The sequence below is a fragment of the Halobacterium hubeiense genome (assembly GCF_001488575.1).
Taxonomy (GTDB): Archaea; Halobacteriota; Halobacteria; order Halobacteriales; family Halobacteriaceae; genus Halobacterium; species Halobacterium hubeiense.
Map to the genome: position 1 here is coordinate 604,455 of NZ_LN831302.1, position 54,990 is coordinate 659,444.

Sequence of the window (54,990 nt, forward strand, 5' to 3'; positions counted from 1 at the left end):
ACGCGTCCTCGATTCACCGGACTCGGGGACCGACGCCACTGCGCTCCGGGTCGCGCAGGCGAAGTCGATTGCCTCCCGGACCGCCGTCGTGACGGGGGTGGCCGCGGTCGCGTTGGGCGGCGCGCAGTGGCTGCTGCCGGGCGTGCTCGCCGGCCTCGCGTTCACCGCGTTCGTCGGCGTTGCCGCGGTCGCCGCCGTCTTCTGTCTCGTCGCGGCCGGAGCTTCCGTCGCTGATTCCGTGGTCCTCGACTGAGCCTCACTCGGTCCACGGAATCGCGAGCGTGCCGACGGCGAACGCGACGACCGCCAGCGCGACGACGACCGCCGCGTTCGTCGTCACGTCGCCGCCCGGCGTGGTGGCCGCGCGGACGCCCCGCGCGAAGTACGCCAGCGGCGAGAGGTCCACGACCGGCCGGAACCACGCCGGGAACAGTTCGGGTTGGACGAACGTCTCCGAGAGGAAGAGGACGGGGAGCGCGATGCCGTTGCTCGCGGCGATAGCGCCGTCCTGGCCGTCCGCGTAGCTCCCGATGACCGCGCCGACGCCGCAGAACACCACCGAGGTCGCGGGCACGAGCACCGCGAGCCACGGGGAGAGCGCGAACGACGCGCCCGTCGCGAGGAGTGCGACCAGCAGCACCGCGCAGGCCGCCGCGATGAGCGCGACGTTGACGAGCGTGTGCGCGGCCAGCCACTCCGCGCGCGTCAGCGGCGTCGTCGAGAGCTTCTCGAAGCGGTTGCCCTCGCGGTGGCGCGCGACCGTGCTCCCGACCCGCGACAGCGGCGTGAACAGCACGACGGTCGCGAGGTACGCCGGCACGTAGTAGGCGGTCGGCTCCGTGAATAGCCCGCCGCTGCCCGACGTCGTGCGGACGAGGCCGGCGAAGATGACGATGAGCAACACCGGGAAGAAGAACGTGAAGAACACCGCCGTCCGACGGCGCAGGAACGTCCGGTAGGTCGCGGACGCTTCCGCGCGAATCCGGGCGAGCCGGCTCATCGCCGCACCTCCACGCCCTCGGCGTCGCCGGCGAGCGCGAGGTACGCGTCCTCCAGCGTCGGCTCGCGCCACGACAGCGCCTCGAAGCCGACGCCCGCGTCGTCCAGCGCCGCCACGACCCCGCCGATGCTCTCGGGCGCGACGTTCGAGAACACCAGTCCCTCCCGCGTCACCTCGGGGTCGAAGCCCGGAACTGCGGGCGCACGCTCGGTTTCTTCCGGGAGTTCGACGACGAGCCGGGGGTCGCCGCCGTGTGCGGCGACGAGTTCTCCCGGCGTCCCGGTCGCCGCCACCTCGCCGTCCGCGAGCAGCGCGACGCGGTCGGCGAGGCGCTCGGCTTCCGCCATGTCGTGCGTGGTGAGGAAGATGGTCGTCCCCGACTCCGCGAGGTCCTCGAACACGCGCCAGAGCGCGCGCCGGCCCGCCGGGTCGACGGCGGTCGTCGGCTCGTCGAGGAACAGCACGTCCGGGGCGTTCACGAGCGCCGCGGCGACGCACGCGCGGCGCCGCTCGCCGCCCGAGAGGTCGCCGTACCACGTGTCGTTGTCGGCGTCGAGACCGACCTCCGACAGCACCGCGTCGGGGTCGCGAGCGTCGTCGTAGAGGCCCGCGTAGTAGCCGACGAGTTCGCCCGCGGTGAGGCGGTCCGGCGGTGCGAAGTCCTGCGGGAGCAGGCCGACGCGCTGGTCGTTGGTCTCGTCGGGCGCCTCGCCGAGCAACTCGACGCGGCCGCTGTCGGGTGTCGTCGTGCCGGTGAGACAGCGCACGAGCGTCGTCTTGCCCGCGCCGTTCGGCCCGACGAGCGCGAACACCTCGCCCTCGCCGACCGACAGCGAGACGCCGTCCACGGCAGCGGTGTCGCCGTAGGCCTTCCGAACGTCTTCGGCGACGACTGCGGGAGTCATACCGGACGGTCGGCGTGCGCGAAGGTAAAGCACTGCGGAACGGCGCCGGCTACTGGGTCGGCCGCCACGCGAGCAACAGCACCGAGGAGACGAACACGACCGTCGAGAGCGCGTACGGCTCGTTCTGCGCGGCGGCCGCCAGCGCGGACGCGCTCCCGAACGCGCCCGTGAACACGGTTGCGGCGACCGGCCACGCGCAGCTCACGCACGCGAGCAGCCCGAGCAGGCCCGCGACGCCGGTCTTCGCGGCGTCGAGGACGGTCGCGGCGACGAGGTACGCCAGCGTCGCGTACCCGATGACCTTGAACGGGAGCAGGCTGACGGTGAGGTCCGCCCCGCTGTAGACGAACGCCGGCCCCCAGCCCGGGGAGAGCCAGGAGACGCGCGCGCCGAGGTCGGCGCCGTGGAACATGAACAGGCCGCCGACCCCGCCCAGCACGAGGAAGTACGCCACTCCGAGCGCGAGCGCGAACGCGCGCTGTCGCCGGGAGGCTTCGGGGAGGTCCACCCGGGAAACCGCCCAGATGGAGGCGTTGATCCAGACGAACGGGTACGCCAGCACCACGGGGTCGGTGGGGACCGACGACGACACCGCGAAGTAGAACAGCACGAGCGCCAGTTCGCCGTTCAGCACGAACGCGGCGTACAAAAGTGCCTTCCGCGTGGGCACGAACCGGCTCGGGGACAGCGATACTGACGCGCCCACTCAGACCACCATCGCGTCCACGACCACGGCCACGAGCAGGCAGCCGAGGTAGGCGTTCGACGCGTGGAACGCGCGCATCGCGGCGGCGCGGTCGCGCTCTCGGTGGAGCCGCATCGCGGCGTACAGGAACACGCCACCCAGGACGACCGTGGTCGCGGCGTACAGCACGCCGAGGCCCGCCAGCTCCGAGAGCGCCACCGCGGAGACGAGCGTCGCGCCGAGGTAGTAGACGATGTGCTTGCGGGTGGTGGCTTCGCCGCTGACGACCGGCATCAGCGGGAAGCCGCCGCGCTCGTAGTCGTCCTTGTACGCCAGCGCGAGGTTGTAGAAGTGCGCGGGCGTCCACAGGAAGATGACCGCCGCGAGCGCCAGCCCAGCGACGCCCACGTCGCCGGTCACCGCGGCCCAGCCGATGAGCGCGGGGAGCGCGCCCGCCGCGCCGCCGATGACGGTGCTCTGTCGGGTGTTGGGCTTCAACACGAGCGTGTAGACGACCGAGTAGAACACGATGGCGGTGAACCCAAGCGCCGCCGTCAGCGGATTCACGCTGTAGAACGCGGCCAGCGACGCCGCCGCCAGCGTCAGGCCGAAGGCGACCGCGTTGCGCTTCGGGATGCGGTCGGTCGCGATTGGCCGGTCGTCGGTGCGGGACATCTTCTTGTCCTTCTCGCGTTCGAGCACGTGGTTGAACGTGCCCGACGCGCCGATGGCGAGCACGCCGCCGCCGAGCGTCAACGCGACGGTCTCCGAGCTCAGGCTCGGGCCGGCGGCCAGCGCCATGCCCGCGGCGGCGACCAGACAGAGCAGCCACATCAGCCGCGGCTTCGTCAACCGGAAGTACGCGTACGCGGTCGCCAGCGGGCCCGAGGCGGGCGCGGACGCGTCCTCGTCCTCGCCCTTCGGTTCGCCCTCCCACTCGCTGGACGGCAGGTGGCCCGTCTGGGCTTCCAGCGTCCACGCGAGCGCGGCGACCAGCCCGGCGAAGATGAGCACGCCGAGCGCGAGGTGCGCGCCGCCGAGCGCGGCCGCCCCCGGCGACGTCGCGGTGAGCGCGCCGACCGCGACCTGTACCGGGTAGGCGGCCAGCGCCACCGTGACCGCGGCGCGGACGCGCCTGGCGGTGTCGCGACGCCACGCCATCACCGCGGCGACGAGCACGAGCACGCCGGTGACGACGGCTGCGGTCCGGTGGCCCCAGACGACCGCCAGCGACACCGAGTCGAGCGCGTACCAGCGTCCGTCACAGGCCGGCCACGAGCGACACGCCGCCGCGGCGTCCGTCAGCGCCGACGTCGCGCCGACGACGAGCAGCGCGTAGACGCCCATCGCGGCCGACGCGAGCACCGCCGTGAACCGGTCGGGGATGTTTCGAATCACGAACGTCTCTCGTCGGGGGATTACACCGCGGTCCACTTAGCCTATCCGACTCGCCGACGCCCCGATTCAGCACCTATTTATGGAACCGCTCCGAACGACCACGATAGTATGAGAGGCAAGCGGCTCGTACCCGTTCTCGTCGCCGCCGTCGGCTTCCTCGCCGCCTTCGTGGACCCGGTCGCTGCCCAGCAGTACCAGTCGGTGACCGAGGGGCTCATCCGCAACCTGAACTCGATGCTGCTCGCGGCCGCGCTCCCGGTCACGCTGCTCGTCGAGGGCATCCTCGTCTACACGGTGTGGAAGTTCCGGAACAGCGACGAGGCGAAACCGACCAAGGAGAACCGCCGGCTCGAAATCACGTGGACCGTCGCCACCGCCGTCGTCCTCCTGTTCGTCGGCGTCGCCGCCTACGGCGTGATGGCCCAGCCGTCGGTCACCGCCACGCAGGCCGACGCGCAGGAAGCGATGGCCGAGGACGACACCGTCGTCGTTGACGCCGTCGGCGTCCAGTGGTACTGGAACTACGACTACCCCGAGGAGAACCTCACCGTGAGCTCCGGCACCGCGACCAGCGGCGTCGACGTCGGCAACCAACCGATGGTGGTCCCGGAGGACACGAAGCTCGTGATACGCACTGAGTCCGACGACGTGATTCACGCGTTCCACGCGCCCGAAATCGGCCTGAAGGCCGACGCCGTCCCCGGACAGACGAACTACCTTATCACCGAGGTCAACGAGAAGGGCTCCTACCAGCTCTACTGCGCCGAGTTCTGCGGGCAGGGCCACTCCGAGATGCTCGGCACCATCGCGGTCGTCGAGGAGGACAAGTATCAGGAGTGGGTCGAGGACCCCGAGAACACGACCATCGACGCGTAACGACCGACCGCTTCTCTCCGTCTTCTCCGTTCTCTTTCGCTCCGTAGCTACGCGCGGCGGAGCCGACTGCACTCGCCCTCCGTGACCGTCACGTCGCCGTCCGCCGTCTCGACGACGAGCGCGCCGCGGGACGTGACGCCGCTTGCGGTTCCGACGACCGTCTCGCCGCCGCGGGTCTCCACGCGCACGCGCTCGCCGAGCGTCGCGCTCCGGTCGCGCCACGCGTCCAGCGCCGCCGCGAACCCGTCGTCGGTCCCGACGCGCTCGACCCACGCCAGCAGCCGCTCGTGGAGCGTCGCCGCGACCTCCGTCGCGTCCACGTCCCCGACCTCTTCCCGGAGCGTCGTCACCTCCCTGTCCACGTCGAGGTCGCTCGGGTCGAGGGCCGCGTTCACGCCGATGCCCAGCACCGCGAACGACAGTTCGGCGTCGGCGGGGTCAGTCCCCGGCAGCACTTCGTCCACGGGCTTGCCGGCCACCGGCACCTCGTCGACGACGGCCTCGGTGAGCACGCCGCAGAGCTTCCGCGCGTCGTCGCCGACGACCACGTCGTTGGGCCACTTCAGCCCCGCGTCCACGCCGAAGGCCTCGACGGTCTCGGCGGCCGCCAGCCCGCCCGCGAACGTCAGGCGGCCGACGTGGCTCGCGTCGAAGTCGGGGGAGACGAGCGTGCTCGACCAGACGCCGCCCGGCGGGGACGCCCACGCGTTCCCCGTGCGGCCGCGGCCCGCGCTCTGCTCGTCCGCGACGACGAACGTGCCGTGGGCGGCGCCGTCGCGGCCCTCGGCGCGCGCGAGGTCGTTCGTACTCGGCACCGACTCGCGGTGGACGACCGGCGCGTCGACGAGCGAGCGCAGCCGGTCGGCGTCGACTGTCATGCCTGCGCGTTCGCGGCAGGCGCGAAAAAAGACGGCGGTCGCTTAGAAGCTGACCTCGGCGCCGGCGTACAGCACGACGACGAGGAAGATCCAGACGGCGTCCACGAAGTGCCAGTACATCGAGACGGTTGCCACGGAGACGTCGCGCTCGTGGGAGTACTGGCCCTTGAACGCGCGGACGGTGACGATGGCCAGCAGGACCGCGCCCAGCGTCACGTGGAGGCCGTGGAGGCCGGTCAGCCCGAAGAACGCGCTCTCGAAGACGCCGCCGGTCGGCGACAGGCCCTCGTGGACGATGAACTCGTAGTACTCGTACACCTGGCCGGCGATGAACACCACGCCGAGCACGAGCGTCGCGACGAGCAGGCCGAGGAACCGCGACCGGTTGCCCTTCCGGAGCGCGACGTGCGCGAAGTGCAGCGTGAAACTAGAGACCACGAGGATGGCGGTGTTCGCGAGGACGAGCGCGCCCAGGAACCCGTCGGGAACGTGGGTGAGCGCTTGCGACCACTGCGAGCCCGCGCGGATGAAGAAGTAGTACGTGAACCCGGCGCCGAACGTCGCGACTTCGGTGCCGAGGAACAGTATCATCCCCCAGCGGAGCGCCTTGCCGCCGGTGGTATCCCGGCTCCAGAAGTGCTTCACGAAGGCGTGGTAGACCCAGCCGTACAGGCCCGCGAGGAAGACGAACAGGCTCCCCACGAAGACGGCCGGCCCGACCATCGGCGTGACGAACCCGAACGTCTCGTTCTGCCCGAGCACGTACAGTGCGGCCCCGATGTAGAACCCGGCGGCCCCGACGGCGGTGATGAACGGCCACCAGCTGGCCTCACCGAAGCCCTTCGGCCAGTCCTCCACGGCCGGCAGGTGGTGGCCGTGGTCCTCTGAGTCGTCCGTGACGGTCATACCAGCGAGTTGCGGGGCGAATACTAAAAACCCATCCAACTCCGTCCGCGGCGGCGCCGTACCGCAATCCTCACGGGGGCCCGCCGAGAACTCCCGGCAATGTCTCGTCGCGGCGCACGCGTCCTCGGTGCCGTCGTCGGCCTCCTCGCGGTCTGTGGCGTCGCCGTCGCGCACGGCGGCAGCCTCCGCGACGCCAGCGGGCAGGAGCTTGCGGTGCCGACGTGGCTGTTCCTCTCGACGGGCGGGGCGGTCGTCGGCGCGTCGTTCCTGCTGGCGAGCTTCGTCACGGACCGCGAGTTCGTCGCTGCCGTCCACGAGTGGCACCGTCGCGTCCCCGCGCCGCGCCGCGTGCTCGCGGGCGTCGGCCACGTCGTCGGCCTCGCGGGGCTCGCGCTCGTCCTCCTCGCGGGGTTCGCGCGGCCGGATATCGACCCGCTCCGGAACGCCGCCATCGTCCTCGTCTGGGTGGGCTGGTGGGCGGCGTTCGCGATGTCCACGTACCTCGTCGGGAACTCGTGGCCCGCGATAAACCCGTTCCGAACGCTGACGCGCCCGATCTCGTGGGTCCTCGGCGGCCGCGACGTCGAACTCCCGGCGGGACGGGCGGCGTGGGCGTCCACGCTGTTCCTCCTCGTGCTCGTCTGGTTCGAGGTGGTGAGCCCGCTCGCCGACGAGCCGCGACTGCTCGCGGCGGCCGCCGTCGGCTACCTCGCGCTCTCGGCAGTCGGCGTCGTCGCGGTCGGCCACGACCAGTGGTTCTCCGCCGTCGACCCGCTCTCCCGGCTGTTCGCGATGTACGGGTCGGTCGCGCCGATTCAGCGCACCGACGGCGGGCTCGAACTCCGGCTGCCCGCGATGCGGCTGACCGACGACGTCGTCACCACGGACGGCGGCGTCGCGTTCGTCGTCGCGCTCGTCTGGGGGACCACCTACGACGGGTTCGTCGGCACGCCCGCGTGGGCGTCGTTCGCGCGCACGGTCGTCGATGCTGGCGTCCCTGCGCCCGTCCTCTACCCGGCCGCGCTCCTCGTCGGCTTCCTCGTGTTCCACCGGCTCTACTGGTGGGCCGCCCGGAAGGCCCGCGACGTCGCGCCGACGTACACCGACGCCGCCGTGCTCGCGCGCCGGTTCGCGCCGTCGCTGCTCGCCATCGCCGCCGGCTACCACCTCGCGCACTACCTCGTGTACGCGCTGTCGCTGTCCCCGTCGCTGTTCGGCGCGCTGCTCGCGCCGCTCGACCCGCCGGTCGCCCGCACGCTCGTGCTACCGAGCTGGGTCTCCGGCGTCGGCGTCGCCGCCGTCCTGCTGGGCCACCTGCTCGCCATCTGGGTCGCCCACGCCACCGCCTACGACGAGCTCCCGGGCCGACTGCAGGCGATTCGCAGCCAGTACACGCTCACGCTCGTGATGGTGTTCTACACGATGACCAGCCTCTGGATAATCGGCCAGCCGGCCGCCGAACCACCGTTCCTATGACCGACACCACCGCTCCCGACGACGCTCCGCGGTGCTCGCACTGCGGCGAGGCGTTCCCGACCGAGCGCCTGCGCGCGCTCCACCGCGGCCTCGAACACTACGACAGCCTCGACGACGACGAACGCGACGCGTTCGAGGACGCGTACCGCGACGAGGGCGACGACCTCCGGTCGTTCCGACTGCGCGCGCTCGCGGTGCTGGTCGCGCTCTACTTCGGGTTCCTGATGACGTACGCCGTGGTCGCCGTCTGAACGGAAGCGATGGCTTTCTAACCCACCGCGCCGAACCCCGTGGTATGGTCGAGCAAACGGAGCAGGGACTGAGCGACCAGTATCCGCGCGCCAGCCCGTGGCCGATACCGTTCGTGTTGGGGTTCGTCATCTCCGAAATCGGCATCCTCTTCGACGGGCTGCTCCCCGTCGCCGTCGGCGGCCTCGTGTTGCTCGCGGGCAGCGTCGTCGGCATCCTCCGCGAGTCCGGGTTCGCGGCCACGCTGTACCGGCCCGCGCTGGCGGTCGGCGCGCTGTTCGGCGCGGGCGGCGCCGCCCTCTACGTCGCCACGTCCGCGACTGCGCGCGGCCTCGCGCTCGCCGGCACCGGCGTCGTCGTCGTCGCCGCGTCGGTGGCGCTGTTCCTCTACGAGACCGGGCGCCTGTAAGCCCGCGCGGCGCTGAATCCTCAAGCTATATTTGTCCGCCGCCCCGAACTCCCTCCAATGAGTTCCAGCCTCTTCGACACGGACACGATTCTCGACCTCACGGTCAACATCGTCCCGCTCGCCATCCTCGCGTTCTTCTTCGTGGGGTTCTTCGTCGTGAACCCGTGGGGCGCGGGATTCACGCTCGAACGCGTCATCCAGTTCATCCTCGTCGGCTGGGTGTTCGTCGCGCTCGCCATCCTCACGTACGCCGCCGCCAAGCGCATCGAGACCGGCGACGAGGAAGTCGGCCCGCACTGACGCGGCCGTCGAGGCTGCCGTCCGTTCACGAGAAATCCGTTCGCCGTCGGCCGATTCTCGGTTCGCGCGCTGGCGCGCCCAATCCTAAGCTTTCTTTACGGTCCGGTACTGACTGTGCTGCATGGCCTCGTCACCACTGGTGCTAACCGTGCTGATGGGCGTGCTTCTCGTCGCGGTGGCCGCCTCCCTCGCACGTCTCGAGGACTGGCGGTCGTACACGCCTCTCAGCGACGTCGGCGGTGCGCTCGGGGAGCGCACCGAACACGGACACGAAGAGAAGCCGGGCGGCATCGTCCGGTGGCTCACGACGGTCGACCACAAGGACATCGGGATTCTCTACGGCGCGTACGGCGCCATCGCGTTCGTCTGGGGTGGACTCGCCGTGCTCCTGATGCGCGTCGAACTCGCCGCGCCCGCGACGGACGTCATCGGGCCGTCGCTGTACAACGGACTCCTGACCAGTCACGGCATCACGATGCTGTTCCTGTTCGGGACGCCGATGATTGCGGCGTTCGGGAACTACTTCATCCCGCTGCTCATCGGCGCCGACGACATGGCGTTCCCGCGCATCAACGCCATCGCGTTCTGGCTGCTGCCGCCGGGCGCGCTCCTCGTCTGGAGCGGCTTCCTGATTCCCGGCGTCGCGACCGCCCAGACCAGCTGGACGATGTACACGCCGCTGTCGATTCAGATGTCCAGCCCCGCCATCGACATGATGCTGCTGGGCCTCCACCTCACGGGGGTTTCGGCGACGATGGGCGCCATCAACTTCGTCGCGACCATCTTCACCGAGCGCGGGGACGACGTCGGCTGGCCGAGCCTCGACATCTTCTCGTGGACGATGCTCACCCAGTCGGGGCTCATCCTGTTCGCGTTCCCGCTGCTGGGCAGCGCGCTCATCATGCTGCTGCTCGACCGCAACTTCGGCACGACGTTCTTCACGGTCGCCGGCGGTGACCCGATTCTCTGGCAGCACCTGTTCTGGTTCTTCGGCCACCCCGAGGTGTACATTCTCGTGCTCCCGCCGATGGGACTGGTCAGTCTCATCCTGCCGAAGTTCTCGGGGCGGAAGCTGTTCGGGTTCAAGTTCGTCGTCTACTCGACGCTGGCCATCGGCGTGCTGAGTTTCGGCGTGTGGGCCCACCACATGTTCACCACGGGCATCGACCCGCGGCTCCGCGCGAGCTTCATGGCGGTATCACTCGCGATTGCGATACCGTCCGCGGTGAAGGTGTTCAACTGGATCACCACGATGTGGAACGGGAAGCTCCGCCTGACCGCGCCGATGCTGTTCTGCATCGGCTTCGTCCAGAACTTCATCATCGGCGGCGTCACCGGCATCTTCCTCGCCGCCATCCCCGTGGACCTCATCCTCCACGACACCTACTACGTCGTCGGTCACTTCCACTTCATCGTCTACGGCGCCATCGGGTTCGCGCTGTTCGCGGGCACCTACTACTGGTTCCCGATGGTCACCGGCCGCATGTACCAGAAGAAGCTCGCGCACGCGCACTTCTGGCTCGGCCTCGTCGGGTCGAACCTGACCTTCCTCGCGATGCTGTGGCTCGGCTACGGCGGCATGCCGCGGCGGTACGCGACCTACCTCCCGCAGTTCGTCACCGCCCACCAGATCGCGACCGCGGGCGCGTTCCTCATCGCCATCAGCACCCTGCTGTGGGTGTGGAACATGGTCGTCTCCTGGAAAGAGGGGCCGAAGGTCGACAGCGGCGACCCGTGGAACCTCGAGAACACCGACCAGCTCACCAACGACTGGGAGTGGTACGAGCAACAGCGTGACTCGCCGGTCCCGGCGACGGACGGCGGCGAGCCCGACGACGCCCAGTCCGCGGACTGAGACGCGCGAGCTTTTCTACGCGAGAACGAGCACGAAGCCGGTCAGGAACATCAGGAGTGCGATACCCGCCAGCACCGCGAACAGTATCTCCTTGTCTTCCATACGCGGTCCGTTGGCGGCGACACCGCAAAAGGCTACCCACTCCGCCGCCAACGAGGACGCGTGAGCGAACCCGACACGCGCGGTCGACGAGTGGTGGTGTGGATGTACGTCTCCGCGGTCGCCGTCGCCGGCCTGTTCGGCTACGTGCTCGGCATCATCGTCTACGGCGACGGCGGCGGCCCCGCGGGGCCGCTCGTGGAGGGGTCGGGCGCGTCCTACGGCGCCATCGGCCCGATTACGTTCCAGCTGAACCCCCTGAACCTCGCGGCGTTCGGCGTCGTCTCCGTGGGCTTCATGCTGGGCGTCGGCCTGCTGGCCATCGTCTACGTCTCCGGGCGCGCCGACGCCTGACCGCTCCGGGCGCGAGTAGGTATTAGTGGGTGGAACGACATGTAGTGGGCATGAAAGTCCGGGAAGCCACTCACGACGACGCAGACGGCATCCGGCGCGTGGCGGACGCGTCACTCGAAGCGACCTACGCCGGCCAGCTCGGCGAGGACATCGTCGCGGCCGCGGCCGACGAGTGGTACGGCGCGGACCGCCTCGCCGACCGCCTCGACGCCGACGACGTCGTCTACCTCGTCGTCGTGGACAGCGACGAGGTGGTCGCATTCTCCGAGAGCGAACTCGACGTCCGGCAGCCGACCGGCGAGCAGTCCCCGGACTCCGCGGACGGCGTCGCCGCCATCCAGTGGCTGCACGTCCACCCCGACCACCGGGACCGCGGGCTCGGCGGCCGGCTGCTCGAACGCACGGAGACCGAACTGTTGGAGCGCGGCGCGAACCGCGTGGAGGGCCGCGTGCTCGCGGCGAACCGCGCGGGCAACGAGTTCTACCAGGCGAGCGGCTACGCGCGCACCGGCCAGCGCACGCTCGACATCGCCGGGGAGACGTACACCGAACACCTCTACGTGAACCTCCCCGCGGACGAGGCCGCCGAACTCACGGAGGAACACGAGGTCGACGGCGACACCGTCTTCGTCGCGTACGACGAGCGCGAGCGCGGCTCGGAGGCGCCGTTCTACGCGGCGTACAACACGACCGACCGCGAGGAGCGCTACGGGTTCTACTGCGCGAACTGCGGGTCGCTGGACACCTCGATGGACTCGATGGGGCGCGTGGAGTGCAGCGACTGCGGGAACAAGCGGAAGGCGACGCGGTGGGACTCGGCGTACCTCTAATCAGGCGACCGCCGCGGTCTCCTGGTAGCCGCCGAACTCGTCCTCGAACACCTGCATGATTTCGCCCATCGTCGCGTACGCCTTCACCGCCTCGACGATGTAGGGGACGGTGTTCTCGTCGCCGTCGATGGCCTCGCGGAGCGCGTCCAGCGCGTCCGCGACCGCGTCGTCGTCGCGCTCGGCCTTCACGTCCTCCAGCCGGCCGAGTTGGCGCTCGCGGGTGGCGTCCTCGTCAACGTGGAGGGTGTCGGGGCTGGTGTCCTCCTCGACCTCGTAGGCGTTGACGCCGACGACCGTCTCCTCGCCGTCGTCGACGCGGGACTGGTACTCGTAGGCGGCCTCCTGAATCTCGCGGTGGAAGTACCCTTCTTCGATGCCTGCGAGCACGCCGTCCCGAATCGAGCCGTCGCCTTTCGCCTCGATTTCGTCGATGTACGCCATCGCCTCCTCCTCGACCTCGTCGGTGAGTGCCTCGACGGCGAAGCTCCCGCCGAGCGGGTCCACGATGTCCGCGGCGCCGGACTCCTCGGCGATAATCTGTTGGGTGCGCAGCGCGACCCGGACGGCGTCCTCGCTGGGGAGCGCGAGCGCCTCGTCGTAGGAGTTCGTGTGGACGCTCTGGGAGCCGCCCAGCACCGCCGCCAGCGCCTGCAGCGTGACGCGGGCGACGTTGTTCAGCGGCTGCTGGGCGGTCAGGCTCTGTCCGGCGGTCTGCGTGTGGAACTTCAGCTGCTTGGAGGCCTCCGCCTCGGCGCCGTAGCGTTCCTCCATCACGCGGGCGTAGATGCGGCGGGCGGCGCGGAACTTCGCTATCTCCTCGAAGATGGAGTTGTGGGAGTTGAAGAAGAACGAGAGCTGTGGCGCGAACTCGTCGACGTCCAAGCCGCGCTCTATGGCGTCCTCGACGTACGCGAACCCGTCCGCGAGCGTGAACGCCAGCTCCTGGACGGCGGTCGAGCCGGCTTCGCGGATGTGGTAGCCCGACACCGAGATGGGGTGGAACTTCGGCGTGTTCTCCGCGCAGTACTCCACGACGTCCGTCACGAGGTCGAGGCTCGGCTCCGGGGGGACGACCCACTCCTTCTGCGCGATGAACTCCTTGAGCATGTCGTTCTGGAGGGTGCCCCGGAGCTCCTCGCGGTCGAGGCCCTGCTGGTCGGCGACCGCGAGGTACATCGCGTAAATCACCGGCGCGCTCGGATTGATGGTGAACGAGGTCGATACCTCCGAGAGGTCGATGCCGTCGAACAGAATCTCCATGTCGCGGAGCGTGTCGACGGCGACGCCCTCCTTGCCGACTTCGCCGAGGCTCATCGGGTCGTCGCTGTCCAGCCCCATCAGGGAGGGCATGTCGAAGGCCGTCGAGAGGCCGGTCTGGCCCTCGTCGATGAGGTAGTGGAAGCGCTCGTTGGTCTCCTCGGCGGTGCCGAAGCCCGCGAACTGCCGCATCGTCCAGGTGCGGCCGCGGTAGCCCGTGGGGTAGACGCCCCGAGTGTACGGGAACTCCCCGGGGAACCCGAGGTCCTCCGTGTAGTCGAGGTCCGTGACGTCCTCCGGGGTGTACAGTCGCTCGACTTCCACGTTGGAGACGGTGGCGAACCGCTCCTTGCGCTCGCCGTACGCGTCCAGCACGGGGTCGAGAGTGTCGTCCTCCCAGTCCTCCCGGGCGTCGCGGATGGCGGCGAGCTCCTCGTCGTCGAACATGCCACCAAATCTTGCCGGGAGATTCATTAAGGAATCGGTGGTATCGGTGGCGTGGCCGAGCGCAGCGAGGCCACGTCATCGAGAGTAGCGAGGGACGAGGTCCCTCGGACCGTTCGAGCGGGCGAAGCCTGCGAGAAGACGGCGGTCGCGGGGAGCCGCGAGCGGCGTCGACGTTCGAAGCGAGCCGTGAGTGGGGCGCGTACGCGGCTACCGATTCACTGCAGGCGCTCGATGGTCTCCACCAGCGGATGGTGGGCGTAGTCCACGACGTCGATGTCCGAAATCGACTCCAGCCCCTCCTTGTCGGCGGTGCGGGCCATCCCGAGGTCGACGCGGCGCTCCAGGGCGATGACGTAGGCGTCCATCTCCTCGATGCCCGCGCGCTCGGCGGCCATCACGCGGTGGTGGCCGTCCGCCAGCAGGAGTTCGACGCCGCCGTTGTCGATGACGACCAGCGGCTCCGCGAGCCCGTGTTCGAGCTCGTACTGGCGCCCCTCCAGCTCGTCGGCGTACACCTTCCCCTGCGTTGGCACCAGCTCGTCCAACTGGACGGTGCGGCGCTCCTCCGTGGCCTCGATGCCGTGAATCGTCTCCAGCGTGCGCTGGAGCTTCCCGACCTTCTCCGGGGTGGCGCGCTCTATCTGCGAGCGGATGACGTCGGAGTTCGAGATGATGCCGACGAGGTTGCCCGCGTCGTCGACCACCGGGAGCTTCTGGATGCCCGACCGGAGGATGACCCGCGCGGCGTCCGTCACCTTCATCTCCGGGTGGGCGACGATGAGCTCGTCGCTCATCACCTTGAACACGAGCTCGTCCGGCTCGGAGAGCAGGAGGTCGCGCGCGGAGACGAACCCCTCGACGCGTCGCCCCTCGGTCACCGGGAAGCCGTTGTGCTCGCTCTCGGAGATGCGCGTCGCGACGTCGCGCACCGTGTCGTCCGGGGAGACGGTCGCGACGTCCCGAGTCATGTAGTCGTCGACCGTGGGTTTCGCGCCGTTGTGGTCGAGGGCCGAATCCATCACGTGTCCGTTACGCGTCGACCGGCAAAAACTCACCCCCCGCGAATCTCCTCGAAGAACCGCGTCGCCACCACGTCCTCGACCATCTCCGTGAGCGTGTGCTCGGCGTCCTCGCCGACCTCGTCGAACAGCCCCAGCGGGAGCTGCGCGCCGGCCATGTCCGCGTGGCCGCCCGCGCTCCCCAGCTCGCCGAACGCCGACCGCAACACCGCGCCGAGGTCGACGTCGTTGCCGCGGGCGCGCGCCGACACGTAGATGGTGCCGTCGGTGTAGCCGTAGACGAACGTCACCGTCACGCCCCGCATCGCGAGCAAGCGGTCGGCGGCCTGCGCGAGCGTGTCCCGGTCGGAGATGGCGCCGACGCAGGACGCCAGCACGGAGCCGTCGAGTTCGCGGTTCCGGATGCCGCGCGCGATGGTGTCGAGGGTGTCCGCGCTCACCGACGGGCTCTCGATGCGCTCTAAGACGTCGGTGTCCGCGCGGTCCAGCAGCCACGCGCCCGCCTCGAAGTCGTCGGTCGTAATCTCCCGGGCGAAGTCGTCGGTGTCCACGCGGATACCGTACAACAGCGCCGTCGCGACCGCGGTCTCGACGTCGAGGCCGAACCCGCGGACGTACTCCACGAGAATCGTGCTGGCCGCGCCCAGCTCCGGGCGGATGTCCACGAAGTCGGCGTCCACGTCGTCGTTCGGCGGGTGGTGGTCGACGACGATGTCCACGTCCGTCTCGGGGTCGAGCTGGTCGTTGACGCCGGGCGCGGAGTGGTCCACGAGCGCGATGGCGCCGAAGTCGAACTCCTCGCCCGCGGTCACGTTCCGCACTTCGAGGTCGAGGAGGTTGACGAACGCGCGGTTCTCCTGGTGGGAGATCTCCCCGAAGTAACACGCCTCCGTTTCGACGCCGAACTCCTCGGCGATGCGGGAGAGCCCGACCGCGGTCGCGATGGCGTCCGGGTCGGGGTTGTCGTGCATGAACACGCCCAGCGTCCCGTCGATGCCTTCGAGCGTCGCCCGCAGCGCCTGCAGTTTCTCGCCGTCGTCGGCGGTCGCGACCGCCTCGACGTGGTCGAGCACCGCCGCGCCCGGGTCGACGACGCGGTCGGCGACCGCGGCCAGCGCGTCGCGGTCCTCGGCGGTCGCCTCGAACCCGAGGTACGCCACGAGTTCGGCGTCCGGGTAGACCTCGCGGGCGGCCTCCGCGGCCAGCCGGTTCGCGGCCGCGCCGTCGGTCGCCACCACGACCACGTCGACGTCGCGCTCCAGCCCGCTAATCTCGGCCGGGTCGGTGACGTCCCGGACCTCGGCGGCGACCTTCTCGTTGCGCAGCGACTCCACGCGGCTCGCGTCGCCGTCCAGCACGAACAGCTCGCCGCGGCGCTGTGAGAGGTGCTCGACGACGGCGTGGCCGGTCGTGCCGCAACCGAGCACGAGCCGAGAAACCATTCGTTGGCCCGTGATAACTTCCGAATCCGCTAAAAGGTACCGTTGTGCCCCGTTCGCTTACAGCGCGAACAGGACGTCGGCGGCGTGGACGGCGGTCTGCGCGACCGGGTCGAACGCCACCAGCAACACGACCGTCGCGACGGCGGCGGCGACGACGGCGGCGTACAGCCCCGTCGGCGTCCCGTCAAGCGAGAGGTCGTCGCTGGGGTCCTCGATCCAGATGGCTTTCACGACTCGCGAGTAGTAGAACAGCGACAGCGCGCTGTTGATGGCCGCGACGGCCGCGAGCCACGCGAAGCCAGCCTGCACCGTCCCCGCGAACAGCAGGTACTTCGAGAGGAAGCCGCCGCCGACCGGGAGGCCGGCGAGGCTGAACATGAACACGGTCATCGCGACGCACGCCACCGGAGCGCGGGTCGCGAGGCCGTTGTAGTCCTCGAACGTGCGGCCCACGTCCCAGTACTCGACGAGCGCGACGAACAGGAACGCGCCCGTGTTCATGAAGCCGTAGACGAGCAGGTGGGTCATCGACGCGCCGAGCACCCACGAGTTCGCGTCCGCGGCGCCGCTCTGGAGCGCGGCCAGCCCCATCAGCACGTAGCCCGCGTGGCCGATCGAGGAGTACGCGAGCATCCGCTTGACTTCGTCTTGGGTGGCCGCCGCGAAGTTCCCGAGGGTCATCGTGACCACTGCGAGCGCGGCGAACAGGATCGACCAGTCGATGGCCACGGCGGACACGACGTCCAGCGGGAACGCGGTCGTGAACACGCGGAACGCGACCGCGAACCCGGCGGCCTTCGACGCCGACGAGAGGAACGCGCTAATCGGCGCGGGCGCGCCCTCGTAGGCCTCCGGCGCCCAGAAGTGGAACGGCACGGAGGCGGTCTTGTACGCGAAGCCGCCGGCGAGCATCAGGATGCCGAGCCCGAGCACGCCGCCGAACTGGTTGCCGGCGACCTCGGCGGCGATGTCGTCCAGCAGGAGCGTGCCCGTGGTGGCGTACACGAGACTGATGCCGTACGCCATCACCGCGGAGGACAGCGCGCCGATGAGGAAGTACTTCAGGCCGGCTTCGACGCTGCCGCGGTCGGTCTTCAGGAACGAGACGAGCGCGTACGACGGCAGGCTCGCCAGCTCCAGCGCGACGAACACGGTCACGAGGCTGTTGGCCGACGCCATCAGCGACATGCCGGTCGCCGCCAGCAACACCAGCGAGTAGTACTCGGAGACGTGGTCCTCGCCCTCGATGTAGTCGTAGCTGGCGACGACGACGAGCGTGGCGACGCTCGCGACGACGAACGCGAAGAACAGGCTCAACGCGTCCACGACGAGCGCGCCGTCGAACTGCACGAACCGGTAGTCGCCCGAGCCGGCCGAAAGGAACCACACCGCGGTCGCGGCGGCGGCGACGGTGCCGATGGCGCTCACCGACGCCAGCAGCCCGTTCTTCCGCGTGTCGGGCGCGACGATGTCGATGCCGAACAGCACGATGGCGGTCAGCCCGAGCAGAATCTGGGGCGTCAGCGGCGGCAGTTCCACCATCAGAGCTCACCCCCGGTGAGGAAGGCGGTTGCCTCCGGCAGCGAGTCCACCATCGGGTTGACCGCGTCCTGAATCATGCCATAGAACACCTCGGGCACCGTCCCGAGCACGACGACCAGCACCACCAGCACGACGATGGCGACCGCGTCGTGGGGCGCCGCGGGCACGATGTCGTAGTCCGTGTCCGCGCTGAACGGCCCGAAGAGGACGCGCTGCATCGCGAACAGCAGGTAGCCCGCGACGACGACGATGCCGAACATCGCCAGCGCCGTGAACAGCTGGGCGTACGGGAAGGTGGCGCTGAAGCCGCCGAGGAAGATGAACAGCTCGCCGGCGAAGCCCGCCATCAGCGGCAGGCCCATGTAGCCGAACGCCGCGGCGACGAACACCGCGGCGGTCACCGGCATCTTGTCCGCGATGCCGGAGAGGTCGCCGACCATGCGCGTGTGGGCGGCGTTGTAGATGACGCCGACGCACATGAACATCAGCCCCGAGATGAGGCCGTGGGCGACCATCTGGAAGGTCGCGCCGCCGAGCCCCCAGACGTTGTACGCCACGAGCCCGAGAAGCACGTACCCCATCGACGAGACGGAGGAGTACGCGACGATGCGCTTGAGGTCCTGCTGGGCGAGCGCGAGCATCGCGCCGTAAATCACCGACAGGACCGCCAACGCCGCGATGAGCACCGCGTAGTCGCGCGCGACGCCCGGCAGCAGCGTGAAGTTGAACCGCAGCAGCGCGTACGTCCCCATCTTCAGGAGCACCCCCGCCAGCATCACGGAGGCCGGCGTCGGGGCCTGCACGTGGGCGTCCGGCAGCCACGTGTGCAGCGGGACCATCGGGACCTTCACCGCGAACCCGATGAACATCGCGAAGAACGCGACGACCTTCAGCGTCTCCGCGCCGAGGCCGTACGTCGTCTGGAAGTTCCCGGCGTCGAGCGCGGCCGCGATGGCCGGCAGGTCCATCGTCTGGACCGGGAGCGCGAACACGAGCGCCACGAACCCGATGAACATCAGGAGGCTGGCGACGTTCGTGTACACGAAGAACTTGATGGCGGCGTACTTCCGCCGGGGGCCGCCCCAGATGCCGATGAGGAAGTACATCGGCACGAGCACGAACTCCCAGAACACGAACCACACGAAGAAGTCGAGCGCCGTGAACACGCCCAGGAGGCTCGCCAGCATGAACAGCATCAGCGAGTAGAACTGGCTCTGACGCTCCTGAATCGGCGTCCACGCGCTCAGGATGGCCAGCGACGTCAGCAGCGTCGACAGCACGACCAGCGGCATGCTGATGCCGTCGAGGCCGACGTGCCAGTTGAGCGCGTACGGACCGACGCTGATCCACTTCGCGGTCGTCTCGAACGCCAGCGACCCGCTCTCGAAGAGCGCGTTGCCGCTGGCGTTGAACTGTGCGAACATCCAGAGACTCCCCGCGACGGGGAGCAGACTCAGGGCGAACGCCAGCTTGCCCGCCACCTTGTCGGGCGCGAGCATGACGGCGACCGCCGAAACCAACGTGACGGCGATGAGTGCTTCAATCAACATTCAGAACCACCCCCCGAGGAGGCCGAAGGCCACCAGGAGGACGACCAGACTCAGCGTCAACAGGGCGGCGTAGTGCGTCACGAGGCCGTCCTGAATCCGCTTGATGCGGCTGCCGGCGAACAGGCTCACGCTGCTGACGCCGTTGACGACGCCGTCGACGATGCCCTGGTCGAAGGTGTCGGCGGCGCGGGCGAGCGGCAGCGTGACGCCCTCGGCGAGCCACACCTGGTACTCGTCCTGGTAGTAGTTGTTGTACAGTACGGTCTTGACGCCGCCGAGCTTCTCGGTGTGCTCGGTCGGCGAGTCGACGTTGTACAGCACCCACGCGAGGCCGGCGCCGCCGAGCGCGAGCGCCAGCGAGACGGCGCCCGGAACGAGCGGGCCGATGTCCGCGGCGTGGTAGCCGGCGAAGTCCTCGAGCAGGTGGTGGTAGTGCTCGTAGCCGAGCGCGGCGAAGTCGCTGGCCTCCGGAATCACCAGCCACTGGTGGAGGAACTCGATGTGGCGGCCCGTGAGCTCCGCGACCGGCGTCATGTTCACGAGGCCGGTCGTCGCCGCCAGAATCCCGAGGACGACCAGCGGGAGCTTGACGTTCCAGCGGACGCCGTGGGGGTCGCGGGCGGTGTCGCTGCGGGCGTCGCCGTGGAAGGTGAGGAACACCATCCGGAACGTGTAGAAGCCCGTGAAGAAGACCGCGAGCAGGCCCATCGCGTACGCGGCGAGCAGAATCGGGCTGTCGCCGGCGCCGTAGATGAGCGCCTCGTAGAGAATCTCGTCCTTCGACCAGAAGCCGGAGAACGGCACGATGCCGGCCAGCGCGAGGCTGCCGGCGAGGAACGTGTAGTAGGTCACGGGCATCTTCTCCTTGAGGCCGCCCATGTCCCACATGTCCTCGTTGTGGTGCATCGCGATGATGACCGACCCGGCGCCGAGGAACAGCAGCGCCTTGAAGAACGCGTGGGTCATCAGGTGGAAGGTCGCGGCGATGTAGCCGCCGGTGCCGAGCCCGAGCATCATGTAGCCGTACTGGCTGATGGTGGAGTACGCCAGCACCTGCTTGAGCTCGTCCTTGACGACGCCCATCGACGCGGCGAACAGCGCGGTGAACCCGCCGACGAACGCGATAATCGCGAGGACGGTCGGGAGCAGCGCGTAGAAGCCGTACATGCGCGCGACGAGGTAGACGCCGGCCGCCACCATCGTCGCGGCGTGGATGAGCGCGGAGACGGGCGTCGGGCCCTCCATCGCGTCGGGGAGCCACGTGTGCAGCGGGAACTGCGCGGACTTGCCGACGACGCCGCCGAGCACGAGCAGGCCGAGAATCGCGAACCACGTCTGGGCCTTCATGCCGACGACGTCGAGGAACTGCGCGACGTGCTCGGGCATCGTGCCCTCGCCGCCCGCGGCCGCCAGCGCCTGCTCGGCGAGGTGCGGGAAGCTGTGGACGCCCTCGCCGACCGCGACGAACCGCGCGGTGCCGAACGTCGCGAGGATGCCGACGACGCCGATGAGGAAGAAGTAGTCCCCGAAGCGCGTCACGAGGAACGCCTTCTTCGCGGCGCTCGGCGGGCCGGGCTCCCGGAAGTGGAACCCGATGAGCAGGAACGAACAGAGGCCCACGAGCTCGAAGAACATGAACGCCATCAGGAGGTTGTCCGCGACGACGAACGACAGCATCGAGAACGTGAACAGGCCGAGGCCGGCGTAGTACCGCGGGAGGCCAGTCTCGCCCTCGTCGTTCATGTACCCGAGGCTGAACACGTGCACGAGGACCGCGACCAGCGACACGATGACCAGCATCATCGCCGACAGCGGGTCGACGAGGACGCCGAAGTGGAGGCTGAACGTGTTCTGGCCGACGACCCACGTGTAGATGTCCTGTGCGTGGTAGCCGCCGCCGCTGACGGCGACGAACGCCCAGACGGACAACAGCAGCGACCCGGCGGTCGCGAGGATGCCGGGAATCGCGCCGCCCTTCGGCAGCAGCCGCGGCGCGAAGTGGCCGACGAGCAGTGCCACGAGGAAGGCGGCGAACGGTAGCAGCGGAATTGCCGGAGTGAGTTCAGTTGCGCCTACCATCTTACCACCTCATCGTCGTCGCGTCGCGCACGTCGATGTCACCGAAGTTGCGGTACAACACGAGTACGATGCCGAGGCCGACGGCGACCTCCGCCGCGGCCAGCGCCATCACGAACAGGGCGAACACCTGCCCCGTGAGGTTCCCGTAGAAGTGCGAGAACGCCACGAGGTTGATGTTCGCGGAGTTCAGCATCAGCTCCACGCTGATGAGGAACATGAGCGCGTTCTCGCGCGTGAGCACGCCGAACACGCCCGTGCAGAACACGGCCGCGGACAACAGGAGGTAGTACTCGACGGCGACGGCCATTACTCGCCGTCACCCCCTTCGTTGTCGCGGCTCGCGAGCAGCACCGACCCCTCCAGCGCGGCGTCCAACAGTAGCGCGACGATGATGAACGCCGCGAGGAAGCTCTCGCTGGCGACCGTGTTCTCGGTCGCGACGTCCATCAGGCCCATCAGCGCGTAGCCGATGGTCGCCGTGACGTTCGCGTCGCCGGCGAAGCCGACCGCGCCCTCGAAGCCGGCGCCGAGGAACACGGCAGCGAGCACGGCGAACAGCGCCACCGCGACGATGCCCGTCACGAACGTCGACGGGTCGCGCAGCCGTGGTCGCGTCGTCATGCGTTAGTCACCTCTTCTGTACCTCCAGTTTGACGTGTGAGCATCACCGCGAACGTGATGAGGATGAGGACGCCGCCGACGTAGACGAGAATCTGCATCGCGGCGACGAACTCCGCCTGTAGCATCACGTAGTGCACGGCGAAGCTCATCAGCGAGCCGCCGAGCAGCAGCGCGGAGTGCCACACGTCCCGCACCAGGACAGCGCCGAGACTGCACGCTACGGTGAGCAGCGCGAACAGCCCGAACGCGATTGTTTCGGTCGTCATTTCAGTCACCTTGTGGTTCGCAAATACGCCCTTTGTAGGTTTCGAGACGGGCGCGGGCCTACTGGTAGTCGACCTCGCCTTCGCCTTCGCCGACCCACGCTCCCCGGTCGGGTTCGCGGGACGCCAGCGGGTCGAGGTCGTTGTACCACGGCACGTTCTTCAGCTGTTCCTTGTTGAACACGAGGTCGTGTTTCGTGTCCCCGGTGAACTCGAAGTTCTCCGTGAGGAGAATCGCGTCCACCGGACAGACCTCCTCGCAGAGCCGACAGTAGATGCACTGGCCGACGTGGAGGTTGTACTGCTCGCCGTTGCGCTGCTTGTCCGTCACGATCTGGATGGTGTCGTTCGGGCAGACGTTCTCGCACTGGCGACACCAGATGCAGCGTTCTTGGCTGAACTTGTGCACGCCGCGGAAGCGCGGACTGACTTCCGGCGCTTCCTCCGGGTACTCGACGGTGAACGTGTCACCGTCGAGGGCGTGTTTCATCGTCGTTGCCATCCCTTTGAGTAGTCCAATCATATTCCGAGCACCCCGAGGATAACTGCGGTGAGCACGAGATTAGCAAAGGAGAGGACCAGCAGGCCCTTCCAGCCAATCTCGATAATCTGGTCGATGCGCACGCGGGGGACCGCCGACCGGCACCACTGCGTGAACAGGAACACCGCCCAGATCTTGATGGTGAACCAGACGAACCCGGGGAGGAACGGTCCCGCCGGGCCGCCGAGGAACAGCGTCGCGATGATGGCGCCGCCGAGGAAGATGTGGACGAACTCGCCGAGGTAGAACAGCACGAAGTACACCGAGGAGTACTCGGTCTGGTAGCCACCGACGATTTCGGTCGGCGCTTCGGGCGTGTCGAAGGGGTTGCGGCCCACCTCCGCGAGGTTCGCCACCATGAACAGCACGAACGCGAACGGGTTGACGAACGCGAACCACGCCGGAATCCGGAGCCCGGCGATGGTCGTCAGTTCCGCGCTCTGGGCGGCGACGATTTCGCTCATCTGCAGCGACCCCGTGAACAGCACGACGGAGGCCGCGGTGACGACGAGCGGAATCTCGTAGGCGATGTTCTGTGCGACGGCCCGCAGGCCGCCGAGCAGGCTGTACTTGTTGTTCGACGCGTACCCGCCCATCAGGAGCCCGAGGCTCGCGATGGAGGCGACGGCGAACACGAACACCAGCCCCGTCTCGGGGTCGGCGAGGTGGATGCCGTTGCCCATCGGAATCACGGCGAAGCCGAGAATCGCCGAGCCCGCGAGCACGACCGGCGCGATGTCGTAGGCGGGCCGGTCGGAGCCCTCGGGGATGATGAGCTCCTTCGACAGCAGGCGGACCGCGTCGACGATGATGGTCCCCAGCCCCATCGGGCCGATGCGGTTGACGGAGACGCGGTCCGTGAACGCCGCGGTAATCTTCCGTTTCGCCCACGGGCCGGCGAACGCCGTCATCGTCAGCATGATGGTGCCGACGAGCGCCGCGCCGAGCAGCATCGACAACAGCTCCCCGGCGAAGCCGCCGATGCCGAGGATGTCGCTGATGGTGTCGGGGAGTGGCGTCGCCGTCGCCATCTACCTGTCCACCTCCCCGAGAATCACGTCGAGGCTGCCGAGCGTGGCGATGAGGTCCGGGATGTACTCGCCGGTGGACATCTCCTGGAGCGCGGAGAGGTTCGAGAACGCCGGGCTGCGAATCTTGAAGCGGCCGGGCTTCTCGGTGCCGTCCGCGCGGATGTAGATGCCGAGTTCGCCCTTCGCGCCCTCGACGGTGCGGTAGGTCTCCTTGCCGGCTTCCGGCTTGAGGGTGCGCGGGACGTTGGCCTGAATCTCGCGCTCGTCCTCCGGCCAGTCCTCCAGCAGGTCGACGCACTGCTCGATGATGCGGGCGGACTGCTCGATTTCGCGCATCCGCACGAGGAGGCGCGCGAAGTTGTCGCCGCCGTCCTCGGTGACGACGTCCCACTCCAGCTCGTCGTAGTAGCCGTAGGGGTCGTCGCGGCGGACGTCGTAGTCGATGCCGGAGCCGCGGGCGACCGGGCCCGTGACGCCGTAGTCTTTTGCGACCTCGGGGTCGAGGTAGCCGGTGTCGACGCACCGCGACTGGAAGATCTCGTTCTCCGTGATGAGGTCGTGGTACTCGTCGAGCTTCGCCGGGAGGTCGTCGAGGAAGTCCCGGACGTTCTCGAAGTACTCCTCGCGGGGCTCGGGGATGTCCCAGACGACCCCGCCCAGTCGGAGGTAGTTGAACATCATGCGCTGGCCGGTGAGGTCCTCCAGGAGGTTCTGGACGATCTCCCGGTCCCGCATGCCGTACATGAAGATGGCGGTGAAGTCGCCGTAGAGGTCCAGTGCGAACGTCGCAGTGGCGAGCAGGTGGCAGGCGATGCGGCACATCTCCGCGCCCATCGTCCGGATGACCTGCGCGTACTCGGGGACCTCGATGTCCGCGAGGTCCTCGGCGGCGCGGGCGTACGCCCACTCGTTGATGATGCCGCCCGGGCCGTAGTCCCAGCGGTCGGGGTACGGCATAATCTGGTAGCGGTACGTCCCCTTCTGGGCCATCTGCTCCTCACAGCGGTGGAGGTAGCCGATGTCGGGGTTGACGTCCGCGACCTGCTCGCCGTCCAGCACCGTCTCGACGTGGAGGACGCCGTGCGTGGCGGGGTGGTGGGGACCGATGTTGAGGTACATCGTGTCCGAGTCCTCGCCGCCGCGGGCGTGGTCCTCCAGCGGGTTGGCGTTCTCCTCGAACGTGACAATCTGGGGCTTGTCCTGGTTGTAGTCCAGACCCAGGGGGTGGCCCTGCCACGTGTCGGGGAGGAGGATGCGTTCGAGGTTCGGATGGTCGTCGTACTCGATGCCGACGAGGTCGTAGGCCTCCCGCTCGTGCCAGTCGGCGGTGCGGAACACGGGCGCCGCGCTCTCGCTGACCGGCTCCTCGCGGGAGGTCGGCACGACGACGCTGACCTCGTTGGTCGGGTCGTCGTACTGCTTGAGGTGGTAGATGCTCTCGAAGCGGTCCTCGTGTTCCTCCGCGGTGACACACGAGAGGTGGTCGAAGCCGGCCTCCTCTCGAAGCGTCTGGAGGACGTCCTGGACGGCGTCCGCGCGGACGACGTACGCGTCGGCGTTGAGGTGCTGTTCGCGGTCGAGGACGTGGTCGCCGAGCAGCTCCTCGATGGCGTCACCGTCGACGTCGCCGGACTCGGTCGTCGGCGGTTCGGCGTTCCGTTCGTCGTACGTGCTCATGGCGAATCAGCCCAGTTGTAGCGCATGACGAGCGTCTCCTCGTCGATGTCGTCTGCGAGCTTCTGGACCATCTCGTCGCGGTCGAGGTCCCCGAACTGTTCGAGCTCGTAGGGCTTGACCGTGACCGGCGAGGACTCGCCGTTGGCGATGCGTTCCTGGAGCTTCGCGACGCCGTAGACGAGCGCTTCGGGGCGGGGCGGGCAGCCGGGGATGTGGATGTCCACGGGGATGACCTCCTCGGCGCCCTTCACGACGTTGTACCCCTCCTGGAAGGGGCCGCCGGAGGCCGTGCAGTTGCCCATGCCGACGACGAACTTCGGCTCGGGCATCTGGTCGTAGACGCGCTTCATGCGCGGGGCGAACTTCGAGACGATAGTCCCCGGCACGATCATCACGTCGGCCTGCCGCGGGGACGCCCGCGGGACGCCGGCGTGGAAGCGGTCGAGGTCGTGTTTGACCGAGTACGTGTGCATCATTTCGATGCTGCAGCAAGCGATACCGAACTGCAGCATGAACATGCTCGACCCCCGGACCCAGTTCATGAACTTGTCGAACTTCGTGAGGATGAACGGCGTCGAGCCGAACGCCTCCCGGAGTTTCGAGTTGAACCGGTTGTCGACGCCCTCCCCCATTCGGGCCTCGCGGGTGTCGGTCAGCGGTTCGCTGGCTCCCGTAATACTGTCGCGTGGTTGGTCACTGCTCATGTGGTTTTCCTCCGTGCCGCGGTGTTCGCACCCACCGAACGACGCCCTTGCGCCACGCCCACGCGAGGCCGACGACGAGCACGCCGATGAAGACGAGCATCGGCAGCAGCGCGCGCGTCAGGCCGGCGGACTGGACGGCGTCCTGGTAGATGACGGTCCACGGGAAGATGAGAACGGTCTCGATGTCGAACACGAGGAACAGCAGCGCGACCATGTAGTACTGGATGTTGAACTGGACGCGCGCGTCCCCCGTCGGAACCTCGCCACTCTCGTAGGTGGCTCGCTTCCCTTGTTCAGGTACGGTCGGGCGCAACAACGAGGACACCGTCATCATCGTTACCGGGATGAGGATGCCCACGAGCGCCAACATACCGATGGCGATCCATGGATTCATAGGAGTGTCTCCGTGACGAGCGGGAGTTTGGACCCCACGCCCATAAACGTTGATTTATGCCCGCACGGCCGCACGCGGCAGAATTTTGGCGTTTCAGGGCGACTGCGGCGTTCGGGCGTCGGGGAGGTGACTGGTCAGTCCCGGCTCGCCCGGAAGCCCGGCGTCCCGCGTTCGTGCAGTTCGCGGGACACGTCCGCGACCCCCTCGCTCTGGTCGGCGTGGAGGTCGCGGAGTCGCTGCGCGAGCTCGTCGTCGCCGGTCGCGAGGAACTGCGCGGCCGACAGCCCCGCATTGTAGGACTTGCCGGCGTCCACGGCCGTGATGGGGGCGCCCGTCGGCATCCCGATGACCGAGTCCACGGACTTCTCCTGCACTGGGACGCCGACGACCGGAATCGGGTACGCCAGCGACGCGGTCATGTTCGGGAGGTCCGCGGACTTCCCGCCGGCGCCCGCGATGATGACGTCGAGCCCGCGGTCGGCGGCGGTCTCCGCGTACGCGTACATCAGGTCCGGCGTCCGGTGCGCGGAGACGACCCACGACTCGAAGGAGTACCCCTCCGGTGGGTCGTCGTAGTCCGTGACTTCTGCGAACCCGAGGTCGACGAGCGCGTCGTGGGCGCCCGCCATCACGTCGAGGTCGCTGTCGCTGCCCATGATAATCCCGACGTCGGGCGTCTGCTCGCTGGGGCGGTCCCGTGCGGCTTCCGATTCGAACAGCTCGACGAGGTCTGTGACTGTGGTCATTGGTTGAACGAGAGAGCGTCGCGGGCGGCGCGAGCGCGCATCAGGAGTTCGCCGCGGTCGTCGCCGACGACCGTCAGGTGGCCCATCTTCCGGAGCGGGCGGACGTCGCGCTTGCCGTACCAGTGGAGGGCGATGCGGTCGTCCCGCAGCGCGCTCGTCACGCCCGCCAGTTCGGCGGGGCGCTCCTCGGCGTCGGGGTCGCCGAGCACGTTCGCCATCACGGTCGGCTGGCGGAGCGTCGTGTCCCCGAGCGGGAGCCCGCAGAGCGCGCGGGCGAACTGCTCGAACTGCGAGGTGTGACAGCCCTCGATGGTGTAGTGCCCGGAGTTGTGCGGGCGGGGCGCCACCTCGTTGACGAGAATTCGGCCGTCGGCCTCGAACAGTTCGACGCCGAAGACGCCGCGGCCGTCCAGCGCGTCCAGCACGTTCTCGGCGACCGCAGTCGCGTCCTCGCGGACGCGCTCGCTGGTGCGCGCCGGCACGACCGACTCCCGGAGAATCTCTGCCTCGTGGATGTTCTCCGCGACCGGGAACGCCGCCGTCTCGCCGTCGCCGCTGGCCGCGATGACCGACAGCTCGCGGTCGAAGTCCACGAGCTCCTCGGCGACCAGCCCGTCGAGGCCGTCGAAGGTCTCGCGGGCCTCCGCGACCGTCTCCACGGGCGCGTTCCCGCGGCCGTCGTAGCCGCCGGTGCGCTGTTTCAGCATCAGCGGTCGGCCGAACTCCTCGAAGGCGGCTTCGAGATCGTCGGCGTCGTTGACCGCGCGGAACGACGGGACGGGGACGCCGGCGTCCGCGAACGCTCGGTTCTGCACGAGCTTGTCCTGAATCGTCTCCAGCGTCCCCGGCGAGGGGTGGACGGGCACGTCGTGTTCGTCGCCGACGTCCGCGAGCGCTTCGGGGTCCGCGAGCTCGATTTCGTACGTGAGCACGTCCGCGCGCTCGGCGAGCTCGCGGATGGCGTCGCGGTCGTCGAACTCGCCGACGATTTGGTCGGCGGCGGGCGGGCACGCCGGGCAGTCCGGCGTCGGGTCGAGGACGACCACCTCGACGCCCAGCGGGCTCGCGGCCTCCGCGAGCATCCGGCCGAGCTGGCCGCCGCCGACGACCCCGACTGTCGCTCCGGGAACGGGTACCGTCATCACCCGTGACTTCCGCCTACTCCTGCATAAGAATTGCCGAACCGGCCGACGAAGTATCCACGCCCGTGGTTATTCAGGCTCGGCGAAGCCCGGTGCCTCCGTGTCCACGAAGACCACGATTACCGTGTCCGTCGCCGTGAGTTCGTACGTCCACCCCTCGTACTCGGCGCCGAGGTGCTCGCGGACGCCCCGGTAGTTCTTCGCCTCGGTCACGACGACCGGCGCGTCGGTGGTCGCCACGCTGCCGGTGACGTTCCCCGCTGTCGGTTCGGTCAGCCGCGTCGTGGAGTCGGTCACCGCGTCCGCGCGCTCGGTGTACCACGGCAGCGGCAGCCGATTGAACCAGTTCGTCCCCGCGACGCTGTCCGGGTCGGAGGCGTCGTACTCGCCGGTGACGTGGAAGTGACTGCCGTAGTAGAGCACGTCCGTCCCGTCGTTCTCGGGGGCGATGCGCTCGATTCGATCCAGCGTCGCACGCATGTCGCTGCCGGGTTGGCCGTACTGGACGAGCGCGTTCTCGTCGTCCTGCGGCATCAGGTACGACGTCTCCGCGGTGACGGCGCCCATCTGTCCGACCGCTGCGAGCAACACGAGCGCGGCGAGGGCGACGCCGACGCGGTCGTCGCTCCGGTAGGCCGACCGGCCGCGGTCTACGACCACGCGCACGCCGACGGCCGCGGGAATCGCCAGCGGAACCACCGCGTGGACGACCGACCAGTGCCCGGAGATGTCCGTAATCGCGGGGTAGACGACGACCGACGCGACCGCCCAGTAGCCCGCGAACAGCACGAGGTCACGGGGCTCGTCGGCGACGTAGCGCTCCGCGAGGAAGCCGACGACCGCGGCGGCGACGAGCATCAGCGACGCCGCGCCGAGCGTCCGCAGCGCGTCCGCGAGGAACGCGACGTAGCTGTGCTGGCGGGAGGCGCTGCCGCTGACGCCCCACGTGCTCCAAAACTCCGTCCACGCGCCGGCCGTGCCGGCGGCGACGACGCCCGGCAGTTGTGTCGGGTTCGCGAGCGCGGTGTAGAACTCCGGGCGGGGCGCGTAGAAGACGACGACCACGACGAAGAACGCGAGTACGCCGCCCGCGATGGCGCGGCGCCACGCGAACAGTCCGCTGCCGACGCGCCGGAGGTTCTCGTGGAGCACGCGCTCGAAGGATTCGTCGCGCTTGCGCGCCGTGAACAGCTGTTCGTCCAACAGGAGCGCGCTCGCGCCGACGAACATCGCGACGTAGACGAGCGCGTTCTCCTTGGTCGTGAACGCCAGCCCGAGCACCGCGCCGGCGGCGACGAGGTAGCCGCCGCGGCGGGTGTCGAGCGCGCGCACCGCGAGGCCGAGCGCGGCGAAGCTGAACGCGGCGACGAGCACGTCACTGCGCATGAACCGCGAGTAGTAGACGAGCACGGGGTTGAGCGCGAGCAGGCCGGCCAGCGCTGCGACCTCCACGTCGTCGAGGCGCGCGCGGAACAGCCACGCCGTCGCCGGGAGGAGCGCGCCGACGACCGCGACCGGTGCGCGAGCCACGGCGTCACTGCTGCCGAAGACGCCGAACAACGACTCGTTGACGTGGAAGAGGAACGGCCCGTGGACGATGGCGCGGTACGCCCACTCGCCGCTCGCGGCGTACTGGAGCACCCAGTAGCCGACGCGGGCCTCGTCCCAGTGGAAGATGCGGTCGCCGAGCGCGACGAACCGTAGCGCGAGCGCGGCCAGCACGGCGAGGCCGACTGCCAGCGCCGTGGTGCGGCGGCGTCCGAAGGAGGGCATTTCGTTCGCCAAACGGAACGGGGTGCATACAAACTTGTGGGTTCGCGGGAACTGTCCGTAACGGTAGGCCTTTATCCGCGCCGGGAGACCCCACGAGTATGGTAGAGCTCGGGCTCGTCGTTGCGGAGTTCAACCGCAGCGTCACCGAACAGATGGAGACGGCGGCCGTCGAGACCGCCGACGACGCGGGCGCCGACGTCGTGGAGTTGGTCCGCGTGCCGGGCGCGTACGACGCGCCGCTGGCCGCCGACCGGCTCGCGCGCCGCGACGACGTCGACGCCGTCGCGGTCGTCGGCGCCATCGTCACGGGCGACACCGACCACGACGACGTCATCGCTCACGCGACCGCACAGAAGCTCACCGACGTCAGCCTCGACCGCGACACGCCGGTGGCGTTCGGCGTCGCGGGGCCGGGGATGTCGGGGGCGGAAGCCCGCGAACGCGTGCAGAAGGGCGCAGAGGCAGTAGACAGCGCGATTCACCTCGCGGAGGAACTCTAAGATGGACTTCACCGACAGGGTACGACGAGTCGAACCGAGCGCGACGCTCGCGGTCAGCAACCTCGCGAACGAACTGGAGGCCGAGGGCAAGGACGTCATCGACCTCTCGGTCGGCGAACCGGACTTCGACACGCCGCAGAACGTCAAGGACGCCGCCGAGGACGCCCTCGAAGCCGGCGAGACCGGCTACACGTCCTCGAACGGCATCCCGGAGCTGCGGGAGGCCATCGCGGCGAAGCTCCGCGGCGACGGCATCGACTACGAGGCGGGCAACGTCATCGTGACGCCGGGCGCCAAGCAGGCGCTGTTCGAGACGTTCCAGGCGCTGGTCGACGACGGCGACGAGGTCGTCCTGCTGGACCCCGCGTGGGTGTCCTACGAGGCGATGGCGAAGATCGCGGGCGCCGACCTCTCCCGCGTGGACCTCTCGCCGCACGACTTCCAGCTGGAGCCGGCGCTGGACGAACTCGCCGCCACGATTTCCGACGACACCGAGCTGCTGGTCGTGAACTCGCCGAGCAACCCCACGGGCTCGGTGTACTCGCGGGAGGCCATGGAGGGCGTCCGCGACCTCGCCGTCGAGCACGACGTCACGGTCATCTCCGACGAAATCTACCAGCACATCAACTACGGCCGCGAGCACGTCAGCCTCGCCGCCCTCGACGGGATGTTCGAGCGCACCGTCACCATCAACGGCTTCTCGAAGGCGTACGCGATGACCGGCTGGCGTCTGGGCTACCTCGCGGGACCCGAGGAGCTCATCGACCAGGCGGGGAAGGTGCACTCGCACTCCGTCTCGTCGGCGACGAACTTCGTCCAGCACGGCGGCGTCGAAGCCATCGAGAACACCGACGGGGCCGTCGAGGAGATGGTCGAGGCGTTCGAGTCCCGGAAAGACCGCCTGCTGGAGCTGTTCGCCGAGCACGGCACGGACGTCCCCGAGCCGGACGGCGCGTTCTACGTGATGGTGCCCGTGGACGAGGACGACCAGCAGTGGTGTCAGGACGCCCTGAAGGACGCCCACGTCGCGACCGTCCCCGGGAGCGCGTTCGGTACGCCGGGCTACGCGCGCATCTCCTACGCGGCGAGTACGGAGCGCCTCGAAGAAGCCGTCGATCGCCTCGCCGAAGAAGGCTACCTGTAACGCGACTGCCGTTCTTCTACCGTCCGCCGGCGGCGACGCCGGCGAACGCGACGACTGCTAACTTGACGCCGGTGGCGACGCTGGTGGCGACGACGGCCGCGACGTCGAAGACGATACTCTGCGTGCTACCGCCGGTGAACGCGACCACGCCGACGGACACGGCCAGCGCGGTCGTCGCCGCGGCCGCGAACGTCGCTGCCGCGAGCGTGGCGTCGTCGCGCTCGCTCGCGTGCGTCCCCGCCCAGTAGGCGACCCCGAACAGGAGTCCGTAGACGAGCACGAACGCGGCGAACCGGCCGCCCAGCGTGGCCCGCGTCAACAGTTGCGGCGTCACGTCGATAGGGAGTTCGACGACGAGGAGCGTGACGTACCGCCGCAGGGTGACCGCGACGGCGACGACGGCGGCGACGGCGACGGTGACGAACGTTCTCGTGGAGGGCATGACGTCTGCGAGCGCGCCCGCCGCCCACTTCAGGATTTCGCGGGTTCTCGCGCGCCGCTACGGCCAGCTCCCGCTGCCCTCGTAGGCGTCGACGACGCGCTGGACGGCGACGACGTACGCGGCCGTGCGGAGGTTCGGGAGGTCGTTGGCCTCGTAGGCGTCGATTATCGCGTCGAAGGCGTTCGTGATGACCGCCTCCAGCTCCTCGTTGACGCGCTGTTCGGTCCACTGGAAGCGCTGGCGGTTCTGCACCCACTCGAAGTACGAGACGGTGACGCCGCCCGCGTTCGCGAGGATGTCCGGCACGACGTGGACGTTCTTCTCCGTGAGCACGTCGTCGGCGTCGGGCGTGAGCGGGCCGTTCGCGGCCTCCACGACCACGTCGGCCTGCACGTCGCGCGCGAGGTTGCCGTCGATGGCGTTCTCCAGCGCGGCTGGCACCAGCAGGTCCACGTCCAGCGTGAGCAGGTCGTCGTTGCCGAACTCCTCGGTGGCGCCGTCGTAGCCGGCGACGCTGCCGGTCTCGCGCTTGAACTCCTTGACGTGGCGCGTGTCGAACCCCTCGGGGTTGTAGATGGCGCCCGAGGAGTCCGAGACGGCGACGACGTGCGCGCCGAGGTCTTCGAGCAGTCGCGCGGCGATGGAGCCGGCGTTTCCGTACCCCTGTACGGCGACGGTGGCCTCCGCCATCTCCTCGTCGAGGTAGTCGAAGACCTCGCGGGCGGCGAACATCGTCGAGCGCCCGGTCGCCTCGACGCGGCCCCTGCTCCCGCCGTTCTCGAGGGCTTTCCCCGTGATGACGCCGGGCACGGTCGTGTTCTCCAGTTTCTCGTAGGTGTCTTTGATCCAGTTCATCTCCCGCTGGCCGGTGTTGACGTCCGGCGCGGGCACGTCCTTGTCCACGCCGATGAACGGCCGAATCTCCTTGGCGAACGACCGCGTGATGCGTTCGAGTTCGCTCTCCGAGTACTCGCTGGGGTCCAGGGCGATGCCGCCCTTCCCGCCGCCGTAGGGAATGTCCACGACCGCCGTCTTGTACGCCATCCACCCGGAGAGCGCCTTCACCTCGTCGCGGGTGACGCCGGGGTGGTAGCGGATGCCGCCCTTGTAGGGGCCGCGGTCGCCGTTGAACTGCGAGCGGTACGCGTCGAACGTCTCGATGGTGCCGTCGTCCATCTCCACGGAGAGCGTGAGTTCGAGCACGCGCTCGGGCTGCTTGAGTCGGTCGAGGACGTCCGCTCGGACGTCGAGGTACTCGCCCGCGTCGTCGAGTTGCTCTTGGAGGCTCTCGAAGGGATTAGCGTCCGCCATACTCCGACCGACTCCAGCGCTCAGCAAAAGCGTGGCGGAACCCCCGCCGACCCGCTCGCTACGCGTCGCCGCTGCCGGCGGCCCGCGCCCGTTCGAGGATGCGTTCGGCCTGCGAGACCAGCGGCGCGTCTACCATCTCGCCGTCCACGCGGTACACGCCGTGGCCTGCCTCGTCGGCCTCTTGCTTGGCGTCGAGGACGCGCTCGGCCCACTCGACGTCCGCCTCGGCGGGCGTGAACGCGTCGTTGATGGGGGCGACCTGTCCGGGGTGAATCGCGAGCTTCCCGTCGAACCCCAGCTGGGCGGCGAACTCCGTCTCCTCGGCGAGCCCTTCCGTGTCCTCGATGTCCGTGTAGACGGTGTCGATGGCGTCCACGCCTGCGGCACTCGCCGCGAGCACGACCTGCTCGCGCGCGTGCAGGACTTCCACGCCGTCGTCGGTCCGGGTCGCGCCGAGGTCCGCCGCGAGGTCCTCGGCGCCGAACACGAGCGCGTCCGTCGGCCCGGCGTCCGCGATTTCCTCGGCGTGCAGGACGCCGCGCGCGGACTCCACGAGCGCCAGCACGGGCACGTCGAACGCGCGCTCGTCGAGTAGCCGGCCGAGCGTCGTCACCTCGTCGGCGGACCGCGCTTTCGGGAGGACGACGGCGTCGAGGCGCGGGTTCTCACCGGCGAGCACCGTCTCCACGTCGTCGCCCGCGCCCGCCCCGATGGGGTTCACGCGCACGCACACCTCGCAGTCCGGGTCGAAGTCGGGGTCCGCGAGCACCGACTGGACGGCGGTCCGCGCCTCGGTCTTCCGCGCGGGGACGACCGCGTCTTCGAGGTCGAAGACGACGGTATCGGCGCCAGTCTCGGGCGCCTTCCGCAGTAACTCCGGCTGGTCGCCCGGCGAAAACAGAACGCTGCGTCGAGCCATGCCGGGGGGTCGCCCCGGCTGCTTGTATGTCTATCGGCGCACGAGCAACGCGGCCGCGGCGGCGAGCGCGACGACCGCCGCGACGGTCCCGAATCCGGGCGACGCCGACGGCGTCGATTCCTCGGTGGTTGCCGGCGGTTCCGCGGTCGCGGTCTCCGTCGGCTCCGCGGTCGCCGTGCTCGTCGACTCGGCCGTCTCGGTCGCAGTGGCCGTCGCCGTGTTCGCCGCGTCGATGTGGAGGTCCGCACTCACCTCCTCACCGCCACTCTGCGGGTTGACGTCGATGCCCACCGAGTAGTCGCCCGCGTCGGGGTTCTGGACGTCCTCGTAGACGACGATTATCTGGTCGCCCTCCTGTAGCTCGTAGTCGCCGTCCAGCCCGAGCGTCAGCGTCTCGCCGTCGTTGCTCCCGCTGACCTCGCCCAGCGAGGCCGCCAGCGAGCGGTCGATGGTGGCGTTCGAGTCGTTGTTCCCGCGGTCGACGCCGATCTTCACGACGTCGCCCTGCCCGACGTTGCTCACGTCGGTCCCGGTCCCGCTGTAATTGATTTCCAGCCCGTTCCACGACGAGTCACCGATCTCGTTCCCGACGAGCGTGCCCACGGTGTGGGCCGCCGTCGCGCCCGCCTCGTTCGGCACCGAGCTAACCGACGGCTCGGTCTCGCTCACCGCGCCCGCCGGGTTCGGGTCGGGGGAGCTGATGTCGCCGTCACCACCGCTCGTCGTCGTGGGTGATTCGGTGGTGGATGATTCGGTGGTGGGTGATTCAGTAGTGGGTGATTCGGTGGTAGGTGATTCGGTGGTGGGTGATTCGGTGGTGGGTGATTCGGTGGTGGGTGATTCAGTAGTGGATGACTCGGTGGTGGTGGACGATTCAGTGGTGCTTGTCGTCGTTTCTTCCGAGATTGAGAGCGTTCCGGTTGCCGCTGGGGTACTACTCTGTTCGTTTATGTAGACATCAATTTCGTAGTCGCCCACGTCCGGATTCTGTACATCGTTGTACGACACGACAACTTGGTCTCCTTGAGCGAGATTGTAGTTGCCGAAGAGGTTAATCCCGAGCGTTTCATTGTTGTTTGAGACGGAGACGTCGTCTATGTCGTCGAAGGCGCTAATGTTATCGCCGCCGTCGGCGGGGTTGATGTAGATTTCCGTGATGTCCCCCGAGCCGACTTCGCCCACATCAGCTCCGGTTCCACTGTAGTCGACTTGCAGTCCATTCCAAGAACTACCGCCGTCATCGCTGTCTGCGGTGGCTTTCACGGTGTGCTCCGTCGTTTCGCCTGGGCTATCTGAACTGGCCGAAATCGATCCTCCCGTCGCAGCAGTCGTTGCTCCGGCGAACATGGCTGCCGAGACGACCACGGCCACCAACACCCCCGCACGCACATAGTCACGTGGCATACCTCGATGGACTGCCGCCTACTGAAAAAGGGTGGTGGCCGAAACGGCTCGTAAAAGCCTGACGGCCGCGTTTTCGGCGGTTTTAAGGATTGGGGCCGAGCGGGTTCGACCATGGCGGGACGCTACTACGAGGGCTTCGAGGTCGGCGAGACCATCGAACACGAGAAGCGCCGCACTGTCTCCGAGGCGGACAACCAGCAGTTCTGCGACCTCACGATGAACCAGCAGCCGCTGCACCTCGACGAGGAGTTCGCCGCCGACACGCAGTTCGGCGAGCGCGTCGTCAACGGCCTCTACACGCTCAGCCTCGCAGTCGGGCTCACAATCCCGGACACCACCGACGGTACCATCGTCGCGAACCTCTCCTACGACGACGTCGAACATCCCGCGCCGGTGTTCCACGGCGACACGATTCGCGCGCAGTCCACGGTGACGGACAAGCGCGAGACCAGCGACGGCGAGCGCGGCGTCGTCACCTTCCACGTCGAGGCGTTCGCCGTGAACCGCGACGACGAACTGGTCTGCGAGTTCGACCGCACCGCACTCTCGCTGAAGCGCGAGCACGCCGCGGACTGACCGTGACTGTCCGCGACCGCGCGCGACGACTCGGGGCTCGCGCGCCCGACCCGGGGACGCTCGCGCGCTGGGGACTCGGCGCGATGCTGCTCGCGGCGGGCGTCCACAAGCTCCTCGACCCCGCCGCGTGGGCCGTCTACGTCACCGGCTGGCTCGCGCCGTGGCTCGTCGTCTCGCCGGTGGCGTTCATGCTCGCGAACGGCGTGCTCGAGATCGGGTTCGCCGCGCTGCTGTTCGCGGACCGCTACATCGCGTTCGCGGCGCTGGTCGCGTCCGTCTCGCTGGCGGCGACTATCGCCTACCTCGCCGTCGTCTGGGCGACGACCGGGCAGTTCGGGGACGTGATTGCGCGCGACGTCGGTCTCGTCGCCCTCGCGCTCGCGGTGCTCGTGGACGCGCTGCACCGGGAGTGAGCGGCGACCGTGCCGCCCGACCGGGGAAACTGCCTTAGTAAGAGGGTGCGTCGGGTGTCGTATGTCTTCTTCCGAGAAGCCCACAGTCGAGGACGTGATGTCCACGCCGCTGGAGACGATTAGCCCGGATGCGACCGTCAGGGAGGCCGCCGAGCGGATGCGCGCGAAAGACATCAGCGCGCTCGTCGTGACGACGACGCCGCGCGCCATCGTCAGCAGCACGGACGTCCTCGACGCCGTCGCCGAAGGCGAGGACGTCGCCGAGTTGACGGTCCGGGACGTGATGACGACCGACGTCGAGACCGCCGCGCCCGACCTCTACATGGAGGAGGTCGCCGCGATGATGACGACGTACGGCATCAAGCACCTCCCGGTTGTGGACGACGACTACGTCGGGATGATTTCCTCGACGGACGTCACCGCGCACCTCTCGTAGGCCGCCGGGGCCTCAGAGAATCGTGCCGTGCTTCTTCGAGGGCCGGTCTTTCTCGACGTCCTCGTAGAAGTCGAAGCGCGCCGCCAGCTCCGTGCGAAGCTCGGAGGGCGGGACGATTTCGTCGATGACCGTCTCGCTTGCCATCCGGTGGACGTCGATGTCCTCGCGGTACTCCTCGCGGAGCTCCTGCTCGCGCTCGGCGCGCTCCTCGGGGTCGTCGATGTCGTTCAGCTTGTTCGCGTAGACGGCGTTGATGGCGGCTTCCGGGCCCATGATGCCGATTTCGCCGGAGGGGAGCGCGATGGTGGATTCGGGGTCGTAGGCCGGTCCCGACATGGCGTAGATGCCGGCGCCGTAGGCCTTCCGCACGACCACCGACTGCTTGGGGACGGTGGCCTCGCTGGTGGCGTAAATCATCTTCTTGCCCTTCTCCAGAATCGCGTCCTGCTCGACCTGCGAGCCCGCCATGAAGCCGGGCGTGTCGCAGAGGTAGAGCAGCGGAACGTTGTAGGCGTCGGACTTCCAGACGAACTCCGCGGCTTTCTCGGCGGCGTCCGGGAAGATGGCGCCCGCGCGCTCGGCGGGCTGGTTCGCGACGATGCCCACGGTGCGGCCGTCGATGCGCGCGTACCCCGTGAGAATCTCCTTGCCGTACTCGGGCTTGAGTTCGAAGAATGAGTCGCCGTCCACGACGCGCTCGATGAGCTCGTGCATGTCGTACGCGCGGTTCGGGGACTCGGGAATCAGGCCGTCGATGCCCTCGGTGGGTTTCGCGGGCGGCTCGGCGGGCTGGCTCGGCGGTTTCTCGTCGCTGTTGTCCGGGAGGTACCCAATTAGGTCGGAGACGAGTTCGCGGGCGTGCTCCTCGTCGCGGGCGACGAGGTCCGCGCTCCCGGACTGACGGGCGTGCACCTCGGGGCCGCCGAGGTCCTGCATCTCGATTTCCTCGCCGGTCACCATCTTCACCATCCGCGGGCTCGCGATGGCCATCGCGGACATCCCCTCGACCATCACGGTGAAGTCCGCGAATACGGGCGTATAGGCGGCGCCGGCGATGCAGGGGCCGTACAGCACGCAGATCTGGGGGACGCGCCCGGAGAGCCGCGAGTGGTTGAAGTAGTACTTCCCGATGCCCTCGCGGTTCGCGAAGAACCCGGACTGCTGGTCGATGCGACCGCCGGAGGAGTCCATCAGGTAGAGTACCGGCTGCCCGGTCTTGAGTGCGCGCTGCTGCATCCGGAGGAACTTCTCGACGCCGCGCTCGGCCATCGACCCCGCCTTCACGGTGAAGTCGTTGGCCATGAAGTGGACGTCCCGCCCCTCGAAGTCCGCCGCCCCCGTGATGAGGCCGTCCGCGGGGAGGCGCGTGTCGGGGTCTGCCTCCTCGACGTCCGGGCTGTTCGGGTGCCACGAGTCGAAGTTCGCGAACCTCCCGTCCTCGAACAGGAGGTCGCCGTTGCCGTCCCCGCCCTCGTCGCCGAACCAGAGGTCGAGGCGGTCGCGCACGAACAGCTTGTCCTGCTCGCTCAGGCGCGCCTTGTACTTCTCGGGGCCGCCGTCGAGGATGTCCGCGATTTCCTCGCGCAGTCTCTCCTCGCGCTCGGTCGGCCCGAGTTCCCGCTCCGGTTCGGCGTCCTCCTCGGCGGCGGGCTCGGGCGCTTCGTGGACGGCCGCGGGCTCGTCGTCGTCGCCGAGGTACACCTCGACCTCGTCGGCGACGTGTTCGGCGAGCGCGGCGGCGACCGCGCGTGCTTCCTCTTCGGTCGCGCCGGCGCCGATTCGCACCTTCATGGTCTTTCGTGAGTTGCACGGTGGCAAACCGTTTTCTCTTCGCCGCCCGCCGAATCGGCCACAAAGATTACGTCCTCAGACAGAAAACAAATCCCGCATGGGTCCCGTCGAACTGCTGTTGGCGCTGCTCCTGGTCGTCGTGTTCGCGGCGTTCGCGTACCTGCTCCCGCAGGTGTACGAGACGCTGCACTCGTAGCGCCAGCGCGGCCGCGGACCACCGGCGGCTAAGTTCCTCGCAGTCCATCCGCCGGTATGAGCGACTCGCTGGCGGTCGTCGGCGCGGGCGCTGCGGGCGCCGCCGCCGCGTACCGGCTCCGCGACGCCGACCGCGACGCGACGGTGTTCGAGAAGTCCCGCGGCGTCACCGGCCGCGCGGCGACCCGGCGGCGCAACGGCTGTCGCTACGACCACGGCGCGAACTACGTCACTCCCGGCGACGGCCCGGTCGCGGACCTCGTGCGCGACCTCGGCGACGACGGCCGTCACGACATCGCCGAGCCGGTCTGGATGTTCGACGGCGCCGGGACCGTCGCGCCGGGCCGCGACAGCGGCGAGCCGAAGTGGACGTGGGCGGCCGGCATCACGCAACTCGGGAAGCGCCTGCTCGCGCGCACCGACGCGACGGTCCGCCGGGAGACGCGCGTCCGCTCGCTCGCTCGGACGGCCGACGGCGGCTGGGCGCTCACGGACGCCGACGGGGAGACGTACGGGCCGTTCGGCGACGTCCTGCTGACGCCGCCGGCGCCCCAGACCGCCGACCTGCTCGCGGCGACGGACTGGGACGACGAGCGCCTCGCGGCCGCCCGGGACGCCGCGGCCGCAGTGCCGTACCGGAGCGTCGTCACCGCGGTCCTCCACTACCCGTTCGAACTCGACCGCGAGTGGTACGCGCTCGTCAACACGGACGACGACCACGACGTCGGCTGGCTCGCCCGCGAGTCCTGCAAGCCCGGACACGTCCCGGACGGCGAGAGCCTCCTCGTCGTCCAGATGGCGCCAGACTGGTCGGCGACACACTACGACGACCCGGACGGCGATCAGGTCGCGGCCGCCGCCGACCGGGTCGCCGCGCTGCTCGACGACGACCGCCTCCTCGACCCGGACTGGACGGACACGCAGGGCTGGCGGTACGCGCTCCCCGACGCCGCCGCCGAGCGCGAGCCACTGTCGGCGGTCGCAGACGCAGGCCTCCACTTCGCGGGCGACTGGGTCGCCGGCGAGGGCCGCGTCCACGCGGCCGTCGAGTCCGGGCTCGACGCCGCCGACCGGATTCGGTAACGGCGTCGCCGCGGGGCCGCGGTCGCACGCGCCCGGGCTCGACGCGACCACCACTATATTCAAGTGCGTTACAGCAAGACAGAGAGACGTGTCTCGGTGCTCAGTCCCGCGTTCCGTCGTGGTCGCCGTCGTCGTCGCGCTCGCGGCGGCGAGCCCGGCGACGGCGCTCGCGGCCGGCACCGCCGACGCCGCCACGGTCGATTCGGGCGTCCTCTCGGTCGAGGTGACCGGGCCGGGCGCCGCGACCGAACGGGGCGGCGTCTACTACGTGTGGGCCGACGAACCCGCGACCGTGCGGGTGACCGTCGGCGACTACCTCGGCGACTCCGCGACGTACTACGCCGACTACGACGTCCGGCTGACCGAGAGCCGCGAGGCCAGCTACAGCGAGCAGGTCGACAGCTCGCTGGCCGTGACGACGGTGACGCTCGGCGAGCTGGCGACGACCGACGCCGACCTCACGCTCGAACCGCGCGAGGCGGAACTCGAACCCGGCCGGCACACGCTGTACGCGACGATGTACAGCGCGAAGGCAAGCGGGAACTCCCGCCGCGACGACCGAGCAATCACGGTCCACGTCATCAACAAGGGCGGCGACCTCGACGCCGACGGCCTCTCGAACGCGAACGAGCTCTCACTGGGGACCGACTTCCGCGACGACGACACGGACGGCGACGACCTCGAAGACGGCTCCGAGGTCCACCAGTTCGGCACCGACCCGACCGACCCCGACACGGACGACGACGGCGTCCGCGACGACCGGGAGGTCCGCGAGGGGACCGACTACGGGAGCGCGGACACCGACGCCGACAGCCTCGACGACCGCTCGGAGCTCGCGGGCAACACGTCCGCTATCGACGCCGACGCCGACCTCGACGGCCTCCCGGACGCGCTCGAAGTCCAGCTCGGCACCGACCCCAACGACCGCGACACGGACGGCGACGGCCTCACTGACCTGACCGAGTACCGCGACACGGGCACGGACCCGCTCGACGCGGACACGGACGGCGACGGCCTCGACGACGGCATCGAACTGCGGCGCTACGACTCGAACCCGACCGCGGTGGACTCGGACGCCGACGGGATTCCGGACGGCGAGGAAGTGCTGCGCGGCACGGACCCCACGGTCCCGAACGACGCGGCGAACGCGGCCGTCGCCGACGAGGTCGTGCCGTTCGACTGGTCGGTGTACTACCCGGTGGCTCACCTCCAGCGCGCACTCACATGACGCCGCGAACACTCCTCCTCGCCGCGCTCGTGGTGCTCGGCGCGGCCACTACCGGCGTCGCCGCGAGCGCCGTCGGGCCGGCCGCGCCTGCGGACGCGACAGCCGAGGCCGCGACGCCCGCAGCGGCACCGACGTACGTCGAAGGCAACGTGACAGAGAACACGACGTGGACGGCCGAGAACGGCCCGTACTACGTCGGTCGCGACCTCACGGTCACGGGGAACGCGACGCTCACCGTCGAACCCGGTACGCGCGTCAACGTCGGCGAGGAGGTCACGATTACCGTCGAGGGGAGCCTCGTCGCCGCCGGGACCGGCCTCGACCCGATTCAGTTCACGACCGCCGACTCCGCCTCGGACGCCGGCACCTGGCAGACCATCGAGTACGCCGGCGACGGCGACTCGACGCTCCGGCTGGAGCACGCCGTCGTCGAGCACGGCACGACCGCGATTACGGCCACGTCCAGCAAGGGGTCGATTCGGCTCGCCAACGCGACGGTCCGCGAGCACGTCCGAGACGGGCTCGCCGTGACGACCCGAGCGGGCGCGCCGTCGCTCCGGATTGCGGACAGCCGGTTCACCGACGTCGGGCGCGCCGGCGTCACTGTCGCGGTCCCCGAGACCGACCCCTACGCCGACGCGGCGCGGAACCTCCGCATCGACGGGACGACGTTCGCGGACACCGGCGCCAGCGGCGTTCGCGTGCGCGCTCGAAAGATTTCGAACGTCCGGCTGACCGACGTTACCGTCGCCGGCGTCTCCGAAGCCGGCGTCGCGTTCGAGACCGAATCGACGGACGCGCGCCCGAAGACCACCAACGACCACGCCGTCGAGGACGTGCGGCTGAGGCGGGTCGCAGTCGAGAACGTCGGCGGAGACGGCGTCGCGTTCCGCGGCGGCGCGTTAGACGACGTTGACGTGCTGGACAGCGAGGTCCGGGGAGCGTCCGGGAGCGGGTTCCACGTGGACGCGGCGACCGACGCCGACGACGTGCGGTTCGCGCGCAACACCGTCGTCGACGCTCGGAACGGCCTCCGGGTCGCGCTCCGGCGGACGGCCGGCGGTATCCAGCACGTCTCGCTCGCCGTCGAGCGAAACGAGTTCTCCCAGAACGACCGCTACGGCCTCGACGCGACCGCGGAGTACGTCTTCGTGGACGGGTTCGACGTGCGGAACAACACGCTCGCCGAGAACGGCGACGGCGGCGCGGCGTTCGGCACCCAGCAGGTCGATAACACCGTGTTTGCGGACAACGTCGTGCGCGAGAACGGCGGTTCGGGTATCTCCGTGTCTGCGATCCGCGTGCGCGGCGTGACCGTCCGCCGGAACCGCCTCGTCGGCAACGCCGATGACGGGCTCTCCGTTCGCGCGAGCGACCTGCTCGGCGGGGTGCGCGTGGGATTCAACGACGCGCTCGACAACGGCGAGTTCGGCGTCGAGGTCGCCGGCGAGCGAGCCGGTGCGACCACCGCGATTCACAACAACACGGTCGCGGCGAACGCGAACGGCGTGCGCGTCGCCGGCCCGACGCCGGCGCGGCTCGCGAACAACTCCGTGGTGTTGAACACCGCCGACCGGGAGCGCGCGGACGGCGGCCGCGACGCCGCCGCCGCGACCGGCGTGGTCGTCGAGAACGCGCCGAACGTCGAACTCCGCCACAACGACGTCTACGGCCACATCGTCGGGCTGCGGAGCAGCCTCGACGGCGGCGAGGTCGTCGTCGCCGAGCGCAACTACTGGGGCGCCGCCTCGGGGCCGTACCACGAGACGCTCAATCCGGGCGGCGCGGGCGACGCGGTCGTGACCGACGCCGGGAAGGCCGACCCGGTGCCGTTCGCGAGTGAGCCGTTCGGGCCGCGCTACGAGCGCCCGACTGCGGTGCTCGCGGCCAACGAGACGACCGTTACGCCCGGCGAACCCGTCGAGTTCTCGGGGCGGCAGTCCACTGACGACGGCACAATCACGCGCTACGACTTCGCCGTCGCCGGCCAGCGCCACGCCGGCGCGGCTGCGACGTACGCGACCTCGTTCGCGGAGCCGGGGACGTACGAGGTCTCGCTGGTCGTCGAGGACGAACTCGGCGTCGCCAGCCTCAACGACGCGACCGTGAACGTCACCGTCGAGCCCGCCGCGCGGACGACCCAGCCGACGACCGCGGCGACGACGACCGCGACGACAACCGCGCCCGAGCCCAGCGAGGGCGACGACTCGCTGCTGGCGAGCCTGCTCTCGCTGTGGGGCGGGCTGGGGGCGCTGTGCTACGCGGTCGCGCTCGCGCTCGGCGCCTACGGGACGTGGCTCTCCATCGGCGGCCGCGACCCGCCGGTCAGCGGGACGACGATTCACGCGCTCGCCGCTGCTGGCGTCCTCGTCTGGGCGGTCGCCGGCTTCCTCGGGGACGGCGCGCTGCTCACGTTCGCCGGCGGCGGCGCTGTCGCGTGGGGTGGCCTGACAGGAATCGTCCTCGCGCTCGCGACGCGGTAGCTACTCGGCGTCGTTGAGGCGCCACGTGAAAATCGCCCGCAGCACGACGACGAGGCTGTTCGACTCGCCGCTCCCCCAGATGGCCGTCTCCGACTCCGGGGTCGAGGGCCGGCCGTTCTCGCCGTCCACGAGCACGCTCACGAGCGTCGTCTCGCCGTCGACCATCATGAGCCGGCCCGCGGGCGTGTCCGACCACATCCACAGCGACTCGAACAGCTCGGCGTCGGGCACCTCCCGCTGGATGCGGTCTTGGACGTCCGGCGACACGCCCGCCAGCTCGATGGCCACGCCGCGGCCCGCGGCGGCTTCGAGGGCGTCCACGACGTCCTCGGTGAGCAGCTCCCCGACGGTCATGTAGACGATGCGGTCCTCGGCGTTCTCGACGAACTCCAGCACGCGGTCGGTCACCGTCTCCCGGCCCGAGACCGTCCAGACGCCGCGCTGCTCGTCGCGGCGCTCTATCGGTTCGATCTCGTCCAGCGCTTCCGTGAGAACGGCCGTGCGGTGTCGCCACTCGCGTTCGACTTTCCCGCCGGTCGTCTCCGCGGAGATGGCCCAGAACTCCTTGGGCGTGGACTGCTGGACGTCGACGAGCCCGTGGCCGCGGAGCTCGTCGACGGCGTCGTAGACCCGCGTCCGGGGCACGTCCGCGACCCGGCTGACGTCCTTGGCGGTCCCGGTGCCGAGCCCGACGAGCGCGACGAACGTGCGCGCGGCGTACGTGCTCAGGCCGAACTGTTCGAGCTGTTCGATAGCGACAGCGCGCGCGTCGTCGGATGTATCAGGACTCATGACGGTGCGTGTCCGCTCCGGAAACCCCGCTACGGAGGTAGCAGGGCTGGCACGCGGGGTTGTGGTTGGGACACAAGAGGGCCACGTGCTACTCGATGGGTAGGTAGCCGGCCGTATAATGATTTTGTGATTAATTGGGTGAATACCGTAGCCGCGGAGGAGTGATTCGAGACGCCGTTTACTACCGGCCAGTGATTCTTCACTGTAAATATCACAAACTGGGCGCGGTGCTGTGGCGGAGCAGCGGCCTAACGGCCTGCTAGCTCGCCTCTGACACGCACCGGCGAAACCGTAATCCTGGTAGTAACAACGCATATCCGTCGCGCACTGCTATCCCTCCGCTACCCCCGGGTTCTCCGGGCTGCGGGTTGGGACACATGACTACGAACGAGAACGCCGAGGAGGCCGTCGACGTCCTCCAAGAACTCGGCTTGAAAGAGTACGAAGCGAAGTGCTTCGTCGGGCTGACGCGGATTCCGACGGGCACGGCGAAAAAGCTCAGCGAGGTCACGGACGTGCCGCGAACCCGGATTTACGACGCGATTCGGGTCCTGGAAGCACAGGGGCTGGTCGAAGTCCAGCACTCCAGCCCCCAGCAGTTCCGTGCCGTCCCCCTGTCGGAGGCCACCGAGACGCTGCGCGACCAGTACGAGTCCCGCGTCGAACAGCTCCGGGACGCGCTGGAAGCCGTCGAGAGCGTCGACAGCGAGACGGAGCCCTCGGTCCAGGAGGTGTGGACGCTCACTGGACAGACCGCGATTGCGAACCGCGCGAACCAGCTCGTCGCCGACGCCGACCGCGAAGTGGTGCTCGTGGTCGGCGACGACTCCCTGCTGACCGACGAGCTCGTCGCCCAGTTGAACGCCATCCCGGAGGGCGCCGACCTCGCCATCGGCGCCGTCTCGGCGTCCGCGCAGGCCGAGATTCAGGCCGCCGTCCCGGACGCGACCACGTTCATCTCTGGGCTGGAGTGGCTCCGCAGCGACCCCGACGCCGAACACGACGTCGCCATCGGCCGACTGCTCCTCGTGGACCGGTCGGCGTTCCTCGTGAGTTCCATCATGCCGGACACGCACACTGAGCAAGCCATCTTCGGCACCGGCGTCGGGAACGGGCTCGTCGTCCTCGCGCGCCGACTCATGGCGCAGGGGCTCGTGCCGAGCCGCGACCCCGGACAGGTCGGCGAGTAGCGTTCTACTCCCGGGCCCCGAGTTACAGGTCGGTCTGGACGTCGACGATGGTCTTCGCCGTCTCGAAGATATCGTCGGCGGCCAGGAACGCCTCCACGGAGTCGAACTCCGCGGGCTCGGTCGGAATCTGGAGTTCGAGCTCGTCGTCGTCGAGCCCGCCCGTGATTCGCGCCAGCGACTGCGTCCCGCCCGCCTGCACGTGAATCACCGCGTTCACGGTGTCGTCGTCGACCTGCACGTGTTGGATCTCCAGCGGGCCGTCCTGCCCGCCGTCCGCGTAGTGTATCACCGCGGGCACCGCGTCCATCTGCACGAGCTTCGTACCGAGTGTCGCCATACTAGACACGGGCCGCACGGCCGGAAAAGCCGCGCGACTCGCGCCCCGCCTCCGAGCCCGGCTGCGTGGCTCGCCGCTCGCCCGCCGCCCCCCGAACGCCACCTGCTCGTCCGTCAGACAACCGGCTGCCGCCTGTCGGATTCGACGCCCGCCACCGCAGTGGTTTTATTGCAGTCGATGGCAATCCGCGTGTAAGCGCTGACCAACTGTGTCACGCGTGTAACGAAAACTATGAAAGTCAGCTTCGAGATTCCGGACTTCGACGAACGCGGCGTGTCGCCGGTCATCGGCGTCATCCTGATGGTCGCGATTACAGTCATCCTGGCTGCCGTCATCGCCAGCTTCGTACTCGGCTTCGGCGACTCCGTCAGCGAAAACGTACAGGCCGGCGCCGACGTCAGTCAGACCAACGACGGGAACGCAAGTGTGACGTGGATTAGTGAAGGAAATGCGGTTAACCTCAGTGTCTCCACGACTAGCACCGACACTAATGCCACTAGTGGCGTGAATCTCGCTGAAGTTGGGGACAGCGTGAAGGTATACAACACTGCGTCCGGCCCAATCTCTACCACGATTACGGTTACCGCGTACGGTGAGGGTGGTTCTCAGACTGTCGTCACTCAGGAAGAAGTCACACTCACGAACAGCACTGCGTAACGAATCTGCGGCACCGTTTTGCGGATTTATCGACCCGTTAGCCGTAGCATCCAACAAACGGGCCGAGACATATCTCTCAATCTTGTTTCAACTCTCGCGTTCGCTCCTCGGAAAATGATGGGCGCTGCAGGATTTGAACCCGCGGCGTCTTGGTCCGAAGCCAAGTGCTCTGTCCAAGCTGAGCTAAGCGCCCGGCACGCCAACGTAGACGGAGGTCGGTTTTAAACCCCGTGATTCGGGGTGGTGCGGGTTCGGTCGTATCGCCTCCTTTATTCGGGGTGGTCCGCGTAGGCGTGGGTATGAGCGTGGCGGGGACAGTTCGAGGGCTGGTGGAGCTCACGCGGCCGGTGAACACGGTCGCGGCGGGCGCGTTGACGTTCATCGGGGCGTTCGTCGCTGGCGGGGCGTTCGCGGAGCCGGTGGCGACGGCGGCCGCGGTGGGGGCGACGTGGTTCGCGACGGCGGCGGGGATGGCGATTAACGACTACTTCGACCGGGAAATCGACCGCATCAACAACCCGGAGCGCGCGATTCCGCGGGGGGCGGTGTCGGCCCGGGGCGCGCTGGCGTTCAGCCTCGCGCTGTTCGCGGGTGCGGTGGCGCTGGCGCTGTTGTTGCCGCCGCTGGCGCTGGGCATCGCGGCGGTGAACCTCCTCGGGCTGGTGACGTACACGGAGTACTTCAAGGGGCTGCCGGGCGCGGGGAACGCGCTGGTGGCGTACCTCGTGGGGAGCACGTTCTTGTTCGGCGCGGCCGCGGTCGGCGACCCGCTGGCGGGCGGCGTGCTCGCGGTGCTGGCGGCGCTGTCGACGTTCACGCGCGAGGTCATCAAAGACGTCGAGGACGTGGCGGGGGACCGCGAGGAGGGACTGCGAACGCTCCCCATCGTGATGGGGGAGCGGCGTGCGCTCGTCCTCGGGACAGTCCTGTTGATCGTCGCGGTGCTGGCGAGTCCGGTGCCGTACCTCGCGGGGACGTTCGGCGTCTGGTACCTGGTCGTCGTGGTGCCGGCGGACGCGGTGATGCTGGCGGCGGCGTACCGGAGCTTCGACGACCCGGAGGCGGGCCAGCAACTCCTGAAGGCCGGGACGTTCGTCGCCGCTGTGGCGTTCGTCGCGGGTCGGCTGGCCGCCCCGTGAGGCGGCCAATCAAAAGGAATTTAAGCGAATCAGCATATCTTTCGGGCAGATGAGAACGGGGGAGTACCACTCGTCGCCGTGCAACTCCCCGGTCGCAGTAGGGACGCGAGGGGGAGCATAATGTACGAGCTTGGCGCGGCCTTCTCGGACGTGGACGTCGAGCCGGGAACGAATGTCCTCGTGGAGGGGCCGCCGATGAGCGGCAAGCGCGACCTCGGGTTCGAGGTTCTCGCGACCGGTGCCCGCGACGGTGAGGGGTCTATCGTCGTGTCGACGAAGGACAGCGCCGAGCGCGTCATCGAGGACTTCGCCGAGCACGTCGGCGACACCGAGCCGCTGCTGGGCGTCGTCGACTGCGTCACGAAACAGCAGGGGATGGGGACGGCGACCGAGTCAGAGCTCGTCCGGTACGCGTCCTCGCCGGTGGACCTGACGGGCATCGGTATCGAGCTCTCCGAGCTGCTGCGCGCGCTCTACCAGCAGCGCGGCGTCACCCGCAACCGCATCCTCCTGCACTCGCTGTCGACGCTGCTGATGTACTCGGACCTCCAGACGGTGTTCCGGTTCCTGCACGTGTTCACGGGGCGCGTGCAGTCCGCGGACGCCCTCGGCGTGTTCGTCGTCGACTCCAGCGCCCACGACGAGCAGACGGTGAGCACGCTCAAGCAGCTGTTCGACGGCATCGTCACGCTCCGCGAGCGCGAGGACGGCGGCTTCGAGGCGCGGCTCGTCGGCATCGAGGACGGCACCGGCTGGCGCGACCTGTAGCTTTTTCGCCGCGGCCGCCCAACGAGCGCGTATGCCCGTCGAATCCGACGCGGAACTCGCCGAGATTCTGGAGTACGACCACGTCGCCGTCGTCGGGTGTTCCTCGACGCCGGGGAAGGACGCCCACGACGTGCCGCAGTACCTGCTGGACCACGGCTACGACGTGATTCCCGTGAACCCGTACGCCGACGAAATCTTCGGCCGGGCGGCGTACGACTCGCTGGCCGACGTCGACGAGCAGGTGGACGTGGTGGACGTGTTCCGGCCCAGCGAGGAGGTCGCGGGCATCGTCGACGAAGCGATCGCGCGCGACGACGTGCAGGTCGTGTGGACGCAACTGGGCATTAAGGACGACGACGCCGCCCGGCGCGCCGAGGACGCGGGACTACGCGTCGTCCAGGACAAGTGCATCAAAGTCGAACACGGTCGCTTGAGGGCCTGACTACTGCATCTGACCGCCTTCCTCGTGGGGCTGGATGACGACGAACCCTTCGTTGCCGGTGAACTCCATCTGGACGGACTCACCGGAGGTCTGCCCGATTTCGAACGCCTTGTTCACGGAGAACGACGGCGAGAGCGCGTCGCTCCACGCCACGGTCGCGTCGGGGTCGGTCTTCACGGGCGGTTCGAGGACCAGCGGGTCGCCGTGGGTCGTGATGGCGACCTCGCCCGGGCCGGTGAGATAGACGTTCGTCAGGCCGCCGGCGGCTGCGCCGGAGAGGCTGCCGATGGTGCTGATCTCGTAGTCGACGCCGGCGTCGAACGCGAGCACGTCGTTGCCGTTGACCGAGACGGACTCGCCGTCGTCGAGGTCCAGAATCTGGACTTTCTTGCTGCGGTCGGCGACGTAGAGGTAGCCGGTGCCTTCCGCGACCATCACGGGCGTCCCCTCGCTGGTCACCGCTTCCTTGACGAAGCCGGTGAGCCCGCCCTCGGCGCTTGACTTCCCGGTGAACGTCAACTCGCCGGTGTAGCTGACCATCGAGCCGGCGCGAATCATCACGCTGCCGTCCACGGGGATGCCGAGGAGGCGGTTGTTCTCCTTGCGGAAGCCGTCGGCGTCGGCGTCGGCGGCCTGTGGGAGGGTCGAGATGTCCATTCTACCGCGTCGGTTCTCGACGGGCGCCGTTGTGGGTTTCGCCCGGTCGCGCGCGCTGCGAACGCGGCCGCGGCGTCACCCCTCCCACTCCTCGTAGCTGCCGTAGACGCCCTTCGAGAGGTAGCGCTCGCTGGAGTCCGGGAAGACGGTGACGACGCAGTCGTGGGGGAGGGCGAGGTCGCCGGCCGCCGCGCGCTCGGCGACGTCCAGCGCCGCCAGGCAGTTCGCCGCGGAGCTGGACGCGACCAGTTGGCCCTCCTCTGCGGCGAGCCGCTGCATCTCGGCGTGGGTGTCCTCGTCGGGAATCTGGACGACGTCGTCCACGAACTCGGGGTCGAACAGCTCGTTCGTCGAGGGGTCGTGGGTGCCGATGCCCTCGGTCTTGTACTCGCCCTGTTCGACGTCCCGGCCCTTCGTGGTCGCGTACAGCGACCCCTTCGGTTCGACGGCCGTGACGTGCAACTCGGGGACCTGCTCGCGGAGGTACCGGCCCGTGCCCATCAGCGTGCCCGCGGTGCCACAGCCGGCGACGAGCGCGCCGACCTCACCGTCGAGCGCCTCGCCGATTTCGGGGCCGGTGGTCTCGTAGTGGGCTTCCGGGTTCAGGGGGTTCGAGAACTGCTGGGGGACGACCGCGTCGTCGAGTTCGTCGGCGAGCTCGTGGGCGCGGTCGATGGCGCCGCCCATCCCGTCCTCGGTGGGGGTGTTGATGACGTCCGCACCGAGCGCGCGCATCAGCTGCTGTTTCTCGACGCTGAAGCGCTCGGGCACGACGAACACCGCGTCGACGCCGAGCTGGCCGGCGGCGACCGCGAACCCGATGCCGGTGTTGCCGGCGGTCGGCTCCACAATAGTCCCCCCGTCGGGGAGTTCGCCGGAGTCCAGCATCTGTTCGAGCATGTACTTCCCGATGCGGTCTTTCACGCTCGCCCCGGGGTTGAACGACTCCAGTTTCGCGTACACCGGGACGTCGTCCGGCGACGCGGCGACGCGCACGAGCGGCGTCTCGCCGATCGTCTCCAGCACCGAGTCCAGCGGCCTCCGGTGGGTGGTCATCTCGCCGGAAATTCTTGCCGGCGTTCTTTAGTCGTTGCCATCCGCACCGTCGCTGCCGCTGTCTGTCACACCGGCGCTCGCGGCCTCGGCGTCGGCCTCGCCGACGACGGCTTCGACGTCCACGCCCTCCTTCTCGGCGAGCGCTTCCACGAGCGCGCGCTGCTCGGCGAGCTCGGCTTCGAGCTCGGCGACGCGGCCGTGGGTGTCCTCGACGGTCTCGGTCAGGTCGTTGACCTGCTCGCGGAGCCGCTCGAAGCGCTCGTAGAGCTTGTCCGCCATCTCCGTGACTTTCTGGAGCTTCTTCGCGGTCGAGCCGAATCCCATGGACGCGAGTAGACGTTCGTCCGGGATGACCGTTTCCCTCGGTCGCAGCGCCGGCGGCCGCCCGCTACGCCGGCCACGCCGCCGCGAGGTCCGCGAGGAAGTCCGCGTACGCCTCGACGGCGGCGTCCCACTCCTCGCCGCCCGCCCGGCAGGCGTCCGCCAGCTCGTCGAGGCGCTTGCCGTCGTGCTCGGAGACCAGGCACAGCATCTGGTAGACGGTGGACTCGGCGGGCGTCGCGCCGTCGTCGGCCTCGCGGACGAGTCGCCGGACCTCCCCGGGCGCCATCTCCATCGTGATGCCCGACCCCGGAATCGTCTTCGCCATCTTCGGGTAGCCGTCCAGCCCCGGGACCATGCGCGTGAACAGCCCCTCGAAGGCGGGCTCGAACGGCGTCTTCGCCGCGTAGTAGTCGTTCGCGAGCGCGAGCGCGTGCTCGTCGACGCCGAGCACGAACACCGTCTGGTCGTAGCCGCCGGCGACCGTCGGATGGAGGAAGTCGGCGAGACAGAGCAGTTCCGCCGTCCGGCTCCCGAAGTCGGTGCTGCCGGTCGCGTCCGCGGGCGGCTGCTGGTCGTCGTCGTAGGCCGCGCGCACCCGCCGCACCCACTCGGTCGACTCCGCGTCGAACTCGGGGCCGTCCTCGAACTCGACGTGCGGCGCCAGCCGGAACGCCGTCTGCATCACGCCGCGGTCGTCGTACTGCGTGCGCACCTCGCCGCCGTACCCGATTCGGTCGAGGAACGTCCGGTAGTCGTCGGCGAGGTCGCGGACCGCGTCGAGGTCGCGGCCGTCGCTGGCGTACTTCTCGTAGTCCGCGAGCAGGAACTGCGCGTCGAAGCCCGCCTCGTGGAAGCGCTTCACGGCGTACATCTGCCCGAGCGTGCCGACGTGCGGCGGCCCGGTGAGCCCCGCGCTCGCGACGAACAGCGTGTCGCGGTCACCCGCCTGCCGGAGCGCGTCGGCGTCGGTCGCCGCGACGAACGCGCGGTCCACCAGCGACGCCGACAGCGACCCGATGTCGACGTCCGGGCGGTCGTAGCCGAACTCCTCGCGCACGGCCTCGTAGTGATCACGTAGGGCGGACACGTCCGGCGATTCCGCCGCCCGCTCCAAAGTGTTAACGCGCTACGCGGTACCGAGCGACAAACGACGCGTCCCGAAAGGCCCTTAAGAGGGAGTCATCTACGTGAAAGTGGACTAGGCCGGGCGGTTTGGCCCCGCCCCTTCCCGCGAGATAGTCATCAGCGGGGGCCGAAATCCGGGGGCGTCCGGTCGACCCGTCCGGGCCCCGGAAGCCAACGTGGAAGCCTCGTCCTTCGGGGACGGCGGTCCGCGGCGCGCACCTGCAGGGGTGTCGTCGTCGCGGTTCGACGGTGCCACTCCGTCAGGCACGGAAGTGAGCAGCGGAGCACCGAACGCTCGTCGCTCGGAGGGTCGCGGGGTGGAGAAGGCGACCGGGACTACCCGGGCAGGAACGCCGGGCCACCTCGGCCCGTCCGTCATTCATACGTACCTTTTCCAGTCGCGAGCCGTCGGCTCGCGACTGCAAAATCTACGCTAAAAGCGCACAGCGGCGGCGCTACGAGCCGTGCCGAGTTCCAGTTCGCGCCGCGAGCGCTACTCCGTCACTTCGAAGTCCACCCACCCGCGGGGCTGGTCGGGGATGCCGCGGGCGCGCAACTGCTGGCCGGTCTCGGTCTCGCGGACGTCGAGGCGCGCCGAGCAGAACTGCGTAATCGTGCTCACGGTCTGCTCGTCGTGCATCCCGGGGTCGATGCAGAACACGCCGACGCCGTCCACGGCGTCGATGCGGCCGACGAGCGTGTGCACGAACCGCGAGACGGTCTTGAGGTCGCCGAACGACAGCAGCGTGGACACCGAGAACAGGCCGGTGCGCACGCGCTCGACGCCGGACTCCCGGAACGTCCGGTAGACGTCCGAGTAGCGCATCCCGATGCCGGTCAGGTCCGACGGCCCCGACACCGACAGCACCTGCGCGGGGACGTTCTGGTCGTCGTCGCCCACGCAGTCGAGGATGGCCGCCCGGTCCTCGTCGAGTTCGAACCCGCTGCGTGCCCAGTCGTCGGCGATGCGGCCGGCGCGCTGGTTCGTGCTGACGAGAATCGCGCCCTCCTCGGGCGGCCCGGAGAGCATCCGGAACGCGAGGTGGCGCGTGCCCGCGTGGGACGGCCCGGCGACGAGCACGGTCGTTCCCGGTCGCAGCGACTCCAGCGGCAACCCCTCGAAGGTGTAGTCGTCAGTCATCACCGTCACCTCCGTCGGCGTCGCGGATGCGCCGGCGCAGCGTCAACTGCTCCATCGCCTCGTCGCCGAGCAGCGACAGCAGCTCGCGGTCGCGTTCGTCGAAGCCCCGGGGCTGGTCGTCGTAGATGCAGAACGTCCCGATGGCTCGTCCCTCGGGAGTCACGAGCGGCGCGCTCGCGTAGAACCGGATGTTCGCCGCCGCCAGCCCCTCGTTGTCCGCGAAGCGCGGGTCGTCCTGTACGTCCTCGACGACGGTCACGCCGTCGTCCAGAATCGCGTACGTGCAGACGGTATCCTCGCGGTCCATCGGGTCGAAGCTGACGCCGTGACACGACAGGAACTCCTCGGTGTGGGCGTCGATGACGCCGACCGCGGCGGCGTCGACGCCGAACAGCGCGGTCGCCAGTTCGGTCAGCCGGTCCAGCGACGAGCCGAGTTCCGCGGGGTCGGCGGCGTACTGTTCGAGCGCGGCGACCCGCGCGCCCTCGTCCTCGGGGAGCGGGTACGCGGTCTGACTGCGGAACGCGAGCGCGTGCTCGACCACCGAGACGAGTTCGTCGTGGTCGTCGTCCTTGCGCACGTACTCCGCGACGACGTCGCCGAACGCGCCGGTGTCGACGTCGTCCAGCGGGGTCGCCGTGAACAGCACGCACGCCGCGTCGGGGTAGCGCTCGCGCGCCGTCTCCACGAGTTCGAGGCCGGTGCCGTCGGGGAGGGCGTGCTCGGTGACCACGCACTCGACGACGTGCTCGCCGAGCGCCTCGTGCGCCCCGGCCAGCGACTCGGCCTCGACGACGCCGAAGCCGGCGTCCGCGAGCGCGGCCGCCGTGCGCTCGCGGGCTGGCGTCTCGGGGTCCACGCAGAGAATCATACGCTCTGTATACTGTGCGGCCCCGTAAAATTTCGTGCTTGCTGGCGCCGTTCGACCCCTCGAAGCCGTTGGCTCGTCATCACGTCAACGGACGTACTGGTACTCGCGGCGACGGGAG

The 54,990-nt window shown here is 69.1% G+C and carries 57 protein-coding genes, 1 tRNA gene, 1 other RNA gene and 1 pseudogene (1 of these 60 cut by a window edge); 23 read left to right on the plus strand and 37 right to left on the minus strand.

The window, feature by feature from the left end; translation table 11 throughout:
* A protein-coding gene (locus HHUB_RS03040; RefSeq protein ID WP_059056125.1) for a hypothetical protein crosses the window boundary here: on the plus strand, nt 1-253 show its 3' portion. It extends 119 nt beyond the left edge of the window; 253 of the gene's 372 nt are visible here — the last part of the coding sequence; the start codon falls outside the window, past its left edge; the stop codon is at nt 251-253.
* 3 nt (nt 254-256) lie between these two features.
* Here HHUB_RS03040 and HHUB_RS03045 read toward each other — a convergent pair whose 3' ends face one another.
* From HHUB_RS03045 to cyoE, 4 genes are read right to left on the minus strand one after another with little or no spacing between them, the layout of a single operon-like run.
* Nucleotides 257-1,000, minus strand: a complete 744-nt coding sequence (locus HHUB_RS03045; protein ID WP_059056127.1) for an ABC transporter permease — start codon at nt 998-1,000, stop codon at nt 257-259.
* A complete protein-coding gene (locus HHUB_RS03050; RefSeq protein ID WP_059056129.1) occupies nt 997-1,905 on the minus strand; it encodes an ABC transporter ATP-binding protein in 909 nt (302 codons plus the stop codon). Before HHUB_RS03050 ends, HHUB_RS03045 begins: the two co-directional genes overlap by 4 nt.
* A gap of 49 nt (nt 1,906-1,954) precedes the next feature.
* Nucleotides 1,955-2,575, minus strand: coding sequence for a DUF7546 family protein (locus tag HHUB_RS03055; protein WP_238323998.1), 621 nt, complete (start codon nt 2,573-2,575; stop codon nt 1,955-1,957).
* A 36-nt stretch (nt 2,576-2,611) separates the two neighbouring features.
* Nucleotides 2,612-3,937 (minus strand): heme o synthase, encoded by a 1,326-nt coding sequence (gene cyoE / locus HHUB_RS03060; protein WP_082687252.1) that lies wholly within the window; start codon nt 3,935-3,937, stop codon nt 2,612-2,614.
* A gap of 159 nt (nt 3,938-4,096) precedes the next feature.
* Here cyoE and coxB point away from each other — a divergent pair, with 159 nt between their 5' ends.
* Entirely contained in the window at nt 4,097-4,864 is a 768-nt protein-coding gene (gene coxB, locus HHUB_RS03065) for a cytochrome c oxidase subunit II (protein ID WP_059056131.1), read from the plus strand.
* Nucleotides 4,865-4,911: 47 nt separating this feature from the next.
* Here coxB and HHUB_RS03070 read toward each other — a convergent pair whose 3' ends face one another.
* Together HHUB_RS03070 and HHUB_RS03075 are read right to left on the minus strand one after the other, a co-directional pair.
* The gene (locus HHUB_RS03070) at nt 4,912-5,742 is read right to left on the minus strand and encodes a biotin--[acetyl-CoA-carboxylase] ligase (protein ID WP_059056133.1); all 831 of its coding nucleotides are present in this window, start codon (nt 5,740-5,742) and stop codon (nt 4,912-4,914) included.
* Nucleotides 5,743-5,784: 42 nt separating this feature from the next.
* Entirely contained in the window at nt 5,785-6,648 is an 864-nt protein-coding gene (locus tag HHUB_RS03075; RefSeq protein WP_059056135.1) for a cytochrome c oxidase subunit 3, read from the minus strand.
* Nucleotides 6,649-6,747: 99 nt separating this feature from the next.
* Here HHUB_RS03075 and HHUB_RS03080 point away from each other — a divergent pair, with 99 nt between their 5' ends.
* From HHUB_RS03080 to HHUB_RS03110, 7 genes are all read left to right on the plus strand, one after another.
* Nucleotides 6,748-8,124, plus strand: a complete 1,377-nt coding sequence (locus tag HHUB_RS03080) for a hypothetical protein (protein WP_059056136.1) — start codon at nt 6,748-6,750, stop codon at nt 8,122-8,124.
* The gene (locus HHUB_RS03085; RefSeq protein ID WP_059056138.1) at nt 8,121-8,375 is read left to right on the plus strand and encodes a hypothetical protein; all 255 of its coding nucleotides are present in this window, start codon (nt 8,121-8,123) and stop codon (nt 8,373-8,375) included. Before HHUB_RS03080 ends, HHUB_RS03085 begins: the two co-directional genes overlap by 4 nt.
* Before the next feature lie 44 nt (nt 8,376-8,419).
* Nucleotides 8,420-8,782 carry a DUF7541 family protein gene (locus HHUB_RS03090; protein ID WP_059056140.1) on the plus strand — a complete coding sequence of 121 codons (363 nt, stop codon included), beginning with the start codon at nt 8,420-8,422 and terminating at the stop codon, nt 8,780-8,782.
* 57 nt (nt 8,783-8,839) lie between these two features.
* Nucleotides 8,840-9,082, plus strand: coding sequence for a DUF6684 family protein (locus HHUB_RS03095; RefSeq protein ID WP_059056143.1), 243 nt, complete (start codon nt 8,840-8,842; stop codon nt 9,080-9,082).
* Nucleotides 9,083-9,203: 121 nt separating this feature from the next.
* A complete protein-coding gene (gene ctaD, locus HHUB_RS03100) occupies nt 9,204-10,937 on the plus strand; it encodes a cytochrome c oxidase subunit I (protein ID WP_059056145.1) in 1,734 nt (577 codons plus the stop codon).
* Nucleotides 10,938-11,099: 162 nt separating this feature from the next.
* Complete coding sequence (locus HHUB_RS03105; protein WP_082687154.1) at nt 11,100-11,390, plus strand: DUF7520 family protein; 291 nt, start codon at nt 11,100-11,102, stop codon at nt 11,388-11,390.
* Between the two features lie 50 nt (nt 11,391-11,440).
* Entirely contained in the window at nt 11,441-12,220 is a 780-nt protein-coding gene (locus HHUB_RS03110) for a GNAT family N-acetyltransferase (RefSeq protein ID WP_059056148.1), read from the plus strand.
* Here the strand turns inward: HHUB_RS03110 and HHUB_RS03115 are convergent, their stop codons facing one another.
* The 17 genes from HHUB_RS03115 to HHUB_RS03195 form a co-directional block, all read right to left on the minus strand.
* Nucleotides 12,221-13,924, minus strand: a complete 1,704-nt coding sequence (locus HHUB_RS03115; RefSeq protein ID WP_059056149.1) for an acyl-CoA mutase large subunit family protein — start codon at nt 13,922-13,924, stop codon at nt 12,221-12,223.
* A gap of 215 nt (nt 13,925-14,139) precedes the next feature.
* The gene (locus HHUB_RS03120; protein WP_059056150.1) at nt 14,140-14,943 is read right to left on the minus strand and encodes a CBS pair associated ParBc domain-containing protein; all 804 of its coding nucleotides are present in this window, start codon (nt 14,941-14,943) and stop codon (nt 14,140-14,142) included.
* A 32-nt stretch (nt 14,944-14,975) separates the two neighbouring features.
* Nucleotides 14,976-16,385, minus strand: coding sequence for a DHH family phosphoesterase (locus HHUB_RS03125; protein WP_059056151.1), 1,410 nt, complete (start codon nt 16,383-16,385; stop codon nt 14,976-14,978).
* A gap of 57 nt (nt 16,386-16,442) precedes the next feature.
* A complete protein-coding gene (locus HHUB_RS03130) occupies nt 16,443-17,927 on the minus strand; it encodes an NADH-quinone oxidoreductase subunit N (RefSeq protein ID WP_059056152.1) in 1,485 nt (494 codons plus the stop codon).
* Nucleotides 17,927-19,477 (minus strand): complex I subunit 4 family protein, encoded by a 1,551-nt coding sequence (locus HHUB_RS03135; protein WP_059056153.1) that lies wholly within the window; start codon nt 19,475-19,477, stop codon nt 17,927-17,929. Before HHUB_RS03135 ends, HHUB_RS03130 begins: the two co-directional genes overlap by 1 nt.
* Nucleotides 19,478-21,556 (minus strand): NADH-quinone oxidoreductase subunit L, encoded by a 2,079-nt coding sequence (gene nuoL / locus HHUB_RS03140; RefSeq protein ID WP_059056154.1) that lies wholly within the window; start codon nt 21,554-21,556, stop codon nt 19,478-19,480.
* 1 nt (nt 21,557) lies between these two features.
* Nucleotides 21,558-21,863 carry an NADH-quinone oxidoreductase subunit NuoK gene (gene nuoK, locus HHUB_RS03145; RefSeq protein WP_059056155.1) on the minus strand — a complete coding sequence of 102 codons (306 nt, stop codon included), beginning with the start codon at nt 21,861-21,863 and terminating at the stop codon, nt 21,558-21,560.
* Nucleotides 21,863-22,177 carry a hypothetical protein gene (locus HHUB_RS03150; protein ID WP_059056156.1) on the minus strand — a complete coding sequence of 105 codons (315 nt, stop codon included), beginning with the start codon at nt 22,175-22,177 and terminating at the stop codon, nt 21,863-21,865. The genes nuoK and HHUB_RS03150 overlap by 1 nt, the downstream gene beginning before the upstream one ends.
* Nucleotides 22,174-22,443 carry an NADH-quinone oxidoreductase subunit J gene (locus tag HHUB_RS03155; RefSeq protein WP_059056157.1) on the minus strand — a complete coding sequence of 90 codons (270 nt, stop codon included), beginning with the start codon at nt 22,441-22,443 and terminating at the stop codon, nt 22,174-22,176. The genes HHUB_RS03150 and HHUB_RS03155 overlap by 4 nt, the downstream gene beginning before the upstream one ends.
* 58 nt (nt 22,444-22,501) lie before the next feature.
* Nucleotides 22,502-22,963, minus strand: a complete 462-nt coding sequence (locus HHUB_RS03160) for a NuoI/complex I 23 kDa subunit family protein (protein WP_058981641.1) — start codon at nt 22,961-22,963, stop codon at nt 22,502-22,504.
* Complete coding sequence (locus tag HHUB_RS03165) at nt 22,960-24,012, minus strand: complex I subunit 1/NuoH family protein (RefSeq protein ID WP_059056158.1); 1,053 nt, start codon at nt 24,010-24,012, stop codon at nt 22,960-22,962. The genes HHUB_RS03160 and HHUB_RS03165 overlap by 4 nt, the downstream gene beginning before the upstream one ends.
* A complete protein-coding gene (locus HHUB_RS03170) occupies nt 24,013-25,689 on the minus strand; it encodes an NADH-quinone oxidoreductase subunit D (protein WP_059056159.1) in 1,677 nt (558 codons plus the stop codon).
* Entirely contained in the window at nt 25,686-26,393 is a 708-nt protein-coding gene (locus HHUB_RS03175; RefSeq protein WP_059056160.1) for an NADH-quinone oxidoreductase subunit B, read from the minus strand. Before HHUB_RS03175 ends, HHUB_RS03170 begins: the two co-directional genes overlap by 4 nt.
* On the minus strand, nt 26,383-26,787 hold the full coding sequence (locus HHUB_RS03180) for an NADH-quinone oxidoreductase subunit A (RefSeq protein WP_059056161.1): 405 nt from the start codon (nt 26,785-26,787) through the stop codon (nt 26,383-26,385). Before HHUB_RS03180 ends, HHUB_RS03175 begins: the two co-directional genes overlap by 11 nt.
* A 134-nt stretch (nt 26,788-26,921) precedes the next feature.
* Nucleotides 26,922-27,533: a 5-(carboxyamino)imidazole ribonucleotide mutase gene (purE, locus tag HHUB_RS03185; protein ID WP_059056162.1), complete on the minus strand. Its 612-nt coding sequence runs from the start codon at nt 27,531-27,533 to the stop codon at nt 26,922-26,924.
* Nucleotides 27,530-28,678: a 5-(carboxyamino)imidazole ribonucleotide synthase gene (locus HHUB_RS03190; protein WP_169793385.1), complete on the minus strand. Its 1,149-nt coding sequence runs from the start codon at nt 28,676-28,678 to the stop codon at nt 27,530-27,532. Before HHUB_RS03190 ends, purE begins: the two co-directional genes overlap by 4 nt.
* Before the next feature lie 66 nt (nt 28,679-28,744).
* Nucleotides 28,745-30,448 carry a flippase activity-associated protein Agl23 gene (locus HHUB_RS03195; protein ID WP_082687155.1) on the minus strand — a complete coding sequence of 568 codons (1,704 nt, stop codon included), beginning with the start codon at nt 30,446-30,448 and terminating at the stop codon, nt 28,745-28,747.
* A 98-nt stretch (nt 30,449-30,546) separates the two neighbouring features.
* On the opposite strand from HHUB_RS03195, the gene ribH reads away from it, so the two are divergent.
* Both ribH and HHUB_RS03205 read left to right on the plus strand, forming a co-directional pair.
* Nucleotides 30,547-30,948 (plus strand): 6,7-dimethyl-8-ribityllumazine synthase, encoded by a 402-nt coding sequence (gene ribH, locus HHUB_RS03200; RefSeq protein ID WP_059056165.1) that lies wholly within the window; start codon nt 30,547-30,549, stop codon nt 30,946-30,948.
* A gap of 1 nt (nt 30,949) precedes the next feature.
* Nucleotides 30,950-32,092, plus strand: a complete 1,143-nt coding sequence (locus HHUB_RS03205; protein WP_059056166.1) for a pyridoxal phosphate-dependent aminotransferase — start codon at nt 30,950-30,952, stop codon at nt 32,090-32,092.
* Nucleotides 32,093-32,108: 16 nt separating this feature from the next.
* Here HHUB_RS03205 and HHUB_RS03210 read toward each other — a convergent pair whose 3' ends face one another.
* Genes HHUB_RS03210 through HHUB_RS16515 form a run of 4 tightly spaced genes read right to left on the minus strand, consistent with a single transcriptional unit; the run spans nt 32,109 to nt 35,946 of the window.
* Nucleotides 32,109-32,534, minus strand: a complete 426-nt coding sequence (locus HHUB_RS03210) for a hypothetical protein (protein WP_059056167.1) — start codon at nt 32,532-32,534, stop codon at nt 32,109-32,111.
* A gap of 57 nt (nt 32,535-32,591) precedes the next feature.
* The gene (locus HHUB_RS03215; protein ID WP_059056168.1) at nt 32,592-33,845 is read right to left on the minus strand and encodes a Glu/Leu/Phe/Val family dehydrogenase; all 1,254 of its coding nucleotides are present in this window, start codon (nt 33,843-33,845) and stop codon (nt 32,592-32,594) included.
* A gap of 58 nt (nt 33,846-33,903) precedes the next feature.
* Nucleotides 33,904-34,764, minus strand: coding sequence for an HpcH/HpaI aldolase/citrate lyase family protein (locus HHUB_RS03220; RefSeq protein ID WP_059056169.1), 861 nt, complete (start codon nt 34,762-34,764; stop codon nt 33,904-33,906).
* A 30-nt stretch (nt 34,765-34,794) separates the two neighbouring features.
* Nucleotides 34,795-35,946 carry a PGF-CTERM sorting domain-containing protein gene (locus tag HHUB_RS16515; RefSeq protein ID WP_157533976.1) on the minus strand — a complete coding sequence of 384 codons (1,152 nt, stop codon included), beginning with the start codon at nt 35,944-35,946 and terminating at the stop codon, nt 34,795-34,797.
* A 330-nt stretch (nt 35,947-36,276) separates the two neighbouring features.
* On the opposite strand from HHUB_RS16515, the pseudogene HHUB_RS03235 reads away from it, so the two are divergent.
* The 3 genes and pseudogenes from HHUB_RS03235 to HHUB_RS03245 all read left to right on the plus strand — a co-directional run.
* Nucleotides 36,277-36,744, plus strand: a pseudogene (locus HHUB_RS03235) (MaoC family dehydratase); the annotation flags it as partial.
* A 2-nt stretch (nt 36,745-36,746) separates the two neighbouring features.
* Nucleotides 36,747-37,157, plus strand: a complete 411-nt coding sequence (locus HHUB_RS03240) for a DoxX family membrane protein (RefSeq protein ID WP_238324000.1) — start codon at nt 36,747-36,749, stop codon at nt 37,155-37,157.
* A gap of 61 nt (nt 37,158-37,218) precedes the next feature.
* Complete coding sequence (locus HHUB_RS03245; protein ID WP_059056173.1) at nt 37,219-37,593, plus strand: CBS domain-containing protein; 375 nt, start codon at nt 37,219-37,221, stop codon at nt 37,591-37,593.
* Nucleotides 37,594-37,605: 12 nt separating this feature from the next.
* Here HHUB_RS03245 and HHUB_RS03250 read toward each other — a convergent pair whose 3' ends face one another.
* Nucleotides 37,606-39,384: an acyl-CoA carboxylase subunit beta gene (locus HHUB_RS03250; protein WP_059056174.1), complete on the minus strand. Its 1,779-nt coding sequence runs from the start codon at nt 39,382-39,384 to the stop codon at nt 37,606-37,608.
* 252 nt (nt 39,385-39,636) lie between these two features.
* Here HHUB_RS03250 and HHUB_RS03255 point away from each other — a divergent pair, with 252 nt between their 5' ends.
* From HHUB_RS03255 to HHUB_RS03265, 3 genes are all read left to right on the plus strand, one after another.
* Nucleotides 39,637-40,662: an NAD(P)/FAD-dependent oxidoreductase gene (locus tag HHUB_RS03255; RefSeq protein WP_059056175.1), complete on the plus strand. Its 1,026-nt coding sequence runs from the start codon at nt 39,637-39,639 to the stop codon at nt 40,660-40,662.
* An 88-nt stretch (nt 40,663-40,750) separates the two neighbouring features.
* Complete coding sequence (locus HHUB_RS03260) at nt 40,751-41,890, plus strand: calcium-binding protein (RefSeq protein WP_143416406.1); 1,140 nt, start codon at nt 40,751-40,753, stop codon at nt 41,888-41,890.
* Nucleotides 41,887-44,373, plus strand: coding sequence for a right-handed parallel beta-helix repeat-containing protein (locus HHUB_RS03265; protein WP_059056177.1), 2,487 nt, complete (start codon nt 41,887-41,889; stop codon nt 44,371-44,373). The genes HHUB_RS03260 and HHUB_RS03265 overlap by 4 nt, the downstream gene beginning before the upstream one ends.
* Here HHUB_RS03265 and HHUB_RS03270 read toward each other — a convergent pair whose 3' ends face one another.
* Nucleotides 44,374-45,165: a TrmB family transcriptional regulator gene (locus HHUB_RS03270; protein ID WP_059056178.1), complete on the minus strand. Its 792-nt coding sequence runs from the start codon at nt 45,163-45,165 to the stop codon at nt 44,374-44,376.
* 377 nt (nt 45,166-45,542) lie between these two features.
* On the opposite strand from HHUB_RS03270, the gene HHUB_RS03275 reads away from it, so the two are divergent.
* A complete protein-coding gene (locus HHUB_RS03275; protein ID WP_059056179.1) occupies nt 45,543-46,355 on the plus strand; it encodes a TrmB family transcriptional regulator in 813 nt (270 codons plus the stop codon).
* 22 nt (nt 46,356-46,377) lie between these two features.
* On the opposite strand, the gene HHUB_RS03280 is transcribed toward HHUB_RS03275, so the two are convergent.
* Entirely contained in the window at nt 46,378-46,692 is a 315-nt protein-coding gene (locus tag HHUB_RS03280; RefSeq protein WP_059056180.1) for a hypothetical protein, read from the minus strand.
* A gap of 231 nt (nt 46,693-46,923) precedes the next feature.
* On the opposite strand from HHUB_RS03280, the gene HHUB_RS03285 reads away from it, so the two are divergent.
* The gene (locus HHUB_RS03285; protein WP_059056181.1) at nt 46,924-47,349 is read left to right on the plus strand and encodes a type IV pilin; all 426 of its coding nucleotides are present in this window, start codon (nt 46,924-46,926) and stop codon (nt 47,347-47,349) included.
* 118 nt (nt 47,350-47,467) lie between these two features.
* Here HHUB_RS03285 and HHUB_RS03290 read toward each other — a convergent pair.
* Nucleotides 47,468-47,542, minus strand: a tRNA-Arg gene (locus HHUB_RS03290).
* A 106-nt stretch (nt 47,543-47,648) separates the two neighbouring features.
* Here HHUB_RS03290 and HHUB_RS03295 point away from each other — a divergent pair.
* The 3 genes from HHUB_RS03295 (at nt 47,649) to HHUB_RS03305 (ending at nt 49,698) form a co-directional block, all read left to right on the plus strand.
* Nucleotides 47,649-48,488 (plus strand): geranylgeranylglycerol-phosphate geranylgeranyltransferase, encoded by an 840-nt coding sequence (locus tag HHUB_RS03295; RefSeq protein WP_059056182.1) that lies wholly within the window; start codon nt 47,649-47,651, stop codon nt 48,486-48,488.
* Nucleotides 48,489-48,608: 120 nt separating this feature from the next.
* The gene (locus HHUB_RS03300) at nt 48,609-49,256 is read left to right on the plus strand and encodes an RAD55 family ATPase (RefSeq protein ID WP_059056183.1); all 648 of its coding nucleotides are present in this window, start codon (nt 48,609-48,611) and stop codon (nt 49,254-49,256) included.
* Nucleotides 49,257-49,287: 31 nt separating this feature from the next.
* Nucleotides 49,288-49,698 (plus strand): CoA-binding protein, encoded by a 411-nt coding sequence (locus tag HHUB_RS03305; protein WP_059056184.1) that lies wholly within the window; start codon nt 49,288-49,290, stop codon nt 49,696-49,698.
* Here the strand turns inward: HHUB_RS03305 and HHUB_RS03310 are convergent, their stop codons facing one another.
* The 4 genes from HHUB_RS03310 to HHUB_RS03325 form a co-directional block, all read right to left on the minus strand.
* Nucleotides 49,699-50,355 carry an AIM24 family protein gene (locus HHUB_RS03310; protein WP_059056185.1) on the minus strand — a complete coding sequence of 219 codons (657 nt, stop codon included), beginning with the start codon at nt 50,353-50,355 and terminating at the stop codon, nt 49,699-49,701.
* Nucleotides 50,356-50,430: 75 nt separating this feature from the next.
* Nucleotides 50,431-51,411 carry a PLP-dependent cysteine synthase family protein gene (locus tag HHUB_RS03315; protein WP_059056186.1) on the minus strand — a complete coding sequence of 327 codons (981 nt, stop codon included), beginning with the start codon at nt 51,409-51,411 and terminating at the stop codon, nt 50,431-50,433.
* A 27-nt stretch (nt 51,412-51,438) separates the two neighbouring features.
* Entirely contained in the window at nt 51,439-51,735 is a 297-nt protein-coding gene (locus tag HHUB_RS03320) for a DUF5798 family protein (protein ID WP_059056187.1), read from the minus strand.
* 64 nt (nt 51,736-51,799) lie between these two features.
* On the minus strand, nt 51,800-52,822 hold the full coding sequence (locus HHUB_RS03325; RefSeq protein WP_059056188.1) for a nucleotidyl transferase family protein: 1,023 nt from the start codon (nt 52,820-52,822) through the stop codon (nt 51,800-51,802).
* A 104-nt stretch (nt 52,823-52,926) separates the two neighbouring features.
* Here HHUB_RS03325 and ffs point away from each other — a divergent pair.
* Nucleotides 52,927-53,238: signal recognition particle sRNA (gene ffs, locus HHUB_RS16030), an RNA gene on the plus strand.
* 115 nt (nt 53,239-53,353) lie between these two features.
* Here ffs and HHUB_RS03330 read toward each other — a convergent pair.
* Both HHUB_RS03330 and HHUB_RS03335 read right to left on the minus strand, forming a co-directional pair.
* Complete coding sequence (locus HHUB_RS03330) at nt 53,354-54,001, minus strand: DUF7504 family protein (RefSeq protein WP_089756759.1); 648 nt, start codon at nt 53,999-54,001, stop codon at nt 53,354-53,356.
* On the minus strand, nt 53,994-54,872 hold the full coding sequence (locus tag HHUB_RS03335; protein ID WP_059056190.1) for a GAF domain-containing protein: 879 nt from the start codon (nt 54,870-54,872) through the stop codon (nt 53,994-53,996). Before HHUB_RS03335 ends, HHUB_RS03330 begins: the two co-directional genes overlap by 8 nt.
* Between the last annotated feature and the right edge of the window lie 118 nt (nt 54,873-54,990).

Bases quoted from the DNA above. Each gene is read 5' to 3' on its own strand.
- ctaD (WP_059056145.1), top strand. From the start codon at position 9,204: ATGGCCTCGTCACCACTGGTGCTAACCGTGCTGATGGGCGTGCTTCTC.
- HHUB_RS03075 (WP_059056135.1), bottom strand. From the start codon at position 6,648: ATGACCGTCACGGACGACTCAGAGGACCACGGCCACCACCTGCCGGCC.
- HHUB_RS03315 (WP_059056186.1), bottom strand. From the start codon at position 51,411: ATGACCACCCACCGGAGGCCGCTGGACTCGGTGCTGGAGACGATCGGC.
- HHUB_RS03305 (WP_059056184.1), top strand. From the start codon at position 49,288: ATGCCCGTCGAATCCGACGCGGAACTCGCCGAGATTCTGGAGTACGAC.
- HHUB_RS03320 (WP_059056187.1), bottom strand. From the start codon at position 51,735: ATGGGATTCGGCTCGACCGCGAAGAAGCTCCAGAAAGTCACGGAGATG.
- HHUB_RS03090 (WP_059056140.1), top strand. From the start codon at position 8,420: ATGGTCGAGCAAACGGAGCAGGGACTGAGCGACCAGTATCCGCGCGCC.
- HHUB_RS03180 (WP_059056161.1), bottom strand. From the start codon at position 26,787: ATGAATCCATGGATCGCCATCGGTATGTTGGCGCTCGTGGGCATCCTC.
- HHUB_RS03170 (WP_059056159.1), bottom strand. From the start codon at position 25,689: ATGAGCACGTACGACGAACGGAACGCCGAACCGCCGACGACCGAGTCC.
- HHUB_RS03245 (WP_059056173.1), top strand. From the start codon at position 37,219: ATGTCTTCTTCCGAGAAGCCCACAGTCGAGGACGTGATGTCCACGCCG.
- HHUB_RS03250 (WP_059056174.1), bottom strand. From the start codon at position 39,384: ATGAAGGTGCGAATCGGCGCCGGCGCGACCGAAGAGGAAGCACGCGCG.
- HHUB_RS03130 (WP_059056152.1), bottom strand. From the start codon at position 17,927: ATGGTGGAACTGCCGCCGCTGACGCCCCAGATTCTGCTCGGGCTGACC.
- HHUB_RS03085 (WP_059056138.1), top strand. From the start codon at position 8,121: ATGACCGACACCACCGCTCCCGACGACGCTCCGCGGTGCTCGCACTGC.
- HHUB_RS03160 (WP_058981641.1), bottom strand. From the start codon at position 22,963: ATGATTGGACTACTCAAAGGGATGGCAACGACGATGAAACACGCCCTC.
- HHUB_RS03150 (WP_059056156.1), bottom strand. From the start codon at position 22,177: ATGACGACGCGACCACGGCTGCGCGACCCGTCGACGTTCGTGACGGGC.
- HHUB_RS03070 (WP_059056133.1), bottom strand. From the start codon at position 5,742: ATGACAGTCGACGCCGACCGGCTGCGCTCGCTCGTCGACGCGCCGGTC.
- HHUB_RS03195 (WP_082687155.1), bottom strand. From the start codon at position 30,448: ATGCCCTCCTTCGGACGCCGCCGCACCACGGCGCTGGCAGTCGGCCTC.
- HHUB_RS03050 (WP_059056129.1), bottom strand. From the start codon at position 1,905: ATGACTCCCGCAGTCGTCGCCGAAGACGTTCGGAAGGCCTACGGCGAC.
- HHUB_RS03255 (WP_059056175.1), top strand. From the start codon at position 39,637: ATGAGCGACTCGCTGGCGGTCGTCGGCGCGGGCGCTGCGGGCGCCGCC.
- HHUB_RS03275 (WP_059056179.1), top strand. From the start codon at position 45,543: ATGACTACGAACGAGAACGCCGAGGAGGCCGTCGACGTCCTCCAAGAA.
- HHUB_RS03280 (WP_059056180.1), bottom strand. From the start codon at position 46,692: ATGGCGACACTCGGTACGAAGCTCGTGCAGATGGACGCGGTGCCCGCG.
- HHUB_RS03120 (WP_059056150.1), bottom strand. From the start codon at position 14,943: ATGGATTCGGCCCTCGACCACAACGGCGCGAAACCCACGGTCGACGAC.
- HHUB_RS03095 (WP_059056143.1), top strand. From the start codon at position 8,840: ATGAGTTCCAGCCTCTTCGACACGGACACGATTCTCGACCTCACGGTC.
- HHUB_RS03330 (WP_089756759.1), bottom strand. From the start codon at position 54,001: ATGACTGACGACTACACCTTCGAGGGGTTGCCGCTGGAGTCGCTGCGA.
- HHUB_RS03310 (WP_059056185.1), bottom strand. From the start codon at position 50,355: ATGGACATCTCGACCCTCCCACAGGCCGCCGACGCCGACGCCGACGGC.
- HHUB_RS03125 (WP_059056151.1), bottom strand. From the start codon at position 16,385: ATGGTTTCTCGGCTCGTGCTCGGTTGCGGCACGACCGGCCACGCCGTC.
- HHUB_RS03215 (WP_059056168.1), bottom strand. From the start codon at position 33,845: ATGGCGGACGCTAATCCCTTCGAGAGCCTCCAAGAGCAACTCGACGAC.
- HHUB_RS03115 (WP_059056149.1), bottom strand. From the start codon at position 13,924: ATGTTCGACGACGAGGAGCTCGCCGCCATCCGCGACGCCCGGGAGGAC.
- HHUB_RS03205 (WP_059056166.1), top strand. From the start codon at position 30,950: ATGGACTTCACCGACAGGGTACGACGAGTCGAACCGAGCGCGACGCTC.
- nuoK (WP_059056155.1), bottom strand. From the start codon at position 21,863: ATGGCCGTCGCCGTCGAGTACTACCTCCTGTTGTCCGCGGCCGTGTTC.
- HHUB_RS03335 (WP_059056190.1), bottom strand. From the start codon at position 54,872: ATGATTCTCTGCGTGGACCCCGAGACGCCAGCCCGCGAGCGCACGGCG.
- HHUB_RS03295 (WP_059056182.1), top strand. From the start codon at position 47,649: ATGAGCGTGGCGGGGACAGTTCGAGGGCTGGTGGAGCTCACGCGGCCG.
- cyoE (WP_082687252.1), bottom strand. From the start codon at position 3,937: ATGGGCGTCTACGCGCTGCTCGTCGTCGGCGCGACGTCGGCGCTGACG.
- HHUB_RS03135 (WP_059056153.1), bottom strand. From the start codon at position 19,477: ATGTTGATTGAAGCACTCATCGCCGTCACGTTGGTTTCGGCGGTCGCC.
- HHUB_RS03045 (WP_059056127.1), bottom strand. From the start codon at position 1,000: ATGAGCCGGCTCGCCCGGATTCGCGCGGAAGCGTCCGCGACCTACCGG.
- HHUB_RS03265 (WP_059056177.1), top strand. From the start codon at position 41,887: ATGACGCCGCGAACACTCCTCCTCGCCGCGCTCGTGGTGCTCGGCGCG.
- purE (WP_059056162.1), bottom strand. From the start codon at position 27,533: ATGACCACAGTCACAGACCTCGTCGAGCTGTTCGAATCGGAAGCCGCA.
- coxB (WP_059056131.1), top strand. From the start codon at position 4,097: ATGAGAGGCAAGCGGCTCGTACCCGTTCTCGTCGCCGCCGTCGGCTTC.
- HHUB_RS03080 (WP_059056136.1), top strand. From the start codon at position 6,748: ATGTCTCGTCGCGGCGCACGCGTCCTCGGTGCCGTCGTCGGCCTCCTC.
- HHUB_RS03210 (WP_059056167.1), bottom strand. From the start codon at position 32,534: ATGCCCTCCACGAGAACGTTCGTCACCGTCGCCGTCGCCGCCGTCGTC.
- HHUB_RS03220 (WP_059056169.1), bottom strand. From the start codon at position 34,764: ATGGCTCGACGCAGCGTTCTGTTTTCGCCGGGCGACCAGCCGGAGTTA.
- HHUB_RS03270 (WP_059056178.1), bottom strand. From the start codon at position 45,165: ATGAGTCCTGATACATCCGACGACGCGCGCGCTGTCGCTATCGAACAG.
- HHUB_RS03110 (WP_059056148.1), top strand. From the start codon at position 11,441: ATGAAAGTCCGGGAAGCCACTCACGACGACGCAGACGGCATCCGGCGC.
- HHUB_RS03155 (WP_059056157.1), bottom strand. From the start codon at position 22,443: ATGACGACCGAAACAATCGCGTTCGGGCTGTTCGCGCTGCTCACCGTA.
- ribH (WP_059056165.1), top strand. From the start codon at position 30,547: ATGGTAGAGCTCGGGCTCGTCGTTGCGGAGTTCAACCGCAGCGTCACC.
- HHUB_RS03165 (WP_059056158.1), bottom strand. From the start codon at position 24,012: ATGGCGACGGCGACGCCACTCCCCGACACCATCAGCGACATCCTCGGC.
- HHUB_RS03175 (WP_059056160.1), bottom strand. From the start codon at position 26,393: ATGAGCAGTGACCAACCACGCGACAGTATTACGGGAGCCAGCGAACCG.
- HHUB_RS03285 (WP_059056181.1), top strand. From the start codon at position 46,924: ATGAAAGTCAGCTTCGAGATTCCGGACTTCGACGAACGCGGCGTGTCG.
- HHUB_RS03300 (WP_059056183.1), top strand. From the start codon at position 48,609: ATGTACGAGCTTGGCGCGGCCTTCTCGGACGTGGACGTCGAGCCGGGA.
- nuoL (WP_059056154.1), bottom strand. From the start codon at position 21,556: ATGGTAGGCGCAACTGAACTCACTCCGGCAATTCCGCTGCTACCGTTC.